The organism is Actinocrispum wychmicini (assembly GCF_004345645.1).
Lineage (GTDB): Bacteria > Actinomycetota > Actinomycetes > Mycobacteriales > Pseudonocardiaceae > Kibdelosporangium > Kibdelosporangium wychmicini.
In genome coordinates, this window is record NZ_SLWS01000008.1 from 1 (window position 1) to 57486 (window position 57486).

54 protein-coding genes and 1 pseudogene (1 of these 55 only partly in view) are annotated in these 57486 nt (G+C 68.0%); 31 read left to right on the plus strand and 24 right to left on the minus strand.

Annotated elements, in window-relative coordinates; translation table 11 throughout:
* Window positions 1-307: 307 nt before the first annotated feature.
* Window positions 308-943: a TetR/AcrR family transcriptional regulator gene (locus tag EV192_RS33020; protein ID WP_132122507.1), complete on the minus strand. Its 636-nt coding sequence runs from the start codon at window positions 941-943 to the stop codon at window positions 308-310.
* A 325-nt stretch (window positions 944-1268) separates the two neighbouring features.
* Between EV192_RS33020 and EV192_RS54240 the strand changes: the two genes are divergently transcribed.
* The 8 genes and pseudogenes from EV192_RS54240 (at window position 1269) to EV192_RS33055 (ending at window position 7538) form a co-directional block, all read left to right on the plus strand.
* Window positions 1269-1724: a hypothetical protein gene (locus tag EV192_RS54240; protein WP_165960755.1), complete on the plus strand. Its 456-nt coding sequence runs from the start codon at window positions 1269-1271 to the stop codon at window positions 1722-1724.
* A gap of 56 nt (window positions 1725-1780) precedes the next feature.
* Window positions 1781-2101, plus strand: a pseudogene (locus tag EV192_RS56210) (patatin-like phospholipase family protein); the annotation flags it as partial.
* Between the two features lie 51 nt (window positions 2102-2152).
* Entirely contained in the window at window positions 2153-2425 is a 273-nt protein-coding gene (locus tag EV192_RS56215; protein ID WP_243727288.1) for a Rossmann-fold NAD(P)-binding domain-containing protein, read from the plus strand.
* On the plus strand, window positions 2422-3252 hold the full coding sequence (locus tag EV192_RS33035) for an SDR family oxidoreductase (protein ID WP_132122509.1): 831 nt from the start codon (window positions 2422-2424) through the stop codon (window positions 3250-3252). Before EV192_RS56215 ends, EV192_RS33035 begins: the two co-directional genes overlap by 4 nt.
* The gene (locus tag EV192_RS33040; protein WP_132122511.1) at window positions 3249-4745 is read left to right on the plus strand and encodes a flavin-containing monooxygenase; all 1497 of its coding nucleotides are present in this window, start codon (window positions 3249-3251) and stop codon (window positions 4743-4745) included. Before EV192_RS33035 ends, EV192_RS33040 begins: the two co-directional genes overlap by 4 nt.
* Before the next feature lie 40 nt (window positions 4746-4785).
* Window positions 4786-5688 (plus strand): polysaccharide deacetylase family protein, encoded by a 903-nt coding sequence (locus EV192_RS33045; RefSeq protein ID WP_243727233.1) that lies wholly within the window; start codon window positions 4786-4788, stop codon window positions 5686-5688.
* A 181-nt stretch (window positions 5689-5869) separates the two neighbouring features.
* Window positions 5870-6634 (plus strand): class I SAM-dependent methyltransferase, encoded by a 765-nt coding sequence (locus EV192_RS33050; protein WP_132122513.1) that lies wholly within the window; start codon window positions 5870-5872, stop codon window positions 6632-6634.
* 34 nt (window positions 6635-6668) lie between these two features.
* Window positions 6669-7538, plus strand: coding sequence for a PhzF family phenazine biosynthesis protein (locus EV192_RS33055; protein ID WP_132122515.1), 870 nt, complete (start codon window positions 6669-6671; stop codon window positions 7536-7538).
* Window positions 7539-7637: 99 nt separating this feature from the next.
* Here EV192_RS33055 and groL read toward each other — a convergent pair whose 3' ends face one another.
* Window positions 7638-9251, minus strand: coding sequence for a chaperonin GroEL (groL, locus tag EV192_RS33060; RefSeq protein ID WP_132122517.1), 1614 nt, complete (start codon window positions 9249-9251; stop codon window positions 7638-7640).
* Window positions 9252-9368: 117 nt separating this feature from the next.
* Between groL and EV192_RS33065 the strand changes: the two genes are divergently transcribed.
* On the plus strand, window positions 9369-9983 hold the full coding sequence (locus EV192_RS33065; protein WP_132122519.1) for a TetR/AcrR family transcriptional regulator: 615 nt from the start codon (window positions 9369-9371) through the stop codon (window positions 9981-9983).
* Here EV192_RS33065 and EV192_RS33070 read toward each other — a convergent pair whose 3' ends face one another.
* A complete protein-coding gene (locus EV192_RS33070; protein ID WP_165960756.1) occupies window positions 9984-11324 on the minus strand; it encodes an amidase in 1341 nt (446 codons plus the stop codon).
* A gap of 112 nt (window positions 11325-11436) precedes the next feature.
* On the opposite strand from EV192_RS33070, the gene EV192_RS33075 reads away from it, so the two are divergent.
* Window positions 11437-13989, plus strand: coding sequence for a LuxR C-terminal-related transcriptional regulator (locus EV192_RS33075; RefSeq protein ID WP_132122523.1), 2553 nt, complete (start codon window positions 11437-11439; stop codon window positions 13987-13989).
* Between the two features lie 10 nt (window positions 13990-13999).
* On the opposite strand, the gene EV192_RS33080 is transcribed toward EV192_RS33075, so the two are convergent.
* The gene (locus tag EV192_RS33080; protein ID WP_132122525.1) at window positions 14000-14443 is read right to left on the minus strand and encodes a hypothetical protein; all 444 of its coding nucleotides are present in this window, start codon (window positions 14441-14443) and stop codon (window positions 14000-14002) included.
* A gap of 266 nt (window positions 14444-14709) precedes the next feature.
* On the opposite strand from EV192_RS33080, the gene EV192_RS33085 reads away from it, so the two are divergent.
* Window positions 14710-15621, plus strand: a complete 912-nt coding sequence (locus EV192_RS33085) for a LysR family transcriptional regulator (protein ID WP_132122986.1) — start codon at window positions 14710-14712, stop codon at window positions 15619-15621.
* Here the strand turns inward: EV192_RS33085 and EV192_RS33090 are convergent.
* The 4 genes from EV192_RS33090 to EV192_RS33105 are packed head-to-tail and all read right to left on the minus strand — an operon-like array spanning window position 15614 to window position 19868.
* Window positions 15614-16420 (minus strand): carbohydrate ABC transporter permease, encoded by an 807-nt coding sequence (locus tag EV192_RS33090; RefSeq protein WP_132122527.1) that lies wholly within the window; start codon window positions 16418-16420, stop codon window positions 15614-15616. The genes EV192_RS33085 and EV192_RS33090 overlap by 8 nt on opposite strands.
* Window positions 16421-16430: 10 nt before the next feature.
* The gene (locus EV192_RS33095) at window positions 16431-17369 is read right to left on the minus strand and encodes a carbohydrate ABC transporter permease (RefSeq protein ID WP_132122529.1); all 939 of its coding nucleotides are present in this window, start codon (window positions 17367-17369) and stop codon (window positions 16431-16433) included.
* Between the two features lie 49 nt (window positions 17370-17418).
* A complete protein-coding gene (locus tag EV192_RS33100; RefSeq protein WP_243727234.1) occupies window positions 17419-18783 on the minus strand; it encodes an ABC transporter substrate-binding protein in 1365 nt (454 codons plus the stop codon).
* Entirely contained in the window at window positions 18780-19868 is a 1089-nt protein-coding gene (locus EV192_RS33105; RefSeq protein WP_132122531.1) for an ABC transporter ATP-binding protein, read from the minus strand. The genes EV192_RS33100 and EV192_RS33105 overlap by 4 nt, the downstream gene beginning before the upstream one ends.
* A gap of 119 nt (window positions 19869-19987) precedes the next feature.
* Between EV192_RS33105 and EV192_RS33110 the strand changes: the two genes are divergently transcribed.
* From EV192_RS33110 to EV192_RS33125, 4 genes are read left to right on the plus strand one after another with little or no spacing between them, the layout of a single operon-like run.
* Window positions 19988-20800 carry an MBL fold metallo-hydrolase gene (locus EV192_RS33110; RefSeq protein ID WP_132122533.1) on the plus strand — a complete coding sequence of 271 codons (813 nt, stop codon included), beginning with the start codon at window positions 19988-19990 and terminating at the stop codon, window positions 20798-20800.
* Window positions 20801-20843: 43 nt separating this feature from the next.
* On the plus strand, window positions 20844-21578 hold the full coding sequence (locus tag EV192_RS33115; protein ID WP_132122535.1) for an enoyl-CoA hydratase/isomerase family protein: 735 nt from the start codon (window positions 20844-20846) through the stop codon (window positions 21576-21578).
* Between the two features lie 31 nt (window positions 21579-21609).
* Window positions 21610-21897 carry a hypothetical protein gene (locus EV192_RS33120; protein ID WP_132122537.1) on the plus strand — a complete coding sequence of 96 codons (288 nt, stop codon included), beginning with the start codon at window positions 21610-21612 and terminating at the stop codon, window positions 21895-21897.
* Entirely contained in the window at window positions 21894-22181 is a 288-nt protein-coding gene (locus EV192_RS33125; RefSeq protein WP_132122539.1) for a hypothetical protein, read from the plus strand. The genes EV192_RS33120 and EV192_RS33125 overlap by 4 nt, the downstream gene beginning before the upstream one ends.
* A gap of 4 nt (window positions 22182-22185) precedes the next feature.
* Here EV192_RS33125 and EV192_RS56220 read toward each other — a convergent pair whose 3' ends face one another.
* Window positions 22186-22950: an enoyl-CoA hydratase/isomerase family protein gene (locus tag EV192_RS56220; RefSeq protein ID WP_132122540.1), complete on the minus strand. Its 765-nt coding sequence runs from the start codon at window positions 22948-22950 to the stop codon at window positions 22186-22188.
* Window positions 22943-24073: a CaiB/BaiF CoA transferase family protein gene (locus tag EV192_RS56225; RefSeq protein ID WP_132122541.1), complete on the minus strand. Its 1131-nt coding sequence runs from the start codon at window positions 24071-24073 to the stop codon at window positions 22943-22945. Before EV192_RS56225 ends, EV192_RS56220 begins: the two co-directional genes overlap by 8 nt.
* 84 nt (window positions 24074-24157) lie before the next feature.
* Here EV192_RS56225 and EV192_RS33140 point away from each other — a divergent pair, with 84 nt between their 5' ends.
* The 7 genes from EV192_RS33140 to EV192_RS33170 all read left to right on the plus strand — a co-directional run bounded on the left by EV192_RS33140 (window position 24158) and on the right by EV192_RS33170 (window position 32534).
* Window positions 24158-25357: a metal-dependent hydrolase family protein gene (locus tag EV192_RS33140; protein WP_132122542.1), complete on the plus strand. Its 1200-nt coding sequence runs from the start codon at window positions 24158-24160 to the stop codon at window positions 25355-25357.
* Between the two features lie 106 nt (window positions 25358-25463).
* Window positions 25464-26285 carry a hypothetical protein gene (locus EV192_RS33145; RefSeq protein WP_132122543.1) on the plus strand — a complete coding sequence of 274 codons (822 nt, stop codon included), beginning with the start codon at window positions 25464-25466 and terminating at the stop codon, window positions 26283-26285.
* 45 nt (window positions 26286-26330) lie between these two features.
* A complete protein-coding gene (locus EV192_RS33150; protein WP_132122544.1) occupies window positions 26331-27734 on the plus strand; it encodes an MFS transporter in 1404 nt (467 codons plus the stop codon).
* Between the two features lie 9 nt (window positions 27735-27743).
* Window positions 27744-29192 carry an amidase gene (locus EV192_RS33155; protein ID WP_132122545.1) on the plus strand — a complete coding sequence of 483 codons (1449 nt, stop codon included), beginning with the start codon at window positions 27744-27746 and terminating at the stop codon, window positions 29190-29192.
* A gap of 34 nt (window positions 29193-29226) precedes the next feature.
* Window positions 29227-29664: a helix-turn-helix transcriptional regulator gene (locus EV192_RS33160; RefSeq protein WP_132122546.1), complete on the plus strand. Its 438-nt coding sequence runs from the start codon at window positions 29227-29229 to the stop codon at window positions 29662-29664.
* A 10-nt stretch (window positions 29665-29674) separates the two neighbouring features.
* Complete coding sequence (locus EV192_RS33165; RefSeq protein ID WP_207926344.1) at window positions 29675-30085, plus strand: VOC family protein; 411 nt, start codon at window positions 29675-29677, stop codon at window positions 30083-30085.
* Window positions 30086-30131: 46 nt separating this feature from the next.
* Window positions 30132-32534, plus strand: a complete 2403-nt coding sequence (locus EV192_RS33170) for an ATP-binding cassette domain-containing protein (RefSeq protein ID WP_132122548.1) — start codon at window positions 30132-30134, stop codon at window positions 32532-32534.
* Here the strand turns inward: EV192_RS33170 and EV192_RS33175 are convergent.
* Complete coding sequence (locus tag EV192_RS33175; protein ID WP_132122549.1) at window positions 32519-33118, minus strand: TetR/AcrR family transcriptional regulator; 600 nt, start codon at window positions 33116-33118, stop codon at window positions 32519-32521. The genes EV192_RS33170 and EV192_RS33175 overlap by 16 nt on opposite strands.
* A gap of 112 nt (window positions 33119-33230) precedes the next feature.
* Here EV192_RS33175 and EV192_RS33180 point away from each other — a divergent pair, with 112 nt between their 5' ends.
* Complete coding sequence (locus tag EV192_RS33180) at window positions 33231-34541, plus strand: FAD-binding oxidoreductase (protein WP_132122550.1); 1311 nt, start codon at window positions 33231-33233, stop codon at window positions 34539-34541.
* A 12-nt stretch (window positions 34542-34553) separates the two neighbouring features.
* Here EV192_RS33180 and EV192_RS33185 read toward each other — a convergent pair whose 3' ends face one another.
* From EV192_RS33185 to EV192_RS33200, 4 genes are read right to left on the minus strand one after another with little or no spacing between them, the layout of a single operon-like run.
* Window positions 34554-35210 carry a hypothetical protein gene (locus EV192_RS33185; RefSeq protein WP_132122551.1) on the minus strand — a complete coding sequence of 219 codons (657 nt, stop codon included), beginning with the start codon at window positions 35208-35210 and terminating at the stop codon, window positions 34554-34556.
* A 5-nt stretch (window positions 35211-35215) separates the two neighbouring features.
* Complete coding sequence (locus EV192_RS33190; RefSeq protein ID WP_207926345.1) at window positions 35216-36046, minus strand: carbohydrate ABC transporter permease; 831 nt, start codon at window positions 36044-36046, stop codon at window positions 35216-35218.
* A complete protein-coding gene (locus EV192_RS33195) occupies window positions 36043-36984 on the minus strand; it encodes a carbohydrate ABC transporter permease (RefSeq protein WP_207926346.1) in 942 nt (313 codons plus the stop codon). The genes EV192_RS33190 and EV192_RS33195 overlap by 4 nt, the downstream gene beginning before the upstream one ends.
* Entirely contained in the window at window positions 36981-38312 is a 1332-nt protein-coding gene (locus EV192_RS33200) for an ABC transporter substrate-binding protein (protein ID WP_207926347.1), read from the minus strand. Before EV192_RS33200 ends, EV192_RS33195 begins: the two co-directional genes overlap by 4 nt.
* Window positions 38313-38591: 279 nt before the next feature.
* Between EV192_RS33200 and EV192_RS33205 the strand changes: the two genes are divergently transcribed.
* The 3 genes from EV192_RS33205 to EV192_RS33215 are packed head-to-tail and all read left to right on the plus strand — an operon-like array spanning window position 38592 to window position 43929.
* Window positions 38592-40244 (plus strand): fucose isomerase, encoded by a 1653-nt coding sequence (locus EV192_RS33205; RefSeq protein WP_132122553.1) that lies wholly within the window; start codon window positions 38592-38594, stop codon window positions 40242-40244.
* Window positions 40241-41320, plus strand: a complete 1080-nt coding sequence (locus EV192_RS33210) for a glycoside hydrolase family 172 protein (RefSeq protein ID WP_132122554.1) — start codon at window positions 40241-40243, stop codon at window positions 41318-41320. The genes EV192_RS33205 and EV192_RS33210 overlap by 4 nt, the downstream gene beginning before the upstream one ends.
* Window positions 41321-41352: 32 nt before the next feature.
* Window positions 41353-43929: a GH116 family glycosyl-hydrolase gene (locus tag EV192_RS33215; protein WP_243727279.1), complete on the plus strand. Its 2577-nt coding sequence runs from the start codon at window positions 41353-41355 to the stop codon at window positions 43927-43929.
* Between the two features lie 417 nt (window positions 43930-44346).
* Here EV192_RS33215 and EV192_RS33220 read toward each other — a convergent pair whose 3' ends face one another.
* The 4 genes from EV192_RS33220 to EV192_RS55025 all read right to left on the minus strand — a co-directional run bounded on the left by EV192_RS33220 (window position 44347) and on the right by EV192_RS55025 (window position 46901).
* Entirely contained in the window at window positions 44347-45579 is a 1233-nt protein-coding gene (locus tag EV192_RS33220; RefSeq protein WP_132122556.1) for an HNH endonuclease signature motif containing protein, read from the minus strand.
* A 632-nt stretch (window positions 45580-46211) separates the two neighbouring features.
* The gene (locus tag EV192_RS57505; protein ID WP_132122990.1) at window positions 46212-46571 is read right to left on the minus strand and encodes a substrate-binding domain-containing protein; all 360 of its coding nucleotides are present in this window, start codon (window positions 46569-46571) and stop codon (window positions 46212-46214) included.
* On the minus strand, window positions 46564-46755 hold the full coding sequence (locus EV192_RS55020; protein WP_132122557.1) for a hypothetical protein: 192 nt from the start codon (window positions 46753-46755) through the stop codon (window positions 46564-46566). The genes EV192_RS57505 and EV192_RS55020 overlap by 8 nt, the downstream gene beginning before the upstream one ends.
* A gap of 29 nt (window positions 46756-46784) precedes the next feature.
* Window positions 46785-46901: a LacI family DNA-binding transcriptional regulator gene (locus EV192_RS55025; RefSeq protein WP_243727235.1), complete on the minus strand. Its 117-nt coding sequence runs from the start codon at window positions 46899-46901 to the stop codon at window positions 46785-46787.
* A gap of 137 nt (window positions 46902-47038) precedes the next feature.
* Between EV192_RS55025 and EV192_RS33240 the strand changes: the two genes are divergently transcribed.
* Genes EV192_RS33240 through EV192_RS33255 form a run of 4 tightly spaced genes read left to right on the plus strand, consistent with a single transcriptional unit; the run spans window position 47039 to window position 52139 of the window.
* Window positions 47039-48388: an ABC transporter substrate-binding protein gene (locus tag EV192_RS33240; protein WP_243727236.1), complete on the plus strand. Its 1350-nt coding sequence runs from the start codon at window positions 47039-47041 to the stop codon at window positions 48386-48388.
* A gap of 11 nt (window positions 48389-48399) precedes the next feature.
* Complete coding sequence (locus EV192_RS33245; protein WP_132122558.1) at window positions 48400-49290, plus strand: carbohydrate ABC transporter permease; 891 nt, start codon at window positions 48400-48402, stop codon at window positions 49288-49290.
* Window positions 49283-50077 carry a carbohydrate ABC transporter permease gene (locus EV192_RS33250; RefSeq protein ID WP_132122559.1) on the plus strand — a complete coding sequence of 265 codons (795 nt, stop codon included), beginning with the start codon at window positions 49283-49285 and terminating at the stop codon, window positions 50075-50077. Before EV192_RS33245 ends, EV192_RS33250 begins: the two co-directional genes overlap by 8 nt.
* 10 nt (window positions 50078-50087) lie before the next feature.
* Window positions 50088-52139, plus strand: a complete 2052-nt coding sequence (locus EV192_RS33255; protein WP_132122560.1) for a carbohydrate binding domain-containing protein — start codon at window positions 50088-50090, stop codon at window positions 52137-52139.
* Here the strand turns inward: EV192_RS33255 and EV192_RS56955 are convergent.
* From EV192_RS56955 to EV192_RS33270, 4 genes are read right to left on the minus strand one after another with little or no spacing between them, the layout of a single operon-like run.
* A complete protein-coding gene (locus EV192_RS56955; RefSeq protein ID WP_279494647.1) occupies window positions 52126-52254 on the minus strand; it encodes a hypothetical protein in 129 nt (42 codons plus the stop codon). The two genes, EV192_RS33255 and EV192_RS56955, sit on opposite strands and share 14 nt — an antisense overlap.
* 13 nt (window positions 52255-52267) lie before the next feature.
* On the minus strand, window positions 52268-53635 hold the full coding sequence (locus EV192_RS33260; protein WP_424923409.1) for a GH1 family beta-glucosidase: 1368 nt from the start codon (window positions 53633-53635) through the stop codon (window positions 52268-52270).
* A gap of 13 nt (window positions 53636-53648) precedes the next feature.
* Window positions 53649-54860, minus strand: a complete 1212-nt coding sequence (locus tag EV192_RS33265; RefSeq protein ID WP_132122562.1) for an MFS transporter — start codon at window positions 54858-54860, stop codon at window positions 53649-53651.
* Entirely contained in the window at window positions 54857-56224 is a 1368-nt protein-coding gene (locus tag EV192_RS33270; protein WP_132122563.1) for a GH1 family beta-glucosidase, read from the minus strand. Before EV192_RS33270 ends, EV192_RS33265 begins: the two co-directional genes overlap by 4 nt.
* Before the next feature lie 67 nt (window positions 56225-56291).
* Between EV192_RS33270 and EV192_RS33275 the strand changes: the two genes are divergently transcribed.
* On the plus strand, window positions 56292-56879 hold the full coding sequence (locus tag EV192_RS33275; RefSeq protein WP_132122564.1) for a TetR/AcrR family transcriptional regulator: 588 nt from the start codon (window positions 56292-56294) through the stop codon (window positions 56877-56879).
* 4 nt (window positions 56880-56883) lie between these two features.
* Here the strand turns inward: EV192_RS33275 and eccB are convergent, their stop codons facing one another.
* Window positions 56884-57486: the final stretch of a type VII secretion protein EccB gene (eccB, locus tag EV192_RS33280; protein ID WP_132122565.1), read on the minus strand. The gene runs 831 nt beyond the window's last position; only the last 603 of its 1434 coding nucleotides appear in the window; its start codon lies beyond the right edge, outside the window; its stop codon occupies window positions 56884-56886.

The window sequence follows — 57486 nt, forward strand, 5'->3', positions numbered from 1 at the left end:
AGCCAATCATATCTGGCAGGCGGGGTCCACACCCACGAAACCCAACCGGAGGTCCGCCTACGGGACCCAGCAAGAAGCGGGAGCGATACGGACCGAGAACCCAAGCTGGACCCCGCCTGGCAGATATGATTCCCTTGGGCAGGCCATACGGGAGGGAGGCGCCGCGACTAAGACAACTAAAACAACCAGCAACACCCAGGAAAGGGCTCCCTCTTGGCGGCCTGCCCTCGCGGCGAGCGAAAAATCTTTTAGGCGGCCTATGAAGGTGTCCTAAGAGAATGCCACGCTCGAAGACGACATCTGGAAGTCAGGCGCGGGCGGCGATCCCGTCGTACATGACTCGACGGATGGCCTCGCCCATGCGCGCCTGAGCTTTGGGATCCGGGTTGCGCAGCTCGGACAGGACCGCTGCCAGGATCATGCCGTTGATGGCCCGCGCGGTGGCGTCGACGTCGAGGTCGGCGTGCAGGTAGCCGACGCGGACGCCGTGGTGCAGGTACTCGGCGGTCATCTGGGCTGCGGTGTCGTAGAAGTCCAGGACGCGTTCGCGCATCTCGGCGTCGATGCCGGCCGCTTCGAGCAGGAGGAACCGGGCGAGCCGGGGGTCGCTGCCGAAGATCCGGGCGAGCGCGTCACCGATCCGCGCGGTCTGCGCGCGGTAGCCGGCCAGGCTGTTGACCGCCTCCGGGGCGTTGTCCGCGACCAGCGCCGCGACGATGCGCTCGACCAGGTCGGTGATGACGTGGTCGACAATGTCCCGTTTGTTCTCGAAGTACCGGTAGAACGTGCCGTGGCCGATGCCCAGCTGGGTGGCGATGTCGGCGATGCCCGTGGCGTGATAGCCGCGCTCGGCGAAGCAGTCGAACGCGGTCTCGATGATCTCGCGCCGCAGCTCCTGCTTCTTCCGTTCGGCCCGGGTGACGGGTGAGGTCTCCGTCGTCATGCGCTCCAGCCTATTGCATCGACAGAAAAGTGACATACGATTCCGAATATGACATCACGTTCCGCAGTGGGTGGGGACAGTGGCAGCCGAGGTAGGGCGCAGCACCAGGCTGCGGGGGCTGGTCGGGCTCTGGTGATCGGCTGTGGCGGAACGCTCGGGTTCGCCTGGACTGCGGCGATCCTGGCGGCGCTCGATGAGCGGGCCGGCTGGTGTCCGCACACAGCTGACGTACTGGTCGGGACCTCGGCAGGGGCGGAGGCGGTGGCCATGCTGGGAGCGGGCATTCCAGCTGGGGCGATCCTCGACACTCTCGGCGGCGCTGGTGATGTTCGCGCCGCTGGTGATGCTGGTGATGCTGGTGATGTTCGCGCCGCTGGAGGTGCTGGCGGCGCTGGTGATGTTCGCGCCGCTGGAGGTGCTGGCGGCGCTGGTGATCCTCGCGCCGCCTGGGATGCTGGCGTCGCTGGAGATGCTGGCGTCGTTCGGGATGCTCGCGATGCTAGAAGTGCTAGCGATGCTAGGAATGCTCGTGACGACAGAGATGGTCGTCATGCTAGCCCTGCGAATGGGGCTGGTGATGCTCATGGTATCAGCGATGCTCATGGTGCTGGTGCTGGTGCTGGTGCTGGTGCTGGTGCTGGTGCTGGTGACTCTGGTGCCGCTGGGGGTGCTTGCGATGTTGGTGCCGCTGGTGAATCTAGCGCCGCTAAGGATGCTCGTGTCGCTAGGGATGCTCGTGATGCTCGTGCCGCTGGGGATCTTCGGGTTGCTGATCACGTGAGTCGGGTGCCTGGGCGGTTTCCGCCGGTGCCGTCGTTCCGGGTTTCGGCGCCGGGGATGGTGAGGGCTGCGTTCCGGCGTGATGTGGATGTGCTGGCTGGGCTTGCTGGTGCGTTGCCAGTGGGGCGGGGGAACGCGGCCTGGTTGCGGGATCTTGGGGAGACGCTGGCCGGTGTGGATGGTTGGGTGCGGCATCCGGCGACGTGGATTGTGGCCGCTGATCGGGTTGGGCGGCGGGTGGCGTTTGGGGCTGTGGGGGCGCCGAGGGCGAGGTTGGGGGATGCGATCGCCGCGTCGTGGGCCATTCCGGGGTGGTTTCCGCCGGTGGAGATCGGGGGCCGGTTCTACGTTGACGGTGGTGCTGTTTCGCCGACGTCCGCGGATCTCCTTCTCGATCAGGGCGTGGGGGAGGTTGTTGTGGTCGCGCCGATGAGTAGTGAGGGTGGGGCGCCGGCGCGGGGTATGGCGCGGCTGGAACGTCTGTTGCGGAACGCGATGACCAGACGGGTGGACGCCGAAGTGCGCCGGTTGCGGGCGGCTGGGGTGCGGGTCGTGCGGATCGAGCCCGGGCAGCGGGATCTCGATGCCATGGGCGCGAACTTCATGGATCCACGGCGGAGGGAACGTGTTCTCGACACCGCGCGGATCACCGCACCGGCGTTGATCGACAGGGCCTTCGAACGGAAGGGGGTATCGGTGTGACGAAGTACCCGAGCGTCGAACTCAGTGGGGCGCATGTGGCCATCACCGGTGCCGGGCAGGGCATCGGCCGGGCCACCGCGCGGGCGATGGCCGCCAGGGGCGCGCGGGTGGCCATCGGTGATCTGGACGTCGAAGCCGCGAAGCGCACCGCCGCTGAGATCGGCGGCAGCGCACACCACCTCGACGTCGCCGACCCGGTGTCCTTCGCCGCCTTCGTCGCCGAGGCCGAGCAGGCGAACGGGCCGCTCGCGGTCCTGGTCAACAACGCCGGGATCATGCCCAACGGCGCCTTCCTGGACCTTCCCGCCGAGATCAACCGCACCACCATGGAAGTCAACGTCTTCGGTGTCCTGCACGGCATGCGGCTGGCACTGCCCGGGATGCTGGAGCGCGGCCGCGGACACATCGTCAACGTCGCGTCGCTGGCCGGGAAGTTCCCGGTCAAAGGCCTGGCCGTGTACAACGCGAGCAAGTTCGCGGTGGTCGGGTTGACCGCCGCCACACGGCTGGAGTACGCACCGCACGGTGTCAGCGTTTCCGCCGTGCTTCCGTCCGCTGTGGACACCGCCCTCGCGTCCGGGTTGGACATGCGGCCCATCCCGAAGGTCAAACCGGAACGGATCGCCGACGCGATCGTCCAGACGGTACGCACACGCGCCGCCGAAGTCGCTGTACCAGGCTATGTCGGCGTGTTCGCCACAATCGCCGCCGTGACGCCCGAGCCTGCGCTCAACCTGATCCGCAGGCTGGTCCGGGACGACCGCGCGCTGCGACCCGACACCCCGGAACGCGCGGGATACCGTGCCCGTCTGGAGGAACAGCAATGACCACGCAGTACGACGCCGTGATCGTGGGCGCGGGATTCGGGGGCATGGGCGCCGCGATCCAGCTCAACCGGCTCGGCTACGACAACCTGCTCATCCTCGACCGCGAGTCGGACCTCGGCGGCACCTGGCACGTCAACCGCTATCCCGGGCTGGCCGTGGACATCCCGTCGGCCACCTACTCGTACTCGTTCGAGCCCAACCCGTACTGGTCGCGGCTGTTCGCGCCGGGTGACGAGCTCAAGCGTTACGCCGCGCACGTCGCTCAGAAGTACGACATACGCCGGTTCATGCGGTTCAACACCGCGGTCACGGGCGCGGTGTGGGACGCGGAGCACGAGCACTGGACGGTCTCGGTCCGGGGTAGCACACCGGTGACCGCGAAATACCTGTTCGCCGCGACCGGATTCCTTTCCCAGCCGAAGAAACCCGACATCGACGGGATCGACACGTTCGCCGGCAAGGTCATCCACACCACCGACTGGGACGACGGCTACGACCTCACCGGCAAGCGCGCCGCGGTCATTGGCACCGGCGCCACGGGTGTCCAGCTCATCCCCGAGGTGGCCAAGGTTGTCCGCGAACTCACGGTGTACCAACGCACCCCGATCTGGGTCAGCCCCAAGCTGGACTTCTCGGTGCCGAAAGCCGTGCAGCGGGCGTTCGCGGCGGTCCCGCTGATCCAACGGGTCGCGCGGTTCGCCGGATCCGCCTTGCTGGAAATGCTGATGGTGACCGGGGTGCTGCACTACCGGCAGCTGCCGCTGGCGAACAAGCTGGGCGAACGGTTGTGCCGGGCCTATCTGGCGCGGCAGGTGCGCGACCGGCAGTTGCGCCGCAAGCTGACGCCGAACTACACGTTCGGCTGCAAGCGTCCGACGTTCTCCAACGACTACTTCCCGACGTTCACCAAGGACCACGTGCACCTGGAGACCGCGCCGATCGCCCGGGTCGACGAGACCGGGATCGTGACCGTGGCCGGCGACCGGCGGGACATCGACGTCCTGCTGCTGGCCACCGGATTCGACCTGTGGGAGACGAACTTCCCGGCGATCGAGACCATCGGGCGCGAGGGTCGCAACCTTGGCAAGTGGTGGCGGGAGAACCGGTTCCAGGCCTACGAGGGGGTCGCGGTGCCGAAGTTCCCCAACTACATCTCGCTGAACAGCCCGTATTCCTACTCGGGACTGTCCTACTTCACCACTATCGAGTCGCAGATGCGGCACATCGACCGGCTGTTCACCGTGATGCGGCGGCGCGGCGCGGACACGTTCGAGGTCACCGAGCGGGCCAACGACGCCTTCCTGGCCCGGATGACCGAACGCGTCGGCGACACGGTGTTCGAGCTCGGCCAGTGCGCCACCGCGAACAGCTATTACTTCAACCCGCACGGGGAGGCAACCCTGCTCCGCCCGTCATCGACCGTGAACGCTTTCCGCGAAGCCAGGCGCTTCCCCGTCGACGACTACGCGTTCGGATCGCCAGTTGGTCGGTGACGACTGGGATATCGTCGCCCCGCCGCGTGTGGAGGGGAGCGTGCCGACCACCATGGAGAACCACCTGTTCGACTACTGGCCGATGATCCGCCGTCCTCGGTTGGACCTGCCCGGCGGGGCCCGCCTGGCGTTCTGGATCGGCTACAACATCGAGCACTTCGAGCTGGACAAGCCGTCGACCAGCATCTTCGACGGCACCGCCATGCTCCAGCCGGACCCGCTCAACTTCGGTTGGCGCGACTACGGTGTGCGCGTCGGCGTATGGCGGATGATGGAACTGCTCAAGAAGTACGACATGCGCGCCAGCGTGATGCTCAACGCCGACGTGTGCGCGCACTACCCGGAGATCGTCGAGGAAGGCACGAAGCTCGGCTGGGCCTGGCTGGCGCACGGCAAGAACAACTCGATCTTCCAGGCCGGCATGTCGGCCGAGGACGAACGGGCGTACCTGGCCGACATCGTCACGACCATCGGGCAGAGCACCGGGAAACAGCCGAAAGGCTGGCTCGGGCCGGGCCTGACCGAGACGTTCAACACCCCGAACCTGCTGGCCGAGCTGGGCATCGAGTACGTGTTGGACTGGTGCAACGACGACCAGCCGTATCCGATGAAAGTCAGCCAGGGCCGGATGATCGGGGTCCCGTACAGCATCGAGGTCAACGACATCCCGATGTTCCTGGGCAAGGGCTTCACCGGGGAGCAGTTCTACCAGGCCGTGATCGACCAGTTCGACCAGCTCTACGCCGAGGGCGAGCACACCGGCCGGGTGATGTGCCTGGCGTTGCACCCGTTCATCATCAACCAGCCGTTCCGCCACAAGTACCTGGACCGGGCGCTCGACTACATCACCGGGCACGCCGGCGTCTGGTTCGCGACCAGCGACGAGATCGCCGAGTGGTACTACCGGGAACACTACGACGCGGCCGTGGAAAGCATGCGGTGACGCCGGGGGGATTGTCCAAGATGGGCGGTTCCATGCCAACACGCCGGCTCTAGGAGTTCTTCCAGCGATAGCCTGGTACGCCATTACCGTGGGTGCTCATGAGCGGACACGCTGTGGTGGACGGCCGCCATTCGGACCAGTGCGGCCGACCCTTCCCCCACTTTTCGCGGAGGTCGCGAACATGAGTACAACCGCTGGTTTGAGCCAGGACGCCAACGACTTGGCGTGGGCGATCGGAGGCAGTGAACTGCTCCGCCGGCTGTGGGCCGAGGCCTGGGGTGACCTGTACGCGCTTGAGGTCGAAGCGCTCAGCAGCACCTCGTGGACCACGTTCGGGCAGCTGATCTCGTACCTGCGACTACAACCGGGCCAGGTGCTGGCCGACCTCGGCTGCGGCCGGGGCGGTCCCGGGCTGTGGCTGGCCCGCGCGTTCCAGGCCCGGCTGATCGGCGTGGACCACTCGGCGTCCCTGGTCGAACAGGCCAGGGCCAGGATCGGGCACTGGGTGCGCCCGGACGGCGCCGAGTTCCGGATCGGCACGTTCACCGAGAGCGGGCTCGACGACTCGTCGGCCGACGCCGTGATCAGCCTCGGGGCGCTGCCCCTCGGCCAGGATCTCGACGCCGCCCTGCGCGAGATCAGCCGGATCGCCCGGCCCGGCGGCCGGGTCGTCGTCACGTTCAGCGAGAGCACCGAACCCGACGCCGTCATCGACTGGGCCGACCGGATGCGCCTGGCGGGCCTGGAGTTCGAGGCCCGGCACGAGATGCCGGAAGCCGACCGGGGCTGGCGCAGGCTGTGCGAGCTGATCGAGGACAACCGGCCGGAACTGGTCGAGGACATGGGTGAACTGGGCGCCTCGTTCGTGTTCAACGACGCCGAGACGTACGCGCCGGTGCTCGACCGGCTCAGGTGGGTCCTGGTCGCCGGTCGCCGGGCGGGCTGACACCACCGGGAACCACGCTGGGTAGCGTCACGGCGTGCACTACCACCACGTGGACGTCTTCACGCCCCGGCCGTACCGGGGCAACAGCCTTGCCGTGTTCCCGGACGCCACCAGGCTCGACGGCGCCCAGATGGGCGTGATCACCCGGGAACTACGGCACTTCGAGTCGATCTTCCTGACCCCGGACGGGGACGATCATCGCTGGCGGGCGCGGGTGTTCGACCTCGTCGAGGAGCTTGGCTTCGCCGGCCATCCGGTGATCGGCGCCGCATGCGTGGTGCACGAACTGCACGGCGGCTCCGCTCAGGAGCGCTGGACGATCCAACTGGAGGCACGCACCGTGCAGGTGACCACGGAGCGTCGCACCCAAGGACGTTACTCGGCTGTCCTGGATCAGGGGCCGGCTGACTTCCTCGGCCAGCCGGCCCGCACACGTGCCGAGGTGGCGTCGTGGTTCTCGGTGGACGAGCGGGACGTCGACGCCGCGTTGCCGCTGGAGGTCGTGTCCACCGGACTGCGCTACCTGATCGTGCCGGTCCGCTCCGGTGCGCTCGACCGGGCTCGGATCGCGGTGACCGACCTCGCGACCCGCCTCGGCGCGATGGGCGCGGACTTCGCGTACCTGGTCGACGTCGCCGCGTTGGAGGGGCGGCACTGGAACAACGACGGGGTGGTCGAGGACGTGGCCACCGGCAGCGCCGCCGGATGCGTCGCGGCCTACCTGCGCCGGCACGAGCGGCTCGACGAGGGCACCACCGCGGTTCTGCGGCAGGGGCGATTCCTCGGCCGTCCCAGCGAGATCACCATTCGCGCCTACGGCACAGGCACGTCCGTCCCCTCGGTCGAGGTCGGTGGCGACGTGGTGCTGGTCGGCACGGGCACGCTGGATCTGCTGCCGGAATGACGACCCAGGACCTGGCCGCGGCGGACGTCACCCCGCGACGCCTTGCCGGGCAGGGAGAATCCGGGCGCCGACCGGCGAGCGCGCTGGATCTCCGGTGACTCAGAGGTCCATGCCGCCGGTTTCCGGGGCGGCCGCGGCCTTGTCCGGTTTGTCCGCGACCACGGCTTCGGTGGTCAGGAACAGGGCCGCGATGGAGGCCGCGTTCTGCAGGGCCGAGCGGGTGACCTTGGCCGGGTCGATGATGCCCGCGTCGATCAGGTTGCGGTATTCACCGGTGGCCGCGTCCAGGCCCTCGCCTTCCTTGAGGCCCTTGACGCGCTCGACCACGACGCCGCCTTCGAGGCCGGCGTTGATGGCGATCTGCTTGAGCGGGGCTTCGACGGCGACCTTGACGATGTTGGCGCCGGTGGCCTCGTCGCCGGTCAGCTTCAGCCCGGCGAACGCCTCGCCGGCGGCCTGCAGCAGGGCCACGCCGCCGCCGGCGACGATGCCCTCTTCCACGGCGGCCTTGGCGTTGCGCACCGCGTCCTCGATGCGGTGCTTGCGCTCCTTGAGCTCGACCTCGGTGGCGGCGCCGGCCTTGATCACCGCGACGCCGCCGGCCAGCTTGGCCAGCCGCTCCTGCAGCTTCTCACGGTCGTAGTCGGAGTCGCTCTTCTCGATCTCGGCCCGGATCTGGTTGACCCGGCCCTGGATCGCCTCGGTGTCACCGCCGCCGTCGACGATGGTGGTCTCGTCCTTGGTCACGACGACCTTGCGCGCCTTGCCCAACAGTGTCAGGTCCGCGTTCTCCAGCTTGAGGCCCACCTTCTCGGAGATCACCTCGCCGCCGGTGAGGACGGCCATGTCGGTCAGCATCGCCTCGCGGCGGTCGCCGAAGCCCGGCGCCTTGACCGCCACCGAACTGAAGGTGCCCTTGAGTTTGTTGACGATCAGGGTCGGCAGGGCCTCGCCGTCGACGTCCTCGGCGATGACCGCGAGTGGCTTGCCGGCCTGCATCACCTTCTCCAGCAAGGGAAGCAGCTCCTTGACCGACGAGATCTTGGACGCGACGAACAGCAGGTACGGATCCTCAAGCACGGTCTCCATCCGCTCGGTGTCCGTGACGAAATGCGGTGCCAGGTACCCCTTGTCGAAGCGCATCCCTTCGGTGAGTTCGAGTTCCAGGCCGAAGGTGTTGCTCTCCTCGACGGTGATGACGCCTTCCTTGCCGACCTTGTCCAACGCTTCGGCGATCAGCGCGCCGATCGTCGTGTCGGCAGCGGAGATCGACGCCGTGGCGGCGATCTGCTCCTTGGTCTCGATCTCCCGAGCCGCCTTGTGCAGCTGCTCGGTGATCGCCTCGACCGCCTGCTCGATGCCACGCTTCAACGACAGCGGGTCCGCACCGGCCGCGACGTTGCGCAGACCCTCACGCACCAGCGCCTGCGCCAGCACGGTGGCCGTGGTGGTGCCGTCACCGGCCACGTCATCGGTCTTCTTGGCGACTTCCTTGACCAGCTCGGCGCCGATCTTCTCCCAAGGGTCCTCGAGCTCGATCTCCTTGGCGATGGAAACGCCGTCGTTGGTGATGGTCGGCGCGCCCCACTTCTTCTCGAGCACGACGTTCCGGCCCCTCGGACCGAGCGTCACCTTGACGGCGTCGGCGAGGGTGTTCAGGCCGCGCTCAAGCCCGCGGCGCGCGTCCTCGTCAAACGCGATCAACTTGGCCATGCGTGTGTTCCTCTCGCTGATTGGCACTCTCCTGCGGTGAGTGCCAACGAGAGCCTAGCGAACAACTTGCGTGCACGCAAAATTGCGTGCACGCAAGTTATTGGGTAGGCTGGCGAGGTGAACGTGAACGACAGCAGCGGCCTCCGCGAACGCAAGAAGATCGCCACCCGGGCCGCCCTCAGCGCGGCGGCGCTGCGCCTCGCACTGGAGCACGGTCCGGACAACGTGCGCGTCGACGACATCGCCGATGCCGCCGGAGTGTCCCCAAGGACCTACAACAACTACTTCGCCAGCCGGGAACAGGCGATCGTCGCCGCGATCACCGCGGAACGCGCACTGCGGATCGGCGCGGCCCTACGAGCCCGCCCCGCCGACGAACCGCTTGCCGAGGCGGTTGTGGAGGCGGTGGTCGAGCAGTACGCGAGCGAACCCGCCGGTCAGGCGTTCATGCTGATCACATCCGCGCCGGCGCTGCGCGCGGAGTACGTCAACACGGTCAACGCGATCGAACAACCACTCGCGGCGGCGATCGCGGCCCGTACCGGCAGCGACGACGACCTGGCGACCAAGGTGCTCGCGGCCGCGGTGTCGGCGGCCACCCGCATCGCGATCAAGCACTGGGTCCGTCCCATGCCGGACTCGGATCTCGTTGTCGTTCCCCCACGTCCGCTGGCCGATGTTTTGCGCGAGGCGCTCGCCCACCTCATGCCCGCGCTCCGGGCGGCGCTGTGACTATTGTGTGCCGGACTGGTCCGGCCATCGGGTGTGCAGATCGGGATCGGCTCCGTACAGGGCGGCGGCGATCTGCAGGATCTGTACGTCCGCGCCCGGCGCGCCGCTGATCTGGATCCCGACGGGCAGCCCGTCGTGGTCGAAGCCGCCACGCAGGACACACGCGGGCAGGCCGGCCAGGCTCTGCGGGGCGACCCAGGGAACGAGTTGGCGGCGCAGGTCGACCGGCTCGGCCGGGTCGATCAGCGGCGGCGGGCCGGTGCTGACCGGGCCGAGCAGGACGTCGACCTCGGCGAAGCACTTCGCCAGACGTCTGCGGAGATCCTGGCGCCGTTGGGTCGCGTGCGCCACTTCGGCCTCGTCGAGGTCCTCGGCCATGCTGATCCGTGCCTGGACGTCGGGGGCGTACTCGTCGCGTCGTCGCGGTAGCAGGCCGAGCCGTCGATGCGTCGACAGTGCCTCGGTGAGCATGATCGGCACGTAGATGTCCTGGATCGCCCGCGGCAGTTCGACCGGCAGCACGAGGGCGCCCAGATCGGTGAACTTCGCGACCGTCTCGGCGACCGCGCCGTCGAGGGCCTCGGTCAGCACACCGATCCGTTTGCCGGACAGGCTCGACGGGTCGCGCTGGTTCCGGTCGAGCCATGCCGGCACGTTCTCGGTCACCCCGCCCAACGCGGCCAACAGCAGCGCGGCGTCGGCCGGCGTCCGGGCCATAGTGCCGACGGTGTCCATCGAAGGCGCGAGCGGGAACAGTCCGTCCCGGTCGACTCGGCCGAACGTGGGTCTGAAGCCGACCACGCCGCAGAACGCCGCGGGCACCCGGACCGACCCGCCGGTGTCCGACCCGAGCGCGAGCGGCACCATCCCGGCGGCCAGCGCGGCGGCCGAGCCACCGCTGGATCCGCCGGGGGTCCGGTCGGGCGCCCAGGGATTGCGGGTCGGCGCGGCGCCGCTGGTGGCGAAGCCCCAGCCGAACTCGTGCGTGGCGGACTTGCCGACCATGACCGCCCCGGCGGACGCGGCCAGCGTCACCGCGGCCGCGTCGCGCGTCGGGCGATGGCCGGTGAACAGGGCTGAGCCGTAAGCGGTGACGATTCCCGCCGTGTCGAAAAGATCTTTGACCACATAGGGAATCCCGTCCAGCAGCCGAGCCGTGCCCGCGCGGTAACGGCGTTCGGACTCGACCGCCGCCGCGATCGCGGTTTTGGCCGTCGCGGTGGGCACGGCGTCCACCGCCGGATCGACCGTCCGCACGAGCTCGTTGGCGGCGTGGGCGAACTCGACGGGCGAGAGCGCGCCGGTCTGGAAGGCGCGGCGGAGGTCGATTGCCGTCAGCATGCGAGCCCCTCTCCGGCGAACGCGTCCACCGTACACACGCGTCAGCCGTAGTGATGGCCGCTGATTGGTGGCTTGCCGCCATCCGGGCGATCGTGTGGTCTGGTTGGCTGTGATGGAAGCCAACTGGCCGCTGGCCGGGCGCCGGGACGAAGTCGAACTCATCAAGGCGGTGTGCGACGGCGACGGCGTGCTGCTGTGCGGCGGCGCCGGCGTCGGCAAGACCCGGCTGCTGCGCGAGGCCATCGGGTTGGCCCGCGAAGCCGGCCGTGCGGTCGAACTCGTCGCCGCCACCCAGGCCGCCGCTTCGGTTCCGCTGAGCGCGGTCTCGCACCTGCTGTCCGCCGAATCCGTCGACCAACGACCCGACGGCCTGTTCCGCTTGGCAGCATTACGGTTGCTGCAACGCTGGCAGGGATCTCAGGTGGTGCTCGCCGTGGACGACGCGCACCTGCTCGACGACGGTTCCGCCGCGTTGGTGCATTACCTGTGCGCGCACCGCCACGCGACGCTGGTTGCGACTGTCCGCAGTGGAGAGTCGGCGCCCGACGCCGTGACGGCGTTGTGGAAGGACGACCTGGTCCGCCGGATCGACGTACTCCCGTTGGACGACAGTGCTGTCGACCGTTTGGTCGGCCATGCCCTGCCTGGGCACGTCGCCGAGTCCACGCGCATCGCGTTGCGTGACCTCGCCGCAGGGAACCCCTTGTACCTGAGGGAATTGTTGTTCGACGGCGTGGAGTCTGGCGCGCTGTGGCGAGGTGACGGCGTCTGGCAGTGGCGCGGATTGTCACGTGGTGCGCGCCGGCTCCGCGATCTCGTCGAGACGCGCCTGCGGACGTGTGGCGAGGCCGGCCGGACGGTCGTCGAACTGGTCGCGTGTGGCGAGCCGATCTCCTTGGCACTGCTGCGTTCCGAGCCAGGACTCGACGCCGCCGAACGAGCGGGCATGCTGGACCTCGCCGAGGAGGACATCCGGCTCGCGCATCCGATCTACGGCGAGGTGCTGCGGGCCAACCTGGGGCCGATCAGGCTCCGGGAGATCCACCGCGGCCTGGCCGAACGCCTGGCCGCCACCCCGTTGCTGGGCCGGGACGACGTGCTGCGGCTCGCCACCTGGCAACTCGCCGGCGGTCTGTCGCCGGACGTGCCGGTGCTGCTGCCGGCCGCCCGCGACGCGCTCGTCCGGCACGACTTCGTCCTGGCCGAGCGGTTCGCCAGGGCGGCCATGACGGCCGGTGCCGAGGGCGCCCGGACCCTGCTCGCGGAGGTGCTGCACTGGCAGGGCCGGCACGACGAGAGCATGGCCCTGCTGGCCACCGGGCCGGCCGACGACGCCGACCACGGCAGGTGGCTGGCGGCCCGCGCCCGGAACCTGTACTTCGGCCTGTCCCGGCTGTCCGAGGCGGTCGACGAGGTGGCCGCGATCAGGGTCGACAACCCGGCTGTCAGCGCTGTGCGGGCCATGATGCTGATGGCCGACGGCCGATGTGAGCAGGCTCTGGGGATCGCCCTGGGGGTGCTCGGCGACGACGCGGCGCCGCCGGACACGCGGCTGTGGTCGGCGACCGCCGCGGTCAACGCCTGCGGGTTGCTCGGCCGGACCGGGCAGGCGCTTGTCCACGCCGAGTACGCGACGCGGCTCGCGGAGCAGCACTCCAGCGAGCCGCTGCTCGCCCTGCCGCACCTGCTGATGGCGCGGGCGAACTCACTGCTGACAGCCGGCCGGCTCCGGGACGCTCGGACCGCCGCTGAGCGGGGTTACCAGGAGGCCATCGAGATCGGCGACCGTGGCCTGGTCGCGTGGTGGGCGACGCTCCGGGGCTCGGTCGCGCAGGTCCGAGGCGATCTCACCACCGCCGTCGCCTCGCTGCGGGAGGCGGTCGCCATCGACGACGAGCAGGACCCGATCGGGCACAGCCGGCACCACCTGATGATGCTCGCCGGGGTGCTCGCGATGAGTGGCGAAGTCGCCGAAGCGCAGTCCTGCCTGCGTCGCGCCGAGGAACTCGACGTCGCGATACCGCGCGTACTCCTGCCGCAGGCCGAGAAGAACCGGGCCTGGGTCGCCGCCGCGGCGGGCGAACCCACTGTGGCGGCGGAAATCGCCCTGCGCGGCGCCGAACTCGCCCGCGAAACGGAATTGCCTTATCTGGAAGCGAGTCTGTTGTACGACGCGGTCCGGCACGGACACGTCAACCAGGTGCACCAACGGATCATCGAACTCGCCCGTGAAGTGGAGAGCGAACTGGTTCTCGCGTACGCGACTGCCGCGACTGCACGCGCCCACAATGATGGGTCCGGATTGGACGCGGCAGCCGCGGTCTTCGAGGAACTCGACGCCCCGCTACCCGCCGTGGAGTGCCTGCGGATGGCCGGCGCCGCGTACCGGGCCGCCGGCCAGTCCCGGCGGGCGAACGCGACCACGGAACGAGCCCGGCTGGTCGCCGCGAGAAACGGGCTCACCGGGGTGCGGACCGAGGATCCGACGCTGTCGCTCACCCAGCGGGAACGGGAGATCGCGTTGCTCGCGGCCCGGCCGTCCACCAGCAAGGAGATCGCCGGCCACCTGCAGCTCTCGGTCCGGACCGTGAACAACCACCTGGCCAGGGTGTACGCCAAACTCGGCGTGTCCGGCCGGACCGAGCTGTGCGAGCTGCTGAACTAGTCCTCGGGTACTAGTCGACTACATCCATGTACCCGAGGAACACGGTTCTGGTCCCGAGACCGCACTCGTCGGTGTACGTCCCGTAGATGGTCAGGTGCGCGCCGGGTCCGAAGGGGATGGACCTGACCTCGGGCTCGTGGTGGATGACGCCGTTGGCCCGGGACAGCTGGGTCTGGTGCAGGAACTCCCGGTTGCCGAACTGGTCGAAGTACTCGAACAGCGCGTTGGTCCGCGGCTTGACGTCACCGGTGTGCGCGGCGTACCGGAGCCCCGGGTTGGAGATGCTGATGGTGAGGGTGCGGCCGGGTTCGTAGGAGTTGACCTGGTTGCCCTGGTCGGTGAACGAGCCGTTCGAGTTCGACTGGATCACTCTGATCCACGACGGCGCCGGGCAGTCCGCGACCGACGCCGACGCTGTTCCCTGCGTCACGGTCGCCGCCACCAACGTGAGCACCACGAGTACTACACGTCTACGCCATCTACCTACGACCTCACGGGTCGATGCCATTCCGAGTCCTCCCTTGTTCGAAGTTTCGAAGGTGCGACCGGACTCACGCTAGGAACGGGCCAAGGGTGTGTCGTGAGTACGGGATTGCTCAGCGCGCACGACCAAGAACACCGAACTACCCATTGTTGGCGAAAGCCGACGCCCGCGCTCCAGGCGTCGTTCACCAGGAGTTCGCCCGTCGCGGTCAGGATGCCGGCGAGGAAGGGATGGACATGGAGTTCCGGCACCTGCGGTCGTTCCTGGCCATCGCCGACGAGCTGCACTTCGGCCGCGCGGCGGCGAAGCTGCACCTGACCCAGCCCTCGCTCAGCCAGCAGCTGCAACGGCTGGAGCGGGCGCTGGGAGTCGAGCTGGTCACGCGCACGTCCCACGTGGTCCGGCTGACCCCGGCGGGCGAGGCGTTCGAGGTGCAGGCCAGGACGATTGTGGCGCAGCTCGCGACGGCCGAGCGGACCGCGCGCGAGGCCGCCGCGGGCCGGGCGGGCACCGTGAACCTCGGCTACAACTTCTTCGCCGGCCGGCACATCCTGCCGGCCACCCTGGCCAAGCTGGCCGACGACTACCCGGACGTCACAGTGGAGCCGCGGGAACTACGCACCGGGCCGCAGCTCGCCGCGCTCGCCGACGGGACGCTGGACGTGGCGCTGGTCTACGGCCAGCCGGCCACCGCGCGGTTCGCGTCCCGACGCCTGCTGCGGGTGCCGATGGTGGCGGTGGTCGGCCGGGAGCACCGGTGGGCGGGCCGGCCCGGCGTGCCGTTCGCCGAGCTCGCTCATCAGCCGTGCATGCTGTTCGACCGCGCCCAGTGCCCGGCGATGTACGACGAGATTCTGGGCTCGGCCCGCCGTTCCGGGATCGCGCTGACCGTCGCCCGAAGCGTGGACGACCCGAGCGCCACCGCGTTCGTGGTGTCGGTGAAGCCGTTGGTGGCGTTCGCGTCCGCGTCCTATGGGCTCGGAGCCTCCGCGCTCGGGGCGCGTGTGGTCGCGGTACGCCTGTACGACCCGGTGCCGATGATCGATCTGTACGCGGTGTGGCGCGTCGAGGAACGTAACCCGTTGGTGGCAGCATTCCTGGACAGTATGGCCTCGGCCGGCCCGTTCCGCGCGCCCGGTGTCACTTGATCCCGGAGCGGACGAACGCGTTCACGATGTGCCGGCGCAGCACCAGGTACAGCGCGAACACCGGCAGGCAGGCCAGACCCGCCACGGCCATCAACGGCCCCCAGTCGTTGCCTTCGGTGCCCATGAAACTGCGCAAACCCAGTTGCAGCACGGCATTGCTGCGCTGCAACACCATCGCCGGCCAGAAGTACTCGTTCCAGGCGTTGACGAACAGCAGAATCGTCAGCGCCGCCAACGCCGGGCGCAGGTTGGGCACCACCACCGTCCACAATGTGGACCACGACGACCGTCCGTCCATTGAGGACGCCTCCAGCAGCTCCTTGGGGAAGCTGTCCAGGTGCTGGCGCAGCATCAGCACACCCAGGCCCGAGCACAGTGTCGGCACTACCACCCCGGCCAGCGTGTTGAGCAGCCCGGCCTGGAACAACAGCACGTAGTTGGGCAGCATGGTCACCTGGAACGGCACCAGCCAGGTACCCACGAACGCCAGGTACAGCAGGCGCTGGAAACGGAACCGCCACGCGGCGAACGCGTACGCGGCGAGCAGGCCAGTGAGTAGCTGCCCGGCCGCGGTCAGCGTGGCCACCAGTGTGGTGTTCAGCAGCAGCCGCACCACGTCCACCTTGTCGGCCGCGTCCGCGTAGTTGCGTAACGACAGCGGCCACGGCAGCGGCGACAACGACAGCACGTCACCCGGCTCGCGCAGCGAGGTCGCGTAGAGCCAGTAGATCGGGAACACGCACAGCAGCCCGAGGCCGCCGAGCAGCACGTGCCCGCGTACGGTCCGCCAGCGCTCCACTGTGGACTCCTTAGTTGTCGTGGAAGGTGAGCCGGTCGGCCAACCACACCAGACCGGCCGCGACGAGGCCGAACGCGACGAACAGCAGCATCCCCGCCGCGGCGCTCAGGCCCGCGTCGAAGCTGCGGAACCCGACGTCCCAGAGCAGGTAGTAGATGTTGGTCGTGGCGTGCGCCGGGCCGCCCTGGGTGAGGGTCTCGATCAGCGGGAAGGTCCACTGCGCGGACAGCAGGACCGTCATCAGGGCCAGGAACACCAAGGTGGGGGACAGCAGCGGCAGGGTGACCCACCGGGTGGTCTGCCAGCGGGTCGCGCCGTCCAGCGCGGCGGCCTCGGCGTAGTCGCCGCTGATGCCGGACAGCCCCGCGGCCACGATGAGCACCGCGAACCCCAGCACGTGCCAGCCGGTGACAAGGATGACCACGAACTGGGCCGAACCCGGCTCCTGCAACCAGTTGGTGGTCGTGCCGAGAACCCGGTTCACCGCGCCCGCCCGTGGCGCGAGCAGCCATTGCCAGACCGCGGCGCTGGCCACGGGCGCGACCAGCATCGGCGCGAACACCATCGCCTGGTACACGGTCCGGGCGCGGCCACGGACCTGGCGGGTCAGCAGGCCGACCAGCACCGGGATCAGCACCGAGAACGGCAGCAGACCAAGGATCACCACCACCGTGCGCCAGGCCGAGTCACCTACTTCCGGAACGTCGAGCAGCCGCTCGTAGTTGTCCAGGCCGACCGGTGTCATCGGCGTGGTGGGCAACAGGTTCCACGAGTAGAACGACAACTGTGCGGTCTCCACCAGTGGCCGGTACGTCCAGACCACCAGCAGGATCAGCGCCGGCGCCAGGTAGAGGTACGGCGGCGCGGCGCGCAGCAGCCTCCGGCGCAACGGCGGTCGCGCGACCACCGGGACCGCGCCTGAAACCGGCACCGGCACCTCGACGAACACGCTTATTCCTCCGGCGTCAGGTCGGCGATGAACCGGATCATGAGCGTGGTCACTTGCCGCCGCCGGGCATCAGCTTCATGCCTTGCTCCTGCTCGGCTTTGAGCGTCGAAGCGGGGTCGGCGCCCTGGTACACGACCTTCTCGACGGCTGCCATCATGCCGTCGCGGATCTGCAGGTAACTGTTGCCGGGGAAGGAGGTCCAGGGCTCCATCGTCGCCAACTGGTCCAGGTTCGGCCTGATCAGCGGGTTCTTGGTGGCCCACTCCTTCAGCCCGGCGGGGTCGTCGACGAGGCCGGTGCGCAACGGCAGGTAGCCGATCTTGCTGGCGATCGTGACGTACGCGTCCTCACTGGTGAGGAACTTGATCAGTTCCCAGCCGGCGCGCTGCTTGGCGGGGTCGTTGGCGAGCAGGAACAGCGACGCGCCTGAGTTGGTCGGCACCACCGGCCTGGTGCCGAAGCTGGGTTCGCCGCTGGCGCGCAGGTCCCACTTGTCCTTGGCGCCCTTGATGAACGTGCCCTGCAGGGCGCTGGTCTCCAGGATCATCCCGATGTCGCCGCGGGCGAACGCCTCGTCGGCCTGCTGCTGGGTGAGCTTCGGACTGGCGCCCGCGTCCACCAGGCCCTTGGCCATGGTCACGGTTCGCACGGCCGGGTCGTCGGCGAAGGTCAGCGAGCGGCGGTCGGCGGAGATCACCTGGCCGCCGTTGGACCGGACCAGGCTCTGCAGGCACCAGTCCTTGGCCGCCTTGGTCAGGCAGTCCAGGTACACGCCGTCCTTGCCGGTCTTCGCCTTGATCGCCAAAGCCGCGTCCTTGACCGAGTCCCACGTCTTGGGCGGGCTGTTCGGGTCGAGCCCAGCCTGCCCGAACAGCGTGGCGTTGTAGTACAGCACTGGCGTGGAGAACACGAACGGCACGCCGTAGGTCTTGCCGTCCCAGTCGCCGAGCGTTCGAGCGGTCGGTGCGTAGGGGTGCTTGGCGCCGGTGAAGTTGCGCTGCACCGCGTCCTTGCCGAACAGGTCGTCCAGGGGCTGGGCGTGCAGGCCGTGGACGGTGAAGTCCAGGTCGCTGAACCCGAGCTGCACCACGTCCGGCGGGTGGCCGGTGACCAGCTGGCTCTGCACGCTGGACACCGTGTCCGAGGCCGGGTTGGGGCTGTTGCCCTGCGGTTTCTGCGCGGTGACGGTGATGTTCGGGAACTTCTGCCGGAACTTGGCGATCAGCTCGTTGAACGTGTCGGTCCACGCGCCGGCCTGGCCGAAGTTGTAGCTCTCGAACACGATCGACACCTGCTGGCCGGAGGTGAGCTCGGGGACGGGCCCGGCGCTCGTCGGGCCGGACGCGGTGGTGCTGCCCAACCCGCAGCCGGCCAGCGCCAGCATGGCCGCCGCCAGCACGAGGCTTCTCTTCACGACATGGCTCCTTCGAGGACGGGATGCCAGACCAAGCGACGTCCGCTGGTCCGGTCGAACAGGTGGATGTGTTCGGGGCGGCAGGACAACGTCACCGCGTCGCCCGCTTGGAGACTGAGCGGCCGCGGACCGCGCAGGCAGACCCGGGCGTCGCCGATCAGGCAGTGCGCGATCTCTTCGCTGCCGAGGTTCTCGACGTTGCGCACCACGCCACGGAGTCCGTCGCCGTGGGTCAGGTGCTCGGGGCGGATGCCGAGGACGACGTCCCGCGTCGGCAGGTCGCCTTTGTAGTGCAGTGGCAGGGACACATCGGCGGCTTCCAGGTACAACGTGCCGTCTCGGCTGACCAGGGTGGCGTCGAGCAGGTTCATCGGCGGCGAGCCGAGGAAACCGGCCACGAACACCGACGCGGGCTCGTCGTACACCTGCTCGGGTGTGCCGACCTGCTCCAGCCGGCCGCCGTTCAGCAGCGCGATCCGGGTGGCCATGGTCATCGCCTCGACCTGGTCGTGCGTCACGTACACGAACGTCGACCCCAACTCGCGGTGCAGTTCAGTGAGTTCGGCGCGGGTCGCGGTCCTGAGCTTGGCGTCCAAATTGGACAACGGTTCGTCCATCAGGAACGCGCCAGGGTCGCGGACCAGCGCCCGCCCCAACGCGACCCGCTGCCGTTGCCCACCGGACAGTTCACGCGGCCGACGCCCCAACAACTCCGCCAGGCCCAGGGTCTCGGCGACCTCGCCGACCTTGGTCCGGATCTCGGCGCGGGACCGGCCACGGGCCCGCAACGGGAACCCGATGTTGCGTTCCACCGTCAGATGGGGGTACAGCGCGTAACTCTGGAACACCATCGCCAGGTCGCGGTCCCGTGGCGGGGTGTGCGTGACGTCCTGCCCGGCCAGCCGGATCCGGCCGGACGTCAGCGGGGTCAGGCCGGCGATCATGCGCAGCAACGTGGACTTGCCGCACCCACTGGGCCCGAGCAGAACCAGGAACTCACCGTGGCGCACATCGAGGGTGACCGCGTCGACCGCGGTGACCGCGCCAAATGTTTTCGTCGCGGCATCGATCTGGATTCGGCTCACAACGCCGAGTCCAGCAGGCGACTTCGTGTTTCGCGGGCGCGATTGGCACACCCAATCGCCCGATAGGACCCGCCGCTGTCCTGATCGGGGCTGGGGTGCCGCTGTTTACGGTCGGGAACGTGTTGCTCACTGTTCTCGGTTGCCGCGCGGGTATGCCCGCGGACGGCGTGCCCAGCTCCGGATATCTGGTACAGACCGGGGGCGCGCGGATCCTGCTCGACTGCGGCCCCGGCACCGCGACCGCGCTCAGCGCGCTGACCGCCCCGACCGCCCTGGACGCCGTGGTGATCAGCCACTTCCACACTGATCATTGCTACGACCTGCTGCCCCTGGGCAAGTCCTTGTTGGCGCGCCTGGCACCGATGCCCGGCGGCCCACCCCAGCCCGACGACTTCCGCCCGGTACCCCTGTACGTGCCCAGCGGTGCTCGTTCGCTGTTCGAACGATGGGCCGCGCTGTTCCCCGTGACCACGATGCCCGTCCTCGACCGTGCCTTCGACCTGGCTTTCGACGTGCGCGAATACCAGCCCGGCGACCGCGTCACCATCGGCGACTGCACAGCCGAGCTGCACTCACTCCGGCACGTCAAGCCGAACTGCGGAATCCGGCTGACATGCCCGACCGGCACCCTCGCGTACACCGGTGACACCGGCCCCACACCAGCCCTGCTTGGCCTCGCCGCCGGCGCGGACGTACTGCTGGCCGAAGCCACCCTCGCCGAAACCGACCGCACCGACCACGGCCACCTCTCCGGCGCCGACGCGGGCGCCGCCGCCGCGGTCGCCGACGTCAACCACCTGGTCCTCACCCACTTCGCCGCTGGGGACGAGGAGTGGTTGCGCGGGCTGGCCATGGCTGCCGCCAGCGAGTTCACCGGCCGCATCACCCTCGCCGAACCAGGACTGACCATCCCCGTCGCCGACCGGCGGTGAGGCCGGGCTGGCGTCCGGGCGGCGGACCCGCGATGATCGCTGGGTGATCGACATAGCCGTGCACGACGGCATCGCTGTCCTGACGTTGAACCACGGACCGGTGAACGCGCTGGACCTGGAGCTGCTCACCGCCGTTCCCGAGACCCTCACCGCCGTCGCCGACGCCCGCGCGGTCGTGCTGACCGGTCAGGGGCGGTCGTTCTCGGCTGGTGTCGACCTGAAGCGGATCGTCGACGGTGGGCCGCGGTACGTCGAGAAGTTCCTGCCGGCGTTGAGCGTCGCGATGCTGGCTGTGTTCGAGCATCCGGCGCCGGTTGTGGCCGCCGTGAATGGTCACGCGCTGGCTGGTGGGTGTGTTCTGGCGGCCGCTTGTGATGTTCGGCTGATGTCGGGCGGCACCATTGGGCTGACCGAGCTTGCCGCGGGCGTGCCGTTCCCCACGGTTCCTTTGGAGATCATGCGCCATGCCGTCGGCCCGGCGCTGGACTCGATGGTGCTGGAGGCCGGCCGGCTGACTCCTGAGCGGGCCCGCGAGATCGGCCTTGTGCACGAGGTCGTCGAGCCTGACCAGCTGCTCACCGCCGCACTGGCCAGGGCGGAAGGGCTCTGCGCCGCGCCGGCCGACGTGTACGCCATGTCCAAGTTCCAGTTGCGCAGGCCCGTCCGGGAACGCATTGACACCGCCCAGCCGTCGGACGATCCGCGGGCGACGAAGATCTGGAGTTCCGAACGTACCAACCAAACCCTGCGTACTTATCTGGAGTCCTTGCGCCGGTAACGGGTCGCTGATCGGAGTCGACGCACGGGCTATGAGACGACTACTGACGCTCATGGCAACTGTGGCTGTCGGACTCGGTTTCGTCGTGGCAGGTACGGCGAACGCCGAATCCGCGTCGTACAAGTGCGTACGGGTGGACCCGCCGACCTGGCCGGTGAGCGGCTACGCGACGGCGATCGACTGTGTTGGTCCGGAGGGCAGTTTTCACCCCGTGTCCTTCAACAGCACGTCCCCGTTGTCGGCCAGGTTCTGCTTGTCGGGGTTCACCTATCGCGACGGGCAGGGCAGGTTGGACGTCGACGGGAGGTTCTGCTCATGAGACGACTGCTGACGCTCGTGACGACTGTGGCTGTCGGACTCGGATTCGTCGTGACAGGGACCGCGAACGCCGCGCCTGTGTACTACAAATGTGCTTTTGTGAGCATCCCGTTCGGGCCGCCGATGTTCGCCGCCATAGCGCAGGACTGCGTCGGGCCGGTAGGCAGTTTCCGGCAGGTCATCTTTCTTGACACGCCTCCGGCGGCGGCCTCGTACTGCTCTACTGCGCGCGCCTACGGGACCGCGCAGGGCCGGCTGGACGTCACTGGCCAGTACTGCCAATAACGGGTCAGTGGCCTGTCCATTCTGGGCGTTTCTTGGCGGTGAAGGCCGTGACGGCGGCGTGGAAGTCCGCCGAGCCGTAGACCCGCGAGATGATGTCGGTGTCGTCGACGACACCGGCGCGTCTGAGTCGGCGCAATGCTTCCTTGGTCGCCCACATGCTCAGCGGGGCGTGCCCGAGCAAGCGCTCGACCAGGAGGGCGAGCACGTCGTCGAGGTTCTCCGCGACCTCGCTGAGGAATCCGGTCGCGCGGGCCTCGTCGGCGGCCATCATCCGGGCGGTGAGCAGCAGTTCGGTGGTACGGGACTGGCCGAAGTGGTGGGTGAGCAGGGCCAGCGTCGCGGTGGACAGGCAGTTGCCGAGGGTGCGGGCGATGGGTACGCCGAACACCGAACGTGGGGTGGCGATCCGCAGGTCGCAGGCGCACGCGATACCCAGGCCGCCGCCGACGCAGTAGCCGTCGATCACCGCGACCGTGGGAACGTCCACATCGGACAGCCGGTCGATGATGTCGGTGACCCGATGTTCGTAGTCGACGCCGTCTTCGCCCGACGAGAACTTGGCGAACTGGGTGATGTCCGTGCCGGCGACGAACGCCTGCCCGCCAGCGCCGCGCAACACCATCACCCTGATCGTGTCGTCGGCGTCGGCCTGGGAGCACGCTTGGGCCAGGCCTTCGTACATCCCCCAAGTCATGGCGTTGCGCTGCTTGGGACGGTTGAAGGTGACCGTCAGCACCGGCCCGTCGGCCGTGATCTCCAGGTCACTCATGGGCGCTCCCGAGTGGGGGACCGGCGTGCGACCGGACCGTGGGTGTACGGGACAGTCGCATCGGCGAACCGAGTTGTCGCGCCGTGCCGAGAGTGGGATGCGGTGCGTCCCAGAAGAAGGCGCGGTCCACCAGGGTGGGGTCGGTGAACACTTGGCCGTAGTCGGCGATCGGCGCGCACGGCACGCCGGCCGCCTCCAGAACCTCCACAATGGACTTGGTAGTGCGGGTGGCGGTCACCCGCTCGATAGCCTCGATCAACGGCGCACGGTTGCGCAACCGGGATGCGGCGTCGGCGTAACGCGGATCCGCCAGCAGTTCATGGAGTCCGAGCGCGACACAGAACGCGTGCCACAGCTTCGGTGTGATGGCGCCGACGGTGACGTGCCCGTCCGCGCTGCGCACCGCCTGATACGGCGCGTTGCTTTGGTGCGCCGAGCCGTGCGCCGAGGCCACCGTGCCGTCGGCGAAGTACATGCCCGCCTCCCACACCGCCAGCGATACGCCCGACTCCAGCAGCGACACGTCGATGTGCTGCCCCTCCCCGGAACGGTCCCGCTCGCGCAGCGCGGCCGTCACCGCCAACGCGAGATACAGCCCGCAGACCAGGTCGCAGACGGGGACACCGACCTTGACCGGGTCGCCGCCGGGGAACCCGGTCACGCTCATCAGTCCGCTGCGTGCCTGGGCCATGATGTCCAACCCGGCCAGCCCCGCCAACGGGCCGTCCTGGCCCCAGCCGGACGCGGAGGCGTACACCAGCCCGGGGTTGTCGGCCCGCAGTGTCTCGTAGCCGAGCCCGAGGCGACGCATCACCCCCGGGCGCAGGTTCTCCACCAGCACGTCCGCGGTGGCGGCGAGCCGACGGACGGCGGCGTGGCCGTCCCGCGACTTCAGGTCGATCGCGACCGACTCCTTGTTGCGGTTGAGCCGCAGGAACGGGGAGCTTTCCCCGTCGACGAACGGGCCGGTCGCGCGCATCGGCTCACCGCCGTCCGGGTTCTCGATCTTGAGAACGCGGGCGCCCAGGTCGGCGAGTTGCATGGTGGCGAACGGCGCCGCCATGAACGCGCCGATCTCCAGCACGGTCACCCCGGCCAGCGGGGGGCTTTCGGTCGACGACATACTGCTCGACGCTAGCCGATCATCAAGGCCAGGGGCAGCGTATGTTGCTCGACAGGGGGCTCGACCTGACCGGGAGGCTCGTACATGACTGATCTGCTGCTGCGCCAAGGACTTGTGCTCGACGTCAGCACCGGCGACTATCGTGAGACGAGCATCCGGTGCGCCGGCGGCCGGATCGTCGAGACAGGGCCGAACCTGACCGCCCCCGACGACGTCCAGGTGCTCGACCTCGGGGGCGCGGTTGTGCTGCCCGGTCTGATCGACGGCCACGTGCACGTGGCCGCGCCAACCGCCGATCTGGCCGACATCGCCACCTGGTCACCGTCCTATTTGGCCGCACACACCGCCCGGATCATGCGTTCGATGCTGCACCGCGGCTTCACGACCGTGCGAGACGTCGCCGGAGCGGACCACGGACTGGCCGATGCGCAGGCGGAGGGGCTCATCGAAGGGCCACGGCTGGCCTTCGGTGGTCGGGCGCTAAGCCAGACCGGCGGACACGGCGACGGACGTCAGCGCGGCGACGACAGGTCGTGCTGCGGCGGGCTCAGCCAAGTGGCGGACGGTGTCGACGCGGTCCGCACGGCGGCACGGAACGAGTTGCGCAAAGGGGCGCACCACATCAAAGTCCTGGCGTCCGGCGGGGTCGCGTCACCGACCGACCGGATCGACTCCACCCAGTACTCCGAGGACGAACTGCGTGCCGTGGTCGCCGAGGCGGAGGCCGCGAACCGGTACGTGGCAGCACACGCCTACACCGCACGGGCCGTCAACCGGGCGCTCGAAGCGGGTGTCCGGTCGATCGAGCACGGCAACCTGATCGACGACCGAAGCATCGACCTGTTCCGCGAGCACGACGCTTTCCTCGTGCCCACGCTGGTCACGTACTGGGCGCTCGCCGACGAGGGAGTGGCGTCCGGGCTTTCGCAGTCAAGCCGCGCCAAGGTCGACGAGGTCCTGGAGGGCGGCCTGCGCGCGCTGGAGTCGGCCGACCGCGGCGGCGTGCGACTCGTGTACGGCAGCGACCTGCTCGGCGGCATGCACCGGCACCAGAACCACGAGTTCCGGCTGCGCCGGGAAGTGCAGCAACCGCTGGACATTGTCCGCGCCGCCACCAGCACGGCCGCCGACCTGCTCGGCATGTCCGGCGAAATCGGCACGGTGGACATCGGCGCCCACGCCGACCTGCTTGTGCTCAATGGTGACCCGATTGCCGATATCGGTGTTCTCGCCGACCCCGCACATATCACTCACATCGTGCAGTCCGGCCGGCTCGTGCGTTAGCGAACAATTCTTTTTTCGTCAATCACCGAACTGTCGACGGACACCTGTTCGTCCGACAGACAAATGTCACTGAAGGTGCTTGACTGGCCATATGATGATCGCGCGAGTGCGAACGAAGGAAAAGCGGCGCGGAAGTTCGGAGCGGGTGATCGAGGAGCTGGTGTTCTCCGGTCGGATGCCCACGAATGTCGCCAGCGGCCAAGGCGATCACACGGTGGCCGAAGGGTTGCTCCGCCGGGTGATACACAAGGTTGTCGGTCAGCGTCGGAACGACGCCTTCGCGGTCGTTCTCGACCTGGTGATCAACAGTTCCCTGTCGGCCGACAAGGCGGACGCCATCGTCGAGAAGAACCAACCGCATTACCAGGGATTCGCCGACAAAAGCGGTGAGGATCAGAACCGGCTGCTCGAAGACCTGATCCAGGACTATGTCAGGGCCGCCAACAAACGCGCCTACACGGCGTTCCCTCGAAAAGCCGCCAAGACAGCTGGCGGCGGCGGCGAACGAGCGGCCTTGAAACAGCTCGATCTGCTGTCCGTGAAGTACTACGACAACTACAAGCAGGAAGTCCCGGACGAGCACCACATCGCGGAGCAAGATCGGCAGATCTTCGTGGCGAACGTCTGCACGCTCGTCGACTACGCGGGGGACGACATCGAAGAGGCTGTCAAGATAGTCCAGCGGGCGATGGTGACCGCCTTGGAGCGCGTTCCCTTCTACGTGATCTGGCAGTCGCTGCTCGAACGGGTCACGGCCAAGCTGATCGTCGAAGACGCGGCGTTTCGGGACGACGTCACCGAAAAGGTCGCGGCGATCCTCACGAAATCGTATGTCGAGGAGTACCGCGCGGCTTGGTGCATCGGTCCGTCGGTGTGGGACGAGGGCGAAGACACCGACGAGGAGAGCAGTTCGGGCACGGAGCACTGACGGACTTGTTGACCTCAAGTTTACTTGTGGTTCTAGGTTCAGGTCATGAACACGACAGTCACGGACGCCGAACCCGGCCAGACCGCGGGCACGTTTCGGGAGCTGCTGGGATCCGGCCGGCTCGCCACGTCCGTCGTCCTGGTCGGCGGGGTGGCGCTGCAGGCGATCAACCTGTTCCTCACCACCAGCCTGATGCCGACGGCGATCACCGACGTCGGCGGCGAGCGGCTGTACGCGTGGAGCACGACGGTGTTCACGATCGCCTCTGTCGTGTCGTCGATGCTGGTCAGCCGGGTGCTGGCGGGTCGGGGGCCGAAGCTGGCGTACCTGATCGCGCTCGGCCCGTTCATCCTCGGCACGGCCATCTCCGCGATGAGCCCGACCATGGCCGTCATGCTCGTCGGCCGGGCCGTCCAGGGCGCCGGCGGCGGCCTGCTGGCCGGACTCGCCTACGCGGTCATCCAGTCCGCGTACCCGCAGCGGCTCTGGGCCAAGGCGACCGCGCTGGTGTCGGCGATGTGGGGTGTCGGCACCCTGATCGGCCCGACCATCGGCGGCGCCTTCGCCCAGTTCGGGGCGTGGCGGCTGGCGTTCGTGCTGCTCGCCGTACTGGCCGTGGGGATCGCGTTCATCGTGCCGCGGGCGTTGCCGCAGTCCAGGTCGGAGACGAAGGTCGAGCCGATTCCGGTGCTGTCGCTCACGATCCTGGCCGCTGCCGCCGGCCTCATCAGCGTCGCCAGCATCCTCAGTGACACCGCTCTGATTGTCGCGGCGATCGTCGCCGCGCTGCTGGTGGCGGGGTGGTTCGTCCGGCGTGAGCGGCGCTCCGAGGTGCGCGTCCTGCCGAAGTCCACCTACACCGCGGGTTCCCCGCTGAAGTGGATCTACCTGTCGATCGTGGTGCTCGCCACGGGCGCGGCCGCCGAGACGTTCGCCCCGCTGTTCGGCCAGCGCCTCGCTGGGCTCCAGCCGCTGGTCGCCGGGTTCCTCGGCGCCGCCGTCTCGGTCGGCTGGTCGACCAGCATGCTCTTCAGCGCCAACGCCACCCGGGCCGCGACGATCCGGCGGCTGCGGGTCGCCGGTCCCGCCCTGGTCGGCGTCGGGCTGCTGCTGGCCGGGCTGCTGCAGCAGGACAACGCGAGTCCGTGGCTGGTCGTGGCGTGGTTCCTGGCACTGGTCGTCGCCGGCTCCGGCATCGGCGTCGCGTTCCCGCACCTGATGGTCGCGGCGATGCACGTCACATCGGACCCGGACGAGGCGCGCAAGGCCAGCGCGGGCATCAACACCGTCGAGACGATCGGCCTGGCGTTCGGTTCGGCCTTCGGCGGCCTCATGGTCAACCTCGGCGCCCCCGCCACCGTGCACTCGGCCCACCTGCTCCTCTTCGGCCTGACGGCGGTCGCCGCCGTCGGTGTCCTGATCGCCCGGCTCGCCGTGAAAGATCGCTAGGATCCGGTCGTGGCCGACATCGTGCATCTGGACGCGTTGGAGTTATCCGCCCTCATCAAGACAGGGCAGGTGTCGTGCGTCGAGGTGATGCGCGCCTACCTGGACCACATCGACCGGGTCAACCCCCAGGTGAACGCGATCGTCGGCATGCTCGACCGGGCCGAACTGGACCGCCAGGCGCGGCAGCGGGACCAGCAGCTCGCGGACGGGCAGTACCTGGGCTGGATGCACGGATTCCCGTTGGCGGTCAAGGACCTCGTGTCCGTGGCAGGTCTGCTGTGGACACAGGGGTCGCCGTTGTTCGCCGACCGGATCGGCGAACAGGACGACCTGATCGCACGGCGGATGCGGGCCGCCGGCGCGATCATGGTCGGCAAGACCAACTCGCCGGAGTTCGGCCTCGGCTCGCAGACCTACAACCCGGTGTTCGGCACCACGCTCAACCCGTACGACCCGACCCGGACCGCAGGCGGCAGCAGCGGGGGAACGGCCGCCGCGCTGGCGTTGCGCATGCTGCCGGTCGCGGACGGTAGCGACTACGGCGGCTCGTTGCGCAACCCGGCCGCGTTCACCAACGTGCTGGGCTTCCGGCCGTCCTGGGGCCGGGTGCCCCGCGCCGACTTCCTGCCGCAGCTGGGCACCGCCGGGCCGATGGGCCGGACGGTCGCGGACGTGGCCGCCCTGCTCGAAGTGCTGGCCGGCCCGGACCCGTCGGTACCGCTCAGCCTGGACGCCGATCCCGCCGTGTTTCGGCCGCCGCTGCCGGCGCGCGACTTCACCGGCACCAGGATCGCGTGGGTCGGCGACTTCGACGGACACCTCGCGACCGAGCCCGGCGTGCTGGACCTGTGTCGGACCACGTTCAGCGCCTTCGAAAGCGTGGGATGCGTGGTCGAAGAGGCACTGCCGGCGTTCCCAATGGACCGCGTCTGGCACGCGTTCCAGGTCTGGCGCTGGTGGAACACGCTGTGGATGCGCGAACTGTACGACGACGAGGCGACGAGGGGCGCGCTCAAGCCGGAGTTGGTGTGGGAGATCGAGCGCGGGATCGAGCTGACCGTCGCGGACATCTCGGCGGCGGTGGACACGCGATTGGCGTGGTACCAGGCGCTTGAGGCGATGTTCGAGCGGTACGACTTCATCCTGGCGCCCAGCGCCCAGGTGTTCCCGTTCGACGCGAAGGTGCCGTGGCCGTCCGAAGTGGACGGTCGGCCGATGGACACGTACCACCGCTGGATGGAGACCGTGGCACCCTGGTCACTGGCTGGCGTGCCGGTGATGGGCATGCCCGCCGGCTTCGACCCACGCGGCCTGCCCATGGGCGTCCAACTGGTCGGCCGGCCGCGCGACGACCTGGGCGTGCTGCAACTCGCGCAGGCGTACGAACAGTGCACCCAGTGGGTCCGTGATCACCCGCCGGCCATGCTCACGGCTGAGCGATCCGCCCCGATGGGGTGATGGACCCGGGCGCACGACGTGGCACGATCGCGATGTGAGCCCCGCCCCGACACCGCACCTCAGCGACCTCGTCCGCCTGCGCCGCGTCCGCGACCGGATCGACCGGGACTACGCCGAGCCGCTGGACGTGGAAGCGCTGGCGCGCGGGGTGAACATGTCGGCCGGGCACCTCAGCCGGCAGTTCCGGCTCGCTTACGGTGAGTCACCGTATTCCTATCTGATGACCCGGCGGATCGAACGGGCGATGGCGCTCCTGCGTCGTGGCGACCTGAGCGTCACCGAGGTCTGTTTCGCGGTCGGCTCGTCGTCGCTGGGCACCTTCAGCACCCGCTTCACCGAGCTGGTCGGCGTGCCGCCGAGCGTCTACCGGCAGGAGCAGGCGGGCGCGACCGAGGGGATGCCGCCGTGCGTCGCGAAACAGGTGACCAGACCGATCAGGAATCGAGAAGCGGCGGCCCGGGGCCGCACATAGTGTGACCGGCATGGACATCACCATTCACCACAGCTTCCTCCCGCACGACGACGCGGCGGCGTCCCTCGCCTTCTACCGCGACACCCTCGGCTTCGAGGTCCGCAACGACGTCGAGTACGGCGGCATGCACTGGATCACCGTCGGCCCGCCGAACCAGCCCGACACGTCCATCGTCCTGCAGCCGACGGCCGCCTTCCCCGGCCTCACCGACGACGAGCGCCGGGTGATCGCCGAGATGATGGCCAAGGGCACCTACGCCGCCGTCAACCTGGCCACAAAGGACCTTGACGCCACGTTCGCGAGGGTGCAGGCCGGCGACGCCGAGGTGGTCCAGGAGCCGACGGACCAGCCGTACGGGATCCGCGACTGCGCTTTCCGGGACCCCGCGGGCAACCTGGTCCGCATCCAGGAAGTCGGCTGAGGCACGACGTCGGTGGGGCCGTTGCGGGCGGCCCCGCCCAACCAAGATGGAGACACGAGTGAGCAAGCCCAAGAAGACCGCTGCACAACCGCCCGAGCAGCACGTCGCTGACACCCACGACCTGATCCGCGTGCACGGCGCGCGCGAGAACAACCTCAAGGACGTCAGCATCGAGATCCCGAAGCGCCGGCTGACGGTGTTCACCGGGGTCTCCGGTTCGGGCAAGAGCTCACTCGTGTTCGACACGATCGCCGCCGAGTCGCAGCGGCTGATCAACGAGACCTACAGCGCCTTCGTGCAGGGCTTCATGCCGACGCTGGCCCGGCCGGACGTGGACGTCCTGGACGGGCTGACCACCGCGATCATCGTCGACCAGCAGCGGATGGGCGCCGACCCGCGGTCCACGGTCGGCACCGCCACCGACGCCAACGCCATGCTGCGCATCCTGTTCAGCCGGCTCGGGCAGCCGCACATCGGTTCGCCGCAAGCGTTCTCGTTCAACGTCGCGTCGATCAGCGGAGCCGGCGCGGTCACGGTGGAACGCGCCGGACACACGGTGAAGGAGCGTCGCAGCTTCAGCATCACCGGCGGGATGTGCCTGCGGTGTGAGGGCCGGGGCAAGGTCAACGACTTCGACCTGACCCAGCTCTACGACGACAGCAAGTCGCTCAACGAGGGCGCGCTCACCATCCCCGGCTACAGCATGGACGGCTGGTACGGCCGGATCTTCCGGGGCAGCGGCTTCTTCGACCCGGACAAGCCGATCCGGAAGTTCACCAAGAAGCAGCTGGGCGACCTGCTCTACAAGGAGCCGACCAAGATCAAGGTCGACGGCATCAACCTGACCTACGAGGGCCTGATCCCCAGGATCCAGAAGTCGATGCTGGCCAAGGAGGTCGACTCGCTGCAGCCGCACATCCGGGCCTTCGTGGAGCGGGTGGTCACGTTCAGCGTCTGCCCCGAGTGCGAAGGCACCCGGCTCAGCGCGGAGGCCCGGTCGTCGAAGATCAAGGGGATCAGCATCGCGGACGCGTGCGGGATGCAGATCAGCGACCTCGCCGAATGGGTCGGCGGCCTGTCCGAGCGGTCCGTCGCGCCGCTGCTCGAGTCGCTCGCGCACACCCTGGACTCGTTCGTCGAGATCGGGCTCGGCTACCTCAGCCTGGACCGCACGTCGGGCACGCTGTCCGGCGGCGAGGCGCAGCGCACCAAGATGATCCGGCATCTCGGGTCGTCGCTCACGGACGTCACGTACGTCTTCGACGAGCCGACGATCGGGCTGCACCCGCACGACATCCAGCGGATGAACGGACTGCTGCTCCGGTTGCGGGACAAGGGAAACACCGTGCTCGTGGTGGAGCACAAGCCGGAGACGATCGCGATCGCCGATCACGTCGTCGACCTTGGTCCGCGCGCCGGCGCCGAGGGTGGCGAGGTGGTGTTCGAGGGCACGGTCGAAGGGCTGCGGGCTGGGCGGACGCTCACCGGGCGGCACCTGGACGACCGCGCGTCGCTGAAACCGTCGGTCCGGACCTCGTCGAGCGTGCTGGAGATCCGCGGGGCTGACGCGAACAACCTGCGGGACGTCGACGTCGATATCCCACTGGGTGTGCTCGTCGTGGTCACCGGGGTGGCGGGCTCGGGCAAGAGTTCGCTCATCCACGGCTCAGTGTCCGACCAGGACGGTGTGGTCGCGGTCGACCAAACCCCGATCCGCGGTTCGCGGCGGAGCAACCCGGCGACGTACACCGGCATGCTTGAGCCGATCCGCAAGGCGTTCGCCAAGGCCAACGGTGTGAAGCCGGCGCTGTTCAGCGCCAACTCCGAGGGCGCCTGCCCGAACTGCAACGGCGCCGGCGTCATCTACACCGACCTGGCGATGATGGCGGGGGTCGCGGCCACCTGCGAGGAGTGCGAGGGCAAGCGGTTCGACAGTTCGGTGCTGAAGTACCACTTCGGCGGCCGGGACATCAGCGAGGTGCTCGCGATGTCGGTGACCGAGGCCGAGAAGTTCTTCGGCGCTGGCGACGCCCACACCCCGGCCGCGCACGCCATCCTGGACCGGCTCGCCGACGTCGGGCTCGGCTATCTCACCATCGGCCAGCCACTGACCACGTTGTCCGGCGGTGAGCGGCAACGCCTCAAACTGGCCACCCACATGGGCGGCAAAGGTGCCGTCTACGTCCTCGACGAGCCGACCACCGGCCTGCACCTGGCCGACGTCGAGCACCTGCTCGGCCTGCTCGACCGGTTGGTCGACGCCGGCAAGTCGGTGATCGTGATCGAGCACCACCAGGCGGTCATGGCGCACGCCGACTGGATCATCGACCTCGGCCCCGGCGCCGGCCATGACGGCGGCCGGATCGTGTTCGAGGGCACCCCGACCGACCTGGTCGCCGACCGCGCCACCCTGACCGGCGAGCACCTCGCGGCCTACGTCGGCGCCTGACGTCCGCCCGGCGCGAGGGCTCGTAGCGCGTGCTCGATGAGCGTGTCCAGGTAGGACGGCTCCGGCAGGCCGAGGTGGAAGGCCAGCCGGTGGTAGATGGGGCCGTACACCAGGTCCAGGGCCACGGTCAGGTCGGCGTCCGGATGCAGCTGCCCCTGCTCCTGGGCGCGGCGCAGCCGGTCCTCGAACTGCGCGATGTACGGGCGGATCAGGCTCTCCCGCAGCTCGGCGGCCAGGTCGGGGTCGTTCAGTGCCTCGGCGATCACCCCGGTCAGTGCGGACCGGTACGGCGGGGTGAGCAGCCGGATCACCGCGGACAGCTGGGTGTGCAGGTCGGCCTGCAGGTCGCCGGTGTCCGGGAAGTTGGCCGTCTGCCGGCCCATCTCGTAGATCGCTTCCAGGACGACCGACCCCTTGGAGGGCCACCACCGGTAGATCGTCTTCTTGCTCACCCCCGCGCGGGCGGCGATCGCCTCGATGGTGAGCCGCCCGTAGCCGTGTTCGGCGCAGAGGGCCATGGCGGCGTCGAGGGTCGCGTGACGACTGCTCTCGCTTCGGCGCAGCGCGTTCGGTGCGCTTGTCATGGATCCGTATCGTAGAGGAAACGGAACGTGTCGTGTTGACAATCTTGCCGGGTGTTGTGCATGCTCGGCGTCAAGACACGACACGTATCGTGTACCGAGCTGGAAGAGGACGATGAGCGATTTGAACGACCTGCGGTCCACCCTGCGCGGCAAGGTGCTCCTGCCCGGCGACGACGGCTTCGGCCCGGCGAGCCGGCCCTGGAACCTGGCCGTCCACCAGGATGTCTCGGCCGTGGTCGAGGCCGCCGACGTGGCGGACGTCGTCGCTCTGGTCCAGGTAGCGCGGGACCGTGGGCTGACCGTGGCGACCCAGCCGAACGGCCACGGGGCCACGGGCGACGTCCAGGGCACGATCCTGCTGCGCACCGGCAACCTCGACGACGTCCACGTGGACCCGGCCGCCCGGACGGCACGGATCGGAGCCGGGGTGAAAGGCGGCCAGATCCAGGCGGCTGCAGCCGAGCACGGCCTGACCGGACTGCCCGGCAGCTCGGCGGTGGTCAGCGTCACCGGCTACACCCTCGGCGGCGGCATGAGCTGGTTCGGCCGCAAGTACGGCTGGGCGGCCGACCACGTCATCGCCTTCGACGCCGTGACCGCCGACGGCGAGATCGTCCGGGTCACGCGGGACGAGAACGCGGACCTGTTCTGGGCACTGCGCGGCGGTGGCGGCGACTACGCCATCGTCACGGCCCTCGAGTACCGGCTGCACGAGGTGCCCGAGCTGTTCGGCGGCCGGATCGTGTGGCCGGCGGCCAAGACCGCGCAGGTGCTGGACGCCTTCCGGCGGATCACCGCCGACGCCCCCGACGAGCTGACCCTGTGGTGCGACCTGCTCCAGTTCCCCGGCGACGCCCCCGCCATGGTCGCGATCGACGCGACCTACCTGGGTGGCGAGCGGGACGCGCGGGCCCTGCTGCGTCCACTCGACGAGATCGGCGACCCGATGTCCGACACCCGCGCGGTCATCCGCGTGACGGACCTGGCCGCGATCACCGCCGAGCCCACCGACCCCGCACCCGGCATTATGCGCTCCGAGCTGCTGACCGACCTTGACTCGGCCGTCGCGGTACTGACCGCCGAGCCGATCGCCCCGTTGCTCAGTGTCCAACTGCGACACTTCGGCGGCGCGTTCGCCCGTCCCACCGCCAGCCCGGCCGGCCCACTCACCGCGGCCTACGGTGTCACCCTGTTCGGCGTTCCGTTCACGCCCGAGGTGGGGACCGCGGTACGTGCCAAGCAGGAGCAGTTGAGCCGTGCGCTGGCGCCATGGACCACGGGACGGAAGCCGTTCAACGGCCTCGCGTCGGGTGAGTCGGTCTCGGACGTCTTTGACGCCGAAACCGTCACGCGGCTTCGGGAGATCAAGCAGAAGCGGGATCCGTTGGGCGTGTTCCGGAGCAACTTCCCGGTCAACGCCTAGGACGCCTTGCCCTCACTGGGGGTGGGCAAGATCGGCTTTGGTGGTCCACACGGCGGCGACCATGACGAGCGTGACCGGTGCCGGCAGCAGGAGCAGCACCGACGCGCTCCAACTGGTCGCCGCCCACAGGCCCAGTCCCACCAAGGAGAAGACCGCGACGAACCGGACGGGCCGGCGAGCGACCAGGTGAAGCGCCGTGATCCAGAGGCGGACACCGCGCAGACCAGGCCGAGCGACGCCCAACGGCAGGACCGCAAGCAAGCCGGACAAGGTGACCACGGTCGCCGCTCCCGTCAGGGCGAGCGAGGGCAACATCCACATTGGACGCCCGCGTGACCAAACCTCCAGGGCGGCGAGGAAAAGTTCGCCGGCTCCGGCGGCGACCAAGCAATGCCGCATACCGAACAAAGCGTGCGCACGCAGTGCCCGTGCCCAGCTTCGGATGGTCGCCACCTCGTCGAAAGCGGCGGCGTTCGCGACCGCGATCAGAGCCGGGAGGAAAGGCGCGGCGAGCACGGCGTAAAGCAACACGGCGATCGGATTGACGCCTGGCACGACAAACACAGGCACGGTCGCGGCCGCGCACAACGCAGCGCTGGCGACGAGTAGTGCGGGCAGGCACGGCCATGCGCCGCGCAGAGTCGTGACAATGACTGTGTCAGAGCGCATAGCTGTCACCCCTTCAGGCCCGCTGAGGCGATGCTGGCGACGAAGCTTCGTTGGAACACCAGGAACACCACCAGAACCGGCACCACCACCGCGGTGATCGCGGCGAACACCACGACCGACGATCCACTTTGGCCGTTCTGCAGCGCGACCAGGCCGATCGGCAGCGTCATGTGCTCCGGGCTGCTGAGGAAGATCAACGGGCCGAAGTAGTTGTTCCAGGACAGTTCGAACGCCAGGATCGTCATGGCCGCGATGGCCGGCCCGGACATCGGGATGATCATTCGGAACAGGATCCACAGGTGGCCGGCGCCGTCGATCCGCGCGGCCTCGTCGAACTCGCGCGGGATCGTGTTGAAGTACTGCCGGAAGAAGAAGATCGCGAACACGTTGATCAGCGCGGGCAGCCACAGCGCGGCGAGGTTGTCGACCAGATCGAGGTTTCGCATCAACAAGAAGACCGGGATGACCGTGGTCTGCACCGGCACCATCAACGCGCTCAGCATGGCGAGCAGCAGCCCGTTGCGGCCGGGGAAGGCCAGCCGGGAGAAGGCATAGCCGGCCAACACGCTCACGAGCATCGACCCGGCCGTGGAGATGACCGCGACCACAAGGCTGTTCAACGCCATCTGTCCGAACGGGATCAACCCGTCGATGCCGGCGAAATTGTCCACTGTGAACGGTTTCGGCAGCCAGTTGGGCGGCAGTTCGAACGCGGCCCCCTCCTCGGTGAGGCTCTGCACGACCAGCCACAGCAGCGGCGCGACCATCAGCACACCCACGACCAGCAGGACCAGCCCGATCGCCACCCGCGTCGGAGTCAGCCGCCAGCGTCTCACCTTTGGTGCACCCATCGCCTCGACCCCCAGAACTGCAGCAGGGTGACCAGCATCGTCACCACGAAGACGAGCAGGGACACCGCCGACGCGTAGCCGACCTGGAACGACTGGAAACCCTTCTGGTACATGTACATGACCACGCTGATCGTGGCGTTGTCCGGCCCGCCCAGCGGGGTCACGATCTGCATCGGGTCGAAGATCTGGAACGCGCCGATGAACGTGACCACCGAGGAGAAGAAGATCGTCGGGGACATCATCGGAAGCGTTACGTGCCACAGCGTCTGCCATCCGCTCGCGCCGTCGCTGCGGGCCGCCTCGATCAGGTCCTTCGGCACGGTCTGCAGGCCGGCGAGCATGATCACGAACGTGAACCCGATGGTGTGCCAGAAGTCGATGCCGATGATCGCCGGCAGCGACCAGGCCGGGTCGGTGAACCAGTCTGGCGCCGTGACGACCTTGTTCAGATAGTACGTGCCGACCCCGAACGTCGGGTCGAGCACGTACTTCCACAGCAGCGCCACCGCCGCCCACGAGATCACGAACGGGAAGAACAGCGAAGTCCGCACGAAGTACGACAGCCACTTGTTCTTCAGGTGGTTGACACCGAGCGCCAGGAGCAGGCCGCCCACGATGTGCGTCACCATCGAGGCGGCCGTGAAGACGAAGGTGTTGCCCAAAGCCTTGTACAGCAACGGATCGGAGAACATCGTGGTGAAGTTGTCGACCCCGTTGAACTTCGCGGGGGTCAGCAGGTCCCACTGGAAGAACGCGAGGACGATCGCCGCGACCAGCGGGCCCGCGACGAAGACCACGAACAGCAGCAGGGCCGGGCTGAGAAAGAGATATCCCTCCCAGCGCCGCCGGGAACGTGCCGGGGCCGGCCGGCCCGCGCCGCCGGCCGGTCCCGGAGACTCGCGTGCCTCCGCCAACGTCGTCACAGCAGGGGCCGAAGCTGGTCGTTCGCCTCCGTCAGGGCGTCGGACACCGGCTTGAGCCCGGTGATCGCGTTCTTCCAGCCCGTGCTGATCACTTTCTGTGTCTCAGCGCCCTGTTTGGGTGACGGGATGGGCGTGCCGTAGCCGATCGCCGCCGGCAGCAACTCCGAGCCCTTGGGCGCGTTGTCCAGGAAGGACTGGCTCGCCGCGACCGTCTTCAGCGCCGGGATGTTGGTGCCGCCGATCTTCGCGTAGAACTCGGACGCCTCCGGGGACATCAGCCACTTGATGAACGTCCACGCGGCCTCTTTGTTCGTGGAACTGTTCAGGATGGGCCAGCCGTCCCAGCCGATCGGCGCGCCCTTGCCGGCCTTGGTCGGCCAGTTGACGATCCGCGTCTTGTCGACCAGGTTGAGCCGCCGGATGTCCAGGGTCGGCCACCGGCCGCCGCCGAGCGTGGCGAGTGCGCCCTTCGAGAACTGGTTCGGCGCGTCGAAACTGCCGCCCACCTTGGGTGCCAGCCCCGCGTCGATCAGTCCCTTGACGAACGTCGCCGCCTCGATCGCGGCCGGCGAGTTGTACGTCGGCGTCTTCCAGTCGGCGTCCGTCGTGCTGGCGCCGTTGGTGAGCAGCCACGGCATGATCTCGACGAACGGGAAGTCGCCACCGCCCCCGAGTGAGATCAGGTAGGCGCCGGTCTTCTCCTTGATCCGCGCGCCGGCGGCCTTGAACTCGTCCCACGTCCAGTCGCCGGTCGGAATGTCCACACCGGCCTTGGCGAACACCTCGGTGTTGCAGTACAACACGACCGCGTTGTACCCGCCGGGGATGAAGTACGTCTTGCCGTCCGGGGAGCCGTACTTGCTCGTCCACTCCCGCAGGTGCGGGTCGATGCCCGCGTAGTAGGCGTCGACGACGGCCTTGTCCTTGGCGATGAAGTCGTCCAGCGGCGCGAGCACGCCCTTGGACGACATCAGCAGCTGCCCCTCGGTGGCGACGCTGACGATGTCGTACTTCTTGCCGCCGGCGAGTTGGGTGGAGATCGTGTTGGCGAAGTTCGCCCAGTCCTTGGCCGCGATGCCGTTGGCCTTGACCGTGATCCCGGGATTGGCCTTGTTGAAGGCCGTGAACAGGTCGTTGAAAGCTTTCTGCTGGGTGGCGTCGCCCAGGTACGCCAGGCTCAACTCGCCACTGGCGCCACTCGGGCCGGACGAGCCACCACTCGAACCCGACGAGCCGCCACATCCCGCGAGGGCGGACATCGCCGGAACCGCCGCGGTGACGCCCATCAGTCGGAGCATCCCACGCCGGGACAAGGTTGCCGTTGCCATCTCGCTCCCTTCACGCCGAGGAGCTGGCTGAGTAATCGATTACTTTGACCAAGTGCCAGGAACCTAGCCGCCCCCCAGCCGCAATGTCAACATCAAGTCCCCCGACCGTGTCGCGCGTTCCCAGACAGTGTGTCGCACGTTCCCGGACCATGAAATTCCCCAACCATCGGTGGATCGCGTGGGGGTCCGGCGTTGCGTAATCGATTACTCGGGACCTAGGCTCGGGTTTCAAGATCTCCCACTTGGGCCCGGCACCGGGCTGGGAAGGGCGGCAAATCCATGACGCAGTACGCATTTCCCGAGCCGCGACCGATCGTCAGCACACCGCCGCGCACCGCCTACCTCGTCGCGAACGGCGACCTTCGCCCGTCCGCGAACGTCCAGTGCTGGCCGGTGCAGCAGCAGTTGGAAGCCGACGTGACGCGCGCGGTCGAGTCCTTCGGCTGGAACGTGGTTCGGGGCCACCCCGTCGACGAGCGCGCCGGGCATGGCTTCATCGACAGCCAGCGGCACGGCATCGACGTGTTCTCGACGCTCCCGCCGGACGCGCCGTTGCTCGTGGTCGAAGCGGTCTGGCAGTACAGCCACCACCTGCTCGCCGGACTGCGTACGCACCGCGGCCCGATCATGGTGCTCGCCAACTGGAGCGGCACGTACCCGGGCCTGGTCGGGCTCCTCGGCCTGACCGCCAGCCTCACCAAGGCGGGAGTCGATCACTCGGCACTGTGGAGCGTCGACTTCACCGACGAGTGGGCCCGTGACGGGCTGCGTACCTGGCTGGACACGGGCAAGCTCACCCACCCCACCGACCACGTCCGGCCCTTGCCGACCCTGGACGACGCGTCCACTGAGGTCGCGCTGGGCCGTGCGTTGGCCGAGGAACTGCGGCGGGACAAGGCGATCATCGGCGTGTTCGACGAAGGTTGCATGGGGATGTACAACGCGATCTTCGACGACGAACTGCTCAACCCGCTCGGCATCTACAAGGAGCGGCTGTCGCAGAGCGCGCTCGTGGCCGAGATGGACCAGGTGGGCGACGCCGAGGCCGGCGCGGCGAAGGACTGGCTGGACGCGGCCGGACTGCGGTTCGAGTTCGGCGCCGACGAGGCCAGGGAGCTGACCCGGGCGCAGGTCGGCGGCCAGCTCAAGATGTACATCGCGGCGCTGCGGATCGCCGACGACTTCGGGCTGGACGCGGTGGGCATCCAGTACCAGCAGGGCCTCAAGGACGTGGCGCCGGCCAGCGACCTCGCCGAAGGGCTGCTCAACAACGTGGAGCGGCCGCCGGTACGCAGCCGGGACGGCGCGCGGGAGCTGTACGCCGGCCGGCCGCTGCCGCACTTCAACGAGGTCGACGAAGGGGTCGCGGTCGACGCGCTGGTCACCAACCGGATCTGGACGGCGATGGGGTTCGACCCGGCGACCACGTTGCACGACATCCGCTGGGGCGAGACGTACGACGACGAGTTCGTCTGGACGTTCATGATCTCCGGCTCGGTGCCCGCGTCGCACAACGGCGGGTATCACCACTCGTACAGCCGGCGCCAGCCGCCGATGTACTTCCCGCTCGGCGGCGGCACGTTGAGCGGCTGCTCGAAGCCGGGGGAGATCGTCTGGTCGCGGGTGTACATCGAGCAGGGCCGGCTGCACGTCGACATCGGCCGTGGGCACGTCGCCGAACTGCCGGCGGAGGAGACCCAGCGCCGCCTGTCGCTCACCACGCCGGAGTGGCCGATCATGCACGCCGTACTGCATGGCGTGGGGCGTGACCAGTTGATGGCCAAGCATCGGGCCAACCACGTGCAGGTCGCGTACGCGCCTGACGCCGAGACAGCCGATCACGCCGCCACCGTCAAGGCGGCCCTGTTCGACGCGCTCGGGGTCAGTGTTCATCTCTGTGGGGACATACGTCTGACGGGAGTTGTCGAATGAGTCTGGATCGGCTGGCGTTCCTCGGCCGCGGACAGTCACGCTCGATCAGTCCGGAGAACTTCGACGGATCCAAGGGCGGCGGCGGACGCGCCACCGAGGGCACCGGGGCGGCCTGTGCCGCGGAGTTGGGTGTGGGGTGGAAGATCTCACCGAGCGTCGACATCCCCGGCGGGGCGACGTTCGAACTCGCCGCCATCGAGGGACCCGCGGTGATCACCCACATGTGGCTCACTACGCACCGTGACAACTGGCGGAGCCTGGTCCTGCGGGCCTACTGGGACGGCAGCGAGCGGCCCGCGATCGAGGTGCCGCTCGGCGACTTCTTCGGGCAGGGCTGGTGCGAGTTCGCGCAGCTGTCGTCCCAGCCGGTCGCGGTGAACCCGCACGGCGGCTTCAACTCGTACTGGCCGATGCCGTTCGCCGGCTCCGCGCGGCTCACGGTGGAGAACCTGTCGTCCGCCACGGCGACGGTCTACTACCAGATCAGCTACGAGATCGACGTGGACGTCGCCGGCACCGGCTATCTGCACACCCAGTTCCACCGCAGCAACCCGCTCCCGACCGGCCAGACCCACCCGATCGTCGACCGGGTGTCCGGCTCGGGCAAGTACGTCGGCGCCTACCTCGCGTGGGGGGTGAACCGGCCGGGCTGGTGGGGCGAGGGTGAGATCAAGTTCTACCTGGACGGTGACGACGAGTACCCCACGATCTGCGGGACCGGGACCGAGGACTACTTCGGCGGGGCGTGGAACTTCGACGTCCCCGGCTCGGGTTACACCGCCTACTCCACGCCTTACCTTGGCCTGCACCAGGTGCTGCGCCCGGACGGGCTCTACCGCAGCCAGCAGCGGTTCGGCATGTACCGTTGGCACGTCCAGGACCCGATCCGTTTCCACACCGACCTACGCGTGGACATCCAGGCACTAGGGTGGAAGTCCGGGCACCGGTATCAGCCGTTGCACGACGACATCGCGTCCACCGCTCTGTTCTATTTGGACACGCCGGCCGCGGCCGGACCGACGCTGCCGAGTCGTGACGACCTGGCGGTCGGTGGCGAACCGATGGATCCGCTCTGATGACCAACGGTTTCGACGTCCCACACATGGCGATGCCGCTGGGCGGCATCGGCACCGGGAACGTGGCGATCTGCGCGGACGGCAGCCTGCGACAGTGGCAGTTGCACAACATCGGCAACCATGCCGGCGCGCTGCCGTCGTCCTTCTTCGCGGTCCGCGCCACCCGGTGGGAGCCGCCGCTGGACACAGTTCGGATCCTGCAGTCGGTGCCGCCTGCGTCCACTGGTACTCCTCTGGTCAACGACGACGAAGTGCCGCAATGGCAACGTGATCTGCTCGCCCGGCACCCTGGGGTCGAGCGGACGACGTTCACGGCCACGTATCCTGAGGCGACTGTCCGGTACGAGGACTCCTTGCTACCGTTGGAAATCACGCTGCACGCGTTCACTCCGCTCGTGCCGCTTGATGTCGATGCCAGCTCGATCCCGGCGGCGATGTTCACGTTCCGGCTGGTGAACACCGACTCGTTGGACATCCACGGCAGCCTAGGGATCGCGGTGCAGAACGCGGTCGGCTGGGACGGCATCAGCCCGATCGAAGGTGTGCGCGGGGCAGGCTATGGCGGCAACGTCAACCGGCTGCGCAGGGCTGATGGGTGGACCGCGGTGGAGTTGGAGAATGTCGCGTTGGCCGACGACGCGCCTGGTGCCGGTGGGCTTGTGCTGGCGGCCGACTCTGACGATGCGTCGGTTTTGTTGCAGTGGCGGGATCCTGACGAGTTTGTTGCGTTCTTGCGTTCGCGTGCTTTGGCCAGTGGCGCGCCTCGGTTGGCTTATGCGCCGGGAACGCCTGATCCGCAACGGCATGCTCCGGCGAGCGCGGTCGGTCCGAGTCCGGCGGGGGATACGTGGAATACAGGTATCGCCGTGCCGTTTCAGCTCGCTCCGGGCGAGACTCGGGAGATTCGGGTGGCGCTCACCTGGCATTTTCCCAACCGGTACGTCAACTTCGAGCAGTTCGGGCCGGCGCGTCCGGAGTGGGGCCGCTCGAAGTTCTGGCTTGGCAACCATTATGCGACGCGTTACACCGACGCGCGGGATGTGTTCTCCCGTGTTCGGAGTGAGTGGAATTCGTTGCGTGCCGCGACTGAGGAGTGGACGGGCACGCTGACCCGTTCGGGGCTTGATGCCGAGGCGGTCACGCATCTCGCGGCTCAACTTGTGCCGATCCGTAGTCCTACTTGTTTTCGTGCGGCGGACGGGCGTTTCTTCGGTTTCGAGGGGACGCTCGGCGCTTCGACCGTGATGTGGTCGGGGGCTTTCGGCGGTTCCTGCCCGTTGAACTGTACGCACGTGTGGAACTACGCGCAGGCGTTGGCAAAGGTGTTCCCTGAGTTGGAACGCGATATGCGGTCGACGGAGTTCGAGATCATGCAGGCACCGGAGGGCTTTGTCCCGCACCGGGTCATCGCGCCTGCCTATCTGCGGCAGCTGTGGGACTCGCCGATCGGCGGTCCCGATCAGCCGGCGCTCGACGGAATGCTTGGCACGGTCCTGAAAACGTACCGCGAATACCGCGCTGGCGCGGGACTCGACTGGCTACGACGCTATTGGCCTTCTCTGGTCCGGCTGATGCGTCACGTCGACAGCACCTGGAATGTCACCGGGACGGGAATGCTCACAGGTGTTCAGCCGAGCACCCACGACATAGACCTGGCCGGCCTGAACACCTTCCAGGGCACCCTGTGGCTCGCCGCCCTGAGGGCCGCCGAAGAAATGGCCCGCCTGGTGGACTCCAAAGCCGCCGACAACTACCGCGCCACGTTCGAACAAGCCAGTCACGCCTACGATTCGGCATTGTTCAACGGCGAGTACTACGTGCAACAACTCCAACCAGGCGACAACACCGACTACCAATGGGTCAACGGCTGCCTCGCCGACCAACTCATCGGCCAATGGTGGGCCCACCAACTAGGCCTCGGCCACCTACTACCACCCGACCACATCCAAACCGCACTGCGCTCAATCGTCAAACACAACCTGCGCCACGGATTCCGCGATTTCGTTCACCCATACCGAAGCTTCGCCGACACAGACGACACCGGACTCCTCGTCTGCACCTGGCCCCACGGCGGCCGCCCCCCAGTCCCCACCCGATACGCCGACGAAGTCTGGACCGGCACCGAATACCAAGTCGCCGCCCACTGCCTGTGGGAAGGCCTGGCAGAGGAAGCCCAACTCATCCTCGACGCCCTGTGGGCACGGTACAACGGACAACGACGTAACCCGTACAACCAGATCGAATGCGGCGACCACTACGTTCGTGCCATGGCCGGGTGGTCGGTGTTGGAGGCGCTCGCCGGGTTCAGCGAGGACGCTTCGGCTGGGGTGTTCAGGTTTCGGCGTCCGGAGTGGTCGGTTCCTTTTGTCGCCAGTGGAGGTTGGGGTTTGTGGTCTCCGTCTTCGGCTGGGCTCACCCTTGAATGCACCGGCGGTCGGTTGGAGATTCGGGAGCTGCTGATCTCAGGTGACTCTGCCTCCGGTTACCGCGCCTTCCTTGATGGTTCTGCCTTGCCGCTGCGCTTCTCTCGGGATGCTTCTGGGGTTCGGGTTGGGTTTTCGGAGAGGGTTGCTTTGGTGCGTGGGCAGGTTCTTGCTTTGGCTTTGTAGGCCGATGTAACGGCTTGCTTGCCGCTGCCAGTCTCTCGGGCTGCCAAAGACAGGTCGCTCGCCGCTCGGGCAGGCCGCCAAGAGGGAGTCTGTTGTCGTATTTTGCTGGTGTGGTTGGGTTGTTTGGTCGTGGTGTCTCCCTCCCGTGTGGCCTGCCCAAGGGAATCGCATCTGCCAGGTGGGGTCCAGCTTGGTCTTCCGGTCCGTATGGCTTCCGTCTTTTGTTGGGTTTCGTAGGCGGACCTCCCTCGGGTTCCGTGGGTGTGGACCCCACCTGGCAGATGCGATTGGCTTCGCCCAGGCCACACGGGAGGGAGACACCACTCGGGCCAGGTTTGCTGCGCGGGCAAGCGCTTCGCGCTCCGACCGTGCTGTGTGGACACGAGGATTGCAGGGCTTGCCCCCCAGTGCGGCCGGTCATGCCGCACTGGGGATGGGCGCGTGGATGTGATTGCGTCTTGGTGTTCGTGACGCGTCCACATAGGTTGGCGGGATGAACCATGGTCTCTCGTCGATCATCTTCACCGCCCAGTCACTGTTGTGCACCAACCGATGGTGCTGGGGGCAGAGTAGCGCCATGTTGTCCATTGTGGTCGGTCCACCCTGCGCCCAATGCGCGACATGATGAGCGTCGCAGACGCTGCTTGGTCGTTCGCATCCGGGGAAGGCGCATCCTTTGTCTCGTAGGTAGAGTCCGCGTCGGATGTGGGCTGGGGCGGCGTAGGCTGGGACTGCCACATCCAACGGTTTGGAGTCGCCGTCGAGGACGGCGGGCAGGATGTGCGCATCGCAGGCGAGGCGCCTGGCTTCTCGGGCGGTCATCCGTGGATCGCTGGAGAGCAGCACGTCGTCCAGGGACTGCTGTAGTTGTTCGAAGGAGATGGTGACGGCAACTTCGGTGCGGACGCCGTTGTGGGCGGGCAGGTCCGGGCAGTTGGCCGCCATCCGCAGCACATCCGCGAACGCGTCCCCAGCCCGCTCGGCATACCCTCGGGTGTCGCCGCCTTCGGGGTGCGGCTTCTCGAACGGCTTGAGCAGGTTCTCGAACAGCTGGGCCGATTCGAGGTCCAGGTGACCCTTGAACTCCATGCTGCCGTCCCGCCGGATGTGCCGACGCAGCATCCGCTCTGGCCGGATCGGCTCTTCCTCCGGTGGTGGCGGCCCATCCGGGTCGACGATGTCGCGGACTCGGGCGCCGAATCGGAGTAGGGCTTTCGGGTCGTCCTCGGCGGCGCGGGTCAGCATGACTTGCTCGGCTGTGGCGCGTTGTTCGGCGTCCAGGTGTGGCAAGTCAGCGAGGGTTGTGCGGATGGCGTCCACGTGTTCGGAGTCGACTTCGCCGCGCGTCAACGCTTCAGCGGTCTGGGGCAACGCTGGGTCGATCACCGACCCGGTGGGGGTGGTGGTGGCGTGCAGGTCGTGGGCTTGGGCGAGTTGGTGGCGGGCTTCGGTGCGACTGAGCCGAGCAGTGTGCATCAACAGCGCGGCAGTGTTGCTGTAGCCGAGTTTCGTGGCGACGCCACGGTTTTCCATTTCGGCCACCAGGCGGAGTTCCTCGGCGTATAGTTGACGGCGGCGTTGGACCACAGCGGTGTGGGCGTTGACCAGCTCGGTGTCGCTGGTCTGCCATAGTGGCACTGTGGTGTCCATGCAACGATTCTATCGAACATCGAGGATGAATGTGTTGGGGTATATAGCTTTTCGCTATCGGCGAACAATGAATTCGCGGCCAGAGAAGGTGTTGCTCTCTGTGCACGGGATCTAGAGTAGGTGCAGGACTCAGAGCCTGAAGTCAGGCCAAGCACGTGAAGCGGGAATCGGAGCCGGATGCCAGCCCTGAAACGAAGCAGGAACCTGAGGGTGAAGCGGATGCCCGCATAGCAACTCGACACGAGGAAGTGTGGGCCCGCACGCAACTTGGCGCGAGGAAGTGTGTGCCCGGGTAGCAACCTGTGTGAGGAAGTGCGTGCTCGCACAACAAATCTGGCCCGAGTGGTGTCTCCCTCCCGTGTGGCCTGGGCGAAGCCAATCGCATCTGCCAGGTGGGGTCCACACCCACGGAACCCGAGGGAGGTCCGCCTACGAGACCCAACAAGAAGCGGTAGCGATACGGACCGGAAGACCAAGCTGGACCCCACCTGGCAGATGCGATTCCCTTGGGCAGGCCACACGGGAGGGAGACGCCACGACCAAACAACCCAACCACACCAGCAAAATACGACAACAGACTCCCTCTTGGCGGCCTGCCCGAGCGGCGAGCGACCTATCTTTTGGGACAGTGCTCAACCAGACCGAGGAAGGGAACTGTCCCGAAGCTCGGTAGGCAGCGTGACCAGTGAAGGAGCGCGACTGGGGGGAAGAGATGCGATCGACCAACAAACAGCGCAGCCCAGTTCGTATGTTGGCTGTACCACGGTGGTGAGGGAGGGGCGGACGAGATCGGCCCAGGAAACCACGTCGAAGCCGACGATTCCGATGCCCTCCGGTACTCGCACGCTTTGCTGGGCGAGGCATTCGAGGGCGCCTACGGTCATCAGGTTGTTGGCTATGAAGACGGCGTCTGGGGTTTGGGGGAGTTCAGGAGAGAGTTCATGGCTTTGAAGCCGCCGGCTTCTCGGAAGTTTGCGTGGCGGATCAGGGATCTGTTGATGGGTTTTCCGGCTTCGCGGAGCGCTCGGAGGTAGCCGGCCAGGCTTCGGCTGAGCCGTGTTCGTTGTCCACCAGCACCGTGTCCACTTTCAGGCCGGGGACTTGGCGGTCGATGAGGACCATGGGCATCCCGGACTGGTGTAGGTGGGTTACGTGGTCGGAGGGGGAGATGATCACGCCCGCTACTTGCTCGCTCAGGACGGCGGCTATGTAGTCCGCTTCGCGGCCAGGGTGGCGTTCGCCCGTCGGTGGCCGCTCAGCACCCGCGACACCGTCGACGGCGAGACGCCCGCGGCGCGCGCCACGTCGTAGATCGTTGCCATCGTCTCACCCCGCGCGACCCTCGCCCATGGTACGCACCGCCTCCGAGAAATCGATTTCCCGTTGGATCTTGACGGGCCGGTGGCCTTGCCCGTAGCTTTCGGAAATCGATTTCCCGTCTGCCCGGGAGGCGACACCGATGTCACACCCAGTCCCCGGCATGAACCGTCGCGGCTTCTTACAGGGAGCCCTCGCCGCGGCCGCCCTGCCGCTCGTCGCGTCGTGCGGCGGCGGCTCGACGGGCGACGCCAAAGAGTTGACCTTCTGGAACTTCTACGGCCCCAACGAGGACGGCGCGACCCCGCAGAGCAAACGCGTCAGCGGCTGGTTCACCCAGCTCGCCGCCGACTGGAACGCCAACAACGACGTGAAGGTCAAGCCGCACTACATCCCGGTCGCCGAGTACATCAACGGCTCCAGCCTGCAGACCGCGTTCTCCGCCGGCCAGGGCCCGGACATCTTCGTGGTCAGCCCGGGTGACTTCATGCGCTACTACAACGGCGGCGTGCTGCAGGACCTGACGCCGCACCTGTCCGCCGAGGCCAAGGCCGACTTCCGCCCCGGCGTGCTGGAGAACCGGATGGTGGACGGCAAGGTGTACGGCCTGCCGATGGAGATCGAGCCGCTGGCGATGTTCTACAGTGTCCAGGCGTTCGAGTCGGCCGGACTGTCCGAGGCGGACATCCCGACCACATGGGACCAGTTGCTCAACGTCGCGGAGAAGCTGACCACGAACAAGCGGTTCGGGCTGATGTTCGAGACCACGCCCGGCTACTACCAGAACTTCACCTGGTACCCGTTCATGTGGATGGGCGGCGGCAGCGCGGTGAACGGCAACAAGAGCGGGTTCGACTCACCGGCCACGGTGCAGGCGTTGAAGCTCTGGCAGGACGTCGCCAAACGTGGCCTGGGGCTGAAGAAACCCGCTGGTGACGGCGGCGGCGACGTCACGGCGAACATGGTGGCCGGACTGTGCGCCATGCAGCAGACCGGGATCTGGTCGGTGTCCGACCTGACGGCCAACGCCAAGGACTTCAAGTACGGCGTGTTCCCGCTGCCCACCCCGCCCAACGGCAAGGGCGCCACCGACATGGGCGGGTGGGCCTTCGTGGCCAACGCCAAGGGCGGGAACCCGGAGGCCGCCGCCAAGTTCATCACCTGGGCACTGGGATCCACCGACCAGGCCGGTGTGGAACGGCAACGTCAGTGGAACACCGTCATCAAAACGAACCTGCCGCCGCGTTTGTCGGTCAGCAAAGCCGCCGAGGCGCAAGGCGCGTTCGCCACGCCGGTGCTGGCCACGTTCGCCAACAAGATCGCCCCGGCCGGCCGTCCTGAGCCACGCTACCCGGCGGAGATCTACCAGGCCGTGTCCGACGCCATCCAGGCCAGCCAGCTGGGCGGCGCCGATCCGGCCAAGGCCGCCGCGGACGCGTCCGCGAAGATCGACAGCTTCCTCCAGGGCTACCAAGGCGCCCCGATCATCTGAGGCGGTGGCTGATGGGGATGTCCCGCCGCAGGCGCGAGGCCGTGGCCGCGTACGCGTTCCTCGCGCCTGACCTGATCGGTCTACTGGTCTTCGTCGTCGTTCCGATGGTGCTGGCGCTCGGCGTGTCACTGTTCAAAGTGGACGGATTCGGCGGATACACGTTTGTCGGGCTGGACAACTTCCACCGGATGCTCAACGACGCGGCGCTGGGACAGAGCCTGCGGGTCACCGCGGTCTACGTGGTCACGTTCGTGCCGATCGCGTTCGTCGTCAGCCTGGCGTTGGCGATGCTCGTCCGTGACCACTTCCGCGGTGTCGGCTGGGTACGCACGGCGTTCTTCGTGCCCAACGTGATCAGCCTCGTCGTCGTCGGGTTGCTCTGGCAGTTCCTGCTGGTGGAGAAGCAGGGCATCGCGGCGAACCTGCTCTCCACGATCGGCCTGGGCGACGTGTCGCTGCTCGGCAACCCCACCCTCGCGTTCGTCAGCTACGTGGTGATCAGCGTGTGGTTCCTGATGGGATACCAGATGCTGATCTTCCTGGCCGGACTGAACGACATCCCCAAGGAGTTCGACGACGCGGCCCGCATCGACGGAGCCGGCGCGTGGCAACGGTTCCGGCACGTCACGTGGCCGTTGCTGCGCCCCACCAGCTTCTTCGTCGTGGTGACGTCCACAGTGAGCGCGGTGACCGGGCTGCAGGCGTTCGACCTCGTGTTCGTGCTGACCAAGGGCGGTCCGGCCAACGCGACCTCGACGATCGTCTTCTACATCTACAAACAGGCTTTCACGTTCGGCAACTACGGCTACGCCGCGGCGATCACGACCGTCATGGTCGGCTTCCTGGTCGTCATCACCGGCGTGATGTTCCGGTTCACCCGTGGGGGGCGGTTCGATGGGTAAGGTTCGCCCGATCGTCGCCCATGTGTTGGCGATCGTGACCGTGGCACCGCTGATCTGGCTGGTGATCAGCGTGCTCAAGCCGGCCGAGGAGCTGTACGTGGTCGGCCTGCCGACCCGGCTCACGTTCGACAACCTCACCCAGGTCCTGGTCCGGTTTCCGCTGGTGCGGTTCATGCTCAACAGCGCGCTGGTCTCGGTCGTGGTCACCGGCGTCGCCCTGGTCACGCACTCGATGGCCGCCTACGCGCTGGCCCGGCTGCGATTCCCCGGCCGCGGGCTGGTCTTCGGGCTGATCATCTCGACCCTGCTGGTCTCGCTCCCGGTCATCCTGGTGCCGTTGTTCCTGATCACCAAGCAGCTGGGCCTGCTGGACAGCTACGCCGGGCTGATCATCCCGAGCGTCTTCCACGCGTTCGGCATCTTCCTGCTCCGCCAGTACTACCTGAACATTCCGGTGGACCTGGAGGAGGCCGCCGATCTCGACGGCTGCGGCTACCTGCGCCGCTACTGGCACGTCGTGCTGCCGCTGAGCCGTCCGGCGCTGGCCGCGCTGGCCGTGCTGTTCTTCCTGGCCAACTGGAACGCGTTCCTGTGGCCGTTGACCATCACCCGTGACCCGGACCTGCGGGTCGTGCAACTCGGCATCGCGAGCCTGCAGGGCCAGTACGCGAGCGCGGCCAACCTGGTGCTGGCCGCCGCGTTCGTGGCGGCGATCCCGACGGTCGTGGTGTTCCTCATCGGCCAGCGCCGGCTGGTCGACTCGATGAAGCTGTCCGGCCTCAAATAGGAGGACGTCCATGCCCCGCTACAGACTTCTGTTACCCGTCATCGCGGTCGCGTTATCCCAGCTCGCCGCACCCATCGAGGCCGGCGCATCGCTCCCGGACGCGCCGCCCAGCACGGCCGTCGCGACCGCCAGCCTTGACACGCACGAAGCGGTCGGCACGTCCAGCGACGGCGACTTGTGGCCGTCCTGCTGGTCCAACGACGACAACCTCTATGCCGCCAACGGCGATGGAAAGGGCTTCACCACCACCGGGCCGTTCGCCGACATCACGGTCAACCGGATCGAGGGACGACCGCCGAACCTGTCCGGCGCGACCCTGGCCCAGGGTGACGCGGTCGGCAGCGTCTGGAGCGGCGGCGGCTACACCCGCAAGCCCACCGGAATGGCCTGCGTGGACGGTACGATCTACCTGGCCGTGCAGGACCTTTCGTTGTCCTTCAACGATGTCCCCGCCGCGACCATCGTCAAGTCCACCGACCACGGCCGGACCTGGACGTGGGACCGCAGCAAGCCGATGTTCGACAACCACGTCTTCACCACCATCTGGTTCGCGGACTTCGGCAAGGACAGCGCCTGGGCGCCAGACCGGTATCTCTACGCGTACGGTCTGGACCACAACTGGCGCGACTCGTTCGACGACACCGTCCCGGACCCCACGGACGTCTATCTCGCGCGCGTGCCACGTGACCGCGTGCAGGACCGGCGCGCGTGGGACTTCTACACGGGAGCCGACAACCGCGGCCGACCCCGCTGGAGCGGCAACATCGCCGACCGCGCGCCGGTGCTGCACGACGGACGGCGCGTCTACCAACAGGTCTACTCGGCCAACCGGATCAGCAACCTGACCGTGGTCAGCCAGGGCAGCGTCACGTACGACAAGCCGTTGCAGCGTTACATCTACACCTCCTGGTCGGAGTACACCTTCGAGTTCTACGAGTCGCCGACGCCATGGGGGCCGTGGAAACGCTTCCTCAGCAAGGACTTCGGCGGATACCCGTGGACAGCGAACCAACATGGCGGTTACGCCACCACAATACCGTCCAAGTTCCTCAGTGCCGACGGGCTCAGCATGTGGGTGCAGGCCAACGTGTGCCCGTGCGCGAACGCCGGAACGTCGGTCTACCACTACAGCTTGCGGAAGCTGACCCTGGGACTGGCCGCGCCCGGTGGTGCGACCAACAATCCCGACCCGTCGGCGAACCTCGCCAGGTCCACGGGAGTTGTTCCCATCTCGAAGTCCGCGCGGGACGGCGACCTACGGGTGCTCAACGACGGGGCGCTCACCGGTAGCGTGAACGACTTCGACGACGAGGTGAAGTCGGCCAGTTGGTGGGGTTACACCTGGCCACGCAAGTACCGGATGAACCAGGTCGAGTTCACCACGGGTGACGTCTCCGCCCAGGGCGGCTGGTTCGTCGGCCGGCCGAGTGTCCAACTGCGACAGAACGGCGAGTGGACCAATGCCACCGCGCAGACGGTCAGCCCGGTCTACCCCGGTGACTCCACCGCGGGACCGAACCAGACGTACACGATCTCCTTCCTGCCCGCGGACGCGGATGGGGTACGGGTCATCGGTGTCCCAGGCGGCACGCGGACGTTCAGTTCGGCCGCCGAGGTCACTGCCCGGTACCTGACGCAGGTCGCGAACGGCGGATTCGAGTCACCGCCGGGCGGTCCGTCGGCGTGGGCCTTCGAGGGCAACGCCGGGCACGGTGTCGACGCCGGTCTGGGTTTCGCCCACTCCGGTGCCAACAACGGCTGGATCCGCGGCTCGGGCACCGGCTGGAGCGCATTGACCCAGCAGGTCCCGGTGGCCCCAGGGAAGACCTATACGTTCAGCGCGTGGGTCCGCTCGTCGCCCGCCCTCACCGACGCCCGGTTCGGCGTCCGCTCAGGCGCCACTGTCCTTGGCGAGACGAAGTTCGGCGCGACAGCCGACTACACCCTGAGGCAGGTCACGATCACCGTACCCGCCAACACCAACACGGTGACCGTCTACACGGGATTCTTTGGTCCCGGAACGGACACCTGGATCCAGATCGACGACATCACGAGCGGTTGATTCCGGCGAAGTCGCCGAAGACGCAGGTGGCGCCGGCCCGGATGTCGATCAGGTCGGCGACCACCTGGCGGCGGTCCTCGGGGTAGGGACTGTCCAGCGCGGTCTGGGCCAGCATCCAGGCCTGGAATTCACAGGCGGTTTGCCGCGATCAGGTTTCGGTACCAGCGAAAGGAGTTCTTCGGAGTGCGCTTCTGGGTGGCGAAGTCGACGTGTACCAGGCCGAAGCGCTCGGTGTAGCCCTCCGCCCACTCGAAGTTGTCCATAATGGACCAGGCGAAGTAGCCGCGGACGTCGATGCCGTCTTCGATGGCCGCGGCGAGGGCGCGTAGATGGCCTTCGTGGTAGTCGATTCGGGGCTGGTCGTGCACGGCGCCGTCCGGACCGACCGTGTCGTGGTACGAGCATCCGCTTTCGGTGATGTACAGTGGGGGAAGTGTTTCCCCGTAACGGTTCTGGAACGTGGTGAGGATCTCACGCAGGCCGTCGGGGACGACCGCCCAGCGGAAGTCGGTCGTCGGGTAGCCGGTGATCTCCCGGAGTTCGAACGGCATGTCCGGTGGCAGGACGGCGCCCTCAAGGACCGGCGATGCGGCCGTGCTGGATCCCGGTGTGCCGACCAGGGTCGGTTGGTAGTAGTTGACGCCGAACCAGTCCAGGGGAGTGCTGATCACCTTGAGGTCGTCGGCCGCGGTGTCCGGCATGGCCATCGTGATCAGTTCGTCCGGGTACTCGCCGCGCAGGATCGGGTCGGCGAACGTCCAGTTGGTGAGGGTGTCGAAGATGTCGGCGGCCTCCTTGTCCGCGGGGGAGTCCGACGCGGGCCAGATCGGGCTGTGGTTGGAGGCGATGCCGATGTTGCCGCATCCCGCGGCGCGCAACGCCTGCACAGCGAGCCCGTGGCCGAGGAGTTGGTAGTGCGCGACCGGAAGCGCGCCGAAGCCGAGTGTCTCGCCGGGCGCGTGCCCGCCGATGGCGTGGCCGAACATCGTCACGACCACAGGTTCGTTGAGCGGCATCCACATGCCGACCCGGTCAGCGAGCCGTTCACCCACGATTGTCGCGTAGTCGGCCAGCCGTTCGGCGGTGTCCCGGACCGTCCAGCCACCCGCGTCCTGCAACGCCTGCGGCAGATCCCAGTGGTACAGCGTGGCGGCTGGCGTGATGCCGGCGCCGAGCAACTCGTCCACCAGGCGGTCGTAGAAGTCCAGCCCGGCGGGATTGGCCGGACCGCTGCCGGTGGGCTGGATCCGGGGCCAGGCGATGGAGAACCGGTACGCGTCCACCCCAAGTTCGGCCATCAGGGCCACGTCCTCGCGGTAGCGGTGGTAGTGGTCGCACGCCACGTCACCGGTGTCGCCGTTCTTGATCTTTCCCGGCTGGGCGGTGAAAGTGTCCCAGATGGACGGTCCCCGGCCATCCGCGCGCACGGCGCCCTCGATCTGGTAGGACGCCGTCGCGACGCCGAACACGAAGTCCGGCCCGAACTGTGCAGCCACTGTCAGTGCCTTTCTAGTGGACGGACCTGATCCGGAACACGAGGATCGCCCCGGCCAGGCCCACCAGAGCCGAGGTGACGTAAAGCGTGGGGTAGCCGCCGAGGTGGCGCACGATGGGCGCGGCGATCACCGGGGCGAGGACCTGCGGCAACGAGTTGGCGATGTTGAGCACGCCGAGGTCGCGTGCGCGGTCCTGCGCCTGCGGCAGGACCTGGGTGAGCAGCGCGAAGTCCACCGAGGTGTACGCGCCGAACCCGAAGCCGAGCACGATTGCCGCCACCACCGCGCCCAACCAGGTCGGCCACCCCGCCATGACGAGGCTGGCCGCCGACATGATCACGCCGGCCCACAGCACGAACACCTTGCGCCTGCCCAGGCGGTCGGACCACGAGCCGCCGATCATCACCGAGATCAGCAGGGTGATCGAGTACAGCACGGTCAGGATCAGCACGCCGCCGTCCGGGTCGGCCACCCCGACCGCGTCCTTGAGGTAGAACAGCAGGTACAGCAGGGCGATCGCGTTGCCCAGGTTCAGCAGGAACCGGGTCAGCCAGGCCCACGCGAAGTTCGGATGCGTTCGCGGACTGATCCAGAACCCACGCAGGAACGCCAGCCAGTTCCAGCTCGGCAGCGACTCGCGCGTGATGACAATGTCCTTGCGTAGCAACATATACGGCACAGCAGAGAGGAGGACGAACAGTGCACAGGCGAGATAGCCGCCGACAACCGAGCCACCGGCGACGGCCAGTCCGGTGCCGGCCACTACGCCGATTGTCTGCGCCAGACCGAAATACCCGCCCGCGGTGCCGCGGCGCGCGATGGGGACCTGGTCCGGGATGGCCGCTGACAACGCGGCGAAGGGCGCGTTCAACGCCAGTTGGACCAGGCACCAACCGAAGATCATCATGCCCGTCGACTCCGCGGCCGCCAGCACCAGCAGACCTACCACGCCACCGGCTGTTCCGCCGACCACCCACGGGATCCGGCGGCCGAACCGGGACGTGGTGCGATCGGACAGCGCGCCCCAGACCGGATTGGCGACCATGGACACCGCCGCGCCGAGCAGGGCGACCACCGCGAGCACGTCCTCCTTGCCGGCCGGGGAGAACACGTCCGCCTGTTTGGCCAGCAGGATCTGCAACGGGCCGTACCAGCCGACGAACGTGCCGACGACCGCCACGCAGAACGCGATGATCCAGCGTGGCTCGACCCGCCCGGCCGTCACCGACTGTCCTTGATCAGCCGTTGTAACCAGAAGTACGAGTCCTTCGGCGTCCGGGCCAGGGTGGCGTAGTCGACGTGCACCAGGCCGAACCGTTGGGTGAAGCCGTGGTTCCACTCGAAGTTGTCGGTGGGCGACCAGACCCAGTAGCCACGGACGTCGGCGCCCTGCTCGATGGCCTGCCGCACCGCGTCGATATGCCTGTCCAGGTACGCGATCCGGCCGCTGTCGTGCACTTTGCCGTCCTGGCCGGGTTCCTCGGTGCCTGGTTGCTGCGACGTGCCGTTCTCGGTGACTATGAGCGGCGGCAGGCGATCGCCGTAACGACGGGTCAGGGTGAGCAGGATGTCCCGCAGGCCGTCGGGGTCGATGTCGCCGCCGAGCCCGGTCTTGGGCAGTCCGGTGTCGACCCCGACGAACGGTATCCCGTCGGGCAGTGGGATACCGCCGTACGTGGCGTCCCGATCTGGCCGGGGTGTGCCGACGGTCGACGGGCTGTAGTAGTTCACGCCGTAGAAGTCCAGCGGCTCGGCGATGACCGCCAGGTCCTCCGCGACCGGCCCCGGCATCGCCTGCGCCCAGCCGTCCGGGTAGCGTCCGGTCAGGATCGGGTCCGCCCACATCCAGTTGAACAGCGTGTCGCTGAGCTCGGCCGCCGTGACGTCCTCGGGGTCATCGCTGGCCGGGTGTTGCGGCGCGTGCGGGTTCGCGGTGCCGATGCCACGCCCGCCCGCCGCGCGGATCGCCTGCACGGCCAGGCCGTGCGCGAGCAACTGGTGATGCCCGGTGGGTAGCGCGTCGAACAGCAGTGTCTTCCCCGGGGCCATCTGGCCGAGGGCGTAGCCGAGCTGGGTCAGTACCACCGGCTCGTTCAACGGTATCCAGTATTCGGCGCGGTCGGCGAGCCGCTCGGCGACGGTCGCCGCGTAGTCGGCGAACCTGTACGCCGTGTCTCGTTCGAGCCAGCCGCCGGCGTCCTCGATCGGCACCGGCGTGTCCCAGTGGTACAGCGTCGGCGCGGGCTTCAGGCCGGCAGCGCACATCTCGTCCACCACACGGTCGTAGAAGTCCAGCCCCTTGGCGTTGACCGGGCCGGACCCGGCCGGCAGGATCCGCGGCCACGCCACCGAGAACCGGTAGACGTCCACCCCGAGCTCGCGCACCAGCCCGATGTCCTGTTTGTACCGGTGATAGAAATCCGCTGCCGTGGAAGGGAAATCGCCGTTCTGGACAATCCCTTCACGGGCCGCGTACATGTCCCACACCGACGGTCCACGGCCGTCGGTGGCGAGGGCACCTTCGGTCTGGAAGCCGGACGCGCCCACTCCCCATTCGAATCCAGCGGGGAAACGCTCGGTGTGCGGCATGCCGGGATCGTAGATTAAAAACCGAGTGACCGCTAGGTTTTGATGTGAGGTCCCCTAGACTGGGGATATGCCAGGTGCACCACGGGGTCCGTACGCCAAGACCGCCGCCCAGCGGGACCGCATCCTCGACGCGGCGATGCAGGTGTTCGCCCGGTCCGGCGGCCGAGGCGCGTCACTGCGTGAGGTCGCCGAGCGGGTCGGCATGAGCGAGGCCGGGGTGCTGCACCACTTCGGGTCCAAACGCGAGCTGTTGCTGGCCGTCCTCGACCGGTACGACCGGCAGGAAGCGGCGATCGACCATCCGGACACGTTGCCAGGCAACGCCGCCTACGCCCGGGATTTGCTGACCCGGGGAGCGGACAAACCGGGGCTGTTCCGGCTCTTGATCACCCTCGCCGCGGAGGCGACCGACCCGGACCATCCAGCGCACCAGTACTTTGTGGACCGATACGCCCGCACGGCCGACACATTCGCCGCGTCACTCCGCTCCGCCGTGAACGGTCGAACCGACGTCGACATCGAAGCGCTGGCGCACCTGGTGATCGCCGTCCTGGACGGCCTGCAGCTACAGAAGCTGCTCAACGACGACGTTGACGTCCTGCGGTCGTTCGACCTGCTGACCCAGGCCCTGATCAACACCTACGCGGCGCCATGACTCCTCAGCCGTCGAGGGTCTGGCGGGTGGCGGCGTTCGGATCCAGGCTCGGACCCTCCGGGAGCCGGGCGACCAGGCCGGCCGGCATGCGCACCGGCTGCACGCCCGGATAGCCGAGCGTGGTGAGCACTTCCGGCGTGGCCACCGGGTAGCGCCGGCCCATGTCGGTGACCACGGTCAGCGTGCCGGCCGGTGCCTGGTCCGACGGCATCGACTCGATCACCGCCGCCCAACCCGGCGGCACGTGCACGCGGTCGGCCATCGGTGTCCCGTTCGGGCTGCGGCGGGTGGTCGCGGCCAGCGGGTCGGTCCGCGGCAAAGCGGGGTCCACGGTCAGCTTCGGGACGGACTCGCCGGGCTCGAACGTCGCGCAGACCTTGGTCTCCTGGTCGAGGAACTTGGCGATGGCCGGCCGGCTGGTGGGTGCCTCGCCCACGCCGGCGCCGACCGGCTGGAGCTGCTTCGCCCCCGCGGCCAACGACGGGGCCAGTGGCACCGCCTTCGGGTCACCGCCCTGGTAGGCGGCCAGGGTCGGCGAGGACGCCCGTTGGATGTCGTACTGCAGCTCGGTGATCGGCCGCAGCACGTCCCGTTCGGCCAGGTAGTA

Bases quoted from the DNA above. Each gene is read 5' to 3' on its own strand.
- EV192_RS33020 (WP_132122507.1), bottom strand. From the start codon at position 943: ATGACGACGGAGACCTCACCCGTCACCCGGGCCGAACGGAAGAAGCAG.
- EV192_RS54240 (WP_165960755.1), top strand. From the start codon at position 1,269: ATGTTCGCGCCGCTGGTGATGCTGGTGATGCTGGTGATGTTCGCGCCG.
- EV192_RS56215 (WP_243727288.1), top strand. From the start codon at position 2,153: ATGAGTAGTGAGGGTGGGGCGCCGGCGCGGGGTATGGCGCGGCTGGAA.
- EV192_RS33040 (WP_132122511.1), top strand. From the start codon at position 3,249: ATGACCACGCAGTACGACGCCGTGATCGTGGGCGCGGGATTCGGGGGC.
- EV192_RS33050 (WP_132122513.1), top strand. From the start codon at position 5,870: ATGAGTACAACCGCTGGTTTGAGCCAGGACGCCAACGACTTGGCGTGG.
- groL (WP_132122517.1), bottom strand. From the start codon at position 9,251: ATGGCCAAGTTGATCGCGTTTGACGAGGACGCGCGCCGCGGGCTTGAG.
- EV192_RS33070 (WP_165960756.1), bottom strand. From the start codon at position 11,324: ATGCTGACGGCAATCGACCTCCGCCGCGCCTTCCAGACCGGCGCGCTC.
- EV192_RS33075 (WP_132122523.1), top strand. From the start codon at position 11,437: ATGGAAGCCAACTGGCCGCTGGCCGGGCGCCGGGACGAAGTCGAACTC.
- EV192_RS33085 (WP_132122986.1), top strand. From the start codon at position 14,710: ATGGAGTTCCGGCACCTGCGGTCGTTCCTGGCCATCGCCGACGAGCTG.
- EV192_RS33120 (WP_132122537.1), top strand. From the start codon at position 21,610: ATGAGACGACTACTGACGCTCATGGCAACTGTGGCTGTCGGACTCGGT.
- EV192_RS33125 (WP_132122539.1), top strand. From the start codon at position 21,894: ATGAGACGACTGCTGACGCTCGTGACGACTGTGGCTGTCGGACTCGGA.
- EV192_RS56220 (WP_132122540.1), bottom strand. From the start codon at position 22,950: ATGAGTGACCTGGAGATCACGGCCGACGGGCCGGTGCTGACGGTCACC.
- EV192_RS56225 (WP_132122541.1), bottom strand. From the start codon at position 24,073: ATGTCGTCGACCGAAAGCCCCCCGCTGGCCGGGGTGACCGTGCTGGAG.
- EV192_RS33140 (WP_132122542.1), top strand. From the start codon at position 24,158: ATGACTGATCTGCTGCTGCGCCAAGGACTTGTGCTCGACGTCAGCACC.
- EV192_RS33150 (WP_132122544.1), top strand. From the start codon at position 26,331: ATGAACACGACAGTCACGGACGCCGAACCCGGCCAGACCGCGGGCACG.
- EV192_RS33165 (WP_207926344.1), top strand. From the start codon at position 29,675: ATGGACATCACCATTCACCACAGCTTCCTCCCGCACGACGACGCGGCG.
- EV192_RS33170 (WP_132122548.1), top strand. From the start codon at position 30,132: ATGGAGACACGAGTGAGCAAGCCCAAGAAGACCGCTGCACAACCGCCC.
- EV192_RS33175 (WP_132122549.1), bottom strand. From the start codon at position 33,118: ATGACAAGCGCACCGAACGCGCTGCGCCGAAGCGAGAGCAGTCGTCAC.
- EV192_RS33180 (WP_132122550.1), top strand. From the start codon at position 33,231: ATGAGCGATTTGAACGACCTGCGGTCCACCCTGCGCGGCAAGGTGCTC.
- EV192_RS33185 (WP_132122551.1), bottom strand. From the start codon at position 35,210: ATGCGCTCTGACACAGTCATTGTCACGACTCTGCGCGGCGCATGGCCG.
- EV192_RS33200 (WP_207926347.1), bottom strand. From the start codon at position 38,312: ATGGCAACGGCAACCTTGTCCCGGCGTGGGATGCTCCGACTGATGGGC.
- EV192_RS33205 (WP_132122553.1), top strand. From the start codon at position 38,592: ATGACGCAGTACGCATTTCCCGAGCCGCGACCGATCGTCAGCACACCG.
- EV192_RS33210 (WP_132122554.1), top strand. From the start codon at position 40,241: ATGAGTCTGGATCGGCTGGCGTTCCTCGGCCGCGGACAGTCACGCTCG.
- EV192_RS33215 (WP_243727279.1), top strand. From the start codon at position 41,353: ATGCCGCTGGGCGGCATCGGCACCGGGAACGTGGCGATCTGCGCGGAC.
- EV192_RS33220 (WP_132122556.1), bottom strand. From the start codon at position 45,579: ATGGACACCACAGTGCCACTATGGCAGACCAGCGACACCGAGCTGGTC.
- EV192_RS55025 (WP_243727235.1), bottom strand. From the start codon at position 46,901: ATGGCAACGATCTACGACGTGGCGCGCGCCGCGGGCGTCTCGCCGTCG.
- EV192_RS33240 (WP_243727236.1), top strand. From the start codon at position 47,039: ATGTCACACCCAGTCCCCGGCATGAACCGTCGCGGCTTCTTACAGGGA.
- EV192_RS33245 (WP_132122558.1), top strand. From the start codon at position 48,400: ATGGGGATGTCCCGCCGCAGGCGCGAGGCCGTGGCCGCGTACGCGTTC.
- EV192_RS33250 (WP_132122559.1), top strand. From the start codon at position 49,283: ATGGGTAAGGTTCGCCCGATCGTCGCCCATGTGTTGGCGATCGTGACC.
- EV192_RS33255 (WP_132122560.1), top strand. From the start codon at position 50,088: ATGCCCCGCTACAGACTTCTGTTACCCGTCATCGCGGTCGCGTTATCC.
- EV192_RS56955 (WP_279494647.1), bottom strand. From the start codon at position 52,254: ATGCTGGCCCAGACCGCGCTGGACAGTCCCTACCCCGAGGACCGCCGC.
- EV192_RS33270 (WP_132122563.1), bottom strand. From the start codon at position 56,224: ATGCCGCACACCGAGCGTTTCCCCGCTGGATTCGAATGGGGAGTGGGC.
- EV192_RS33275 (WP_132122564.1), top strand. From the start codon at position 56,292: ATGCCAGGTGCACCACGGGGTCCGTACGCCAAGACCGCCGCCCAGCGG.